The 54,708-nt window shown below is 67.6% G+C and carries 57 protein-coding genes, 1 tRNA gene and 1 pseudogene (1 of these 59 only partly in view); 21 read left to right on the top strand and 38 right to left on the bottom strand.

The features are described 5' to 3' along the window. From grpE to ABZX92_RS14655, 6 genes are all read right to left on the bottom strand, one after another. A protein-coding gene (gene grpE / locus ABZX92_RS14680) for a nucleotide exchange factor GrpE (RefSeq protein ID WP_355558420.1) crosses the window boundary here: on the bottom strand, positions 1 to 470 show its 5' portion. It extends 163 nt beyond the left edge of the window; only the first 470 of its 633 coding nucleotides appear in the window; it begins with the start codon at positions 468 to 470; the stop codon falls past the left edge of the window. Then, positions 467 to 2,332 carry a molecular chaperone DnaK gene (gene dnaK / locus ABZX92_RS14675; protein WP_355558417.1) on the bottom strand — a complete coding sequence of 622 codons (1,866 nt, stop codon included), beginning with the start codon at positions 2,330 to 2,332 and terminating at the stop codon, positions 467 to 469. Before dnaK ends, grpE begins: the two co-directional genes overlap by 4 nt. Positions 2,333 to 2,520: 188 nt before the next feature. Further along, positions 2,521 to 3,408: a DUF4097 family beta strand repeat-containing protein gene (locus ABZX92_RS14670; RefSeq protein ID WP_355558415.1), complete on the bottom strand. Its 888-nt coding sequence runs from the start codon at positions 3,406 to 3,408 to the stop codon at positions 2,521 to 2,523. An 80-nt stretch (positions 3,409 to 3,488) separates the two neighbouring features. After that, a complete protein-coding gene (locus tag ABZX92_RS14665; protein WP_355558412.1) occupies positions 3,489 to 4,043 on the bottom strand; it encodes a hypothetical protein in 555 nt (184 codons plus the stop codon). Between the two features lie 4 nt (positions 4,044 to 4,047). Next, positions 4,048 to 4,608 carry a TetR family transcriptional regulator gene (locus ABZX92_RS14660; protein ID WP_355558409.1) on the bottom strand — a complete coding sequence of 187 codons (561 nt, stop codon included), beginning with the start codon at positions 4,606 to 4,608 and terminating at the stop codon, positions 4,048 to 4,050. An 8-nt stretch (positions 4,609 to 4,616) separates the two neighbouring features. Further along, positions 4,617 to 4,940 (bottom strand): multidrug efflux SMR transporter, encoded by a 324-nt coding sequence (locus ABZX92_RS14655; RefSeq protein WP_355558406.1) that lies wholly within the window; start codon positions 4,938 to 4,940, stop codon positions 4,617 to 4,619. 162 nt (positions 4,941 to 5,102) lie between these two features. Between ABZX92_RS14655 and ABZX92_RS14650 the strand changes: the two genes are divergently transcribed. Then, positions 5,103 to 7,322, top strand: coding sequence for a (Fe-S)-binding protein (locus ABZX92_RS14650; protein ID WP_355558403.1), 2,220 nt, complete (start codon positions 5,103 to 5,105; stop codon positions 7,320 to 7,322). Between the two features lie 59 nt (positions 7,323 to 7,381). Here the strand turns inward: ABZX92_RS14650 and ABZX92_RS14645 are convergent, their stop codons facing one another. From ABZX92_RS14645 to ABZX92_RS14620, 6 genes are all read right to left on the bottom strand, one after another. Next, on the bottom strand, positions 7,382 to 7,762 hold the full coding sequence (locus ABZX92_RS14645) for a phage holin family protein (RefSeq protein ID WP_355558400.1): 381 nt from the start codon (positions 7,760 to 7,762) through the stop codon (positions 7,382 to 7,384). 32 nt (positions 7,763 to 7,794) lie between these two features. Next, the gene (locus tag ABZX92_RS14640; protein ID WP_355558397.1) at positions 7,795 to 9,066 is read right to left on the bottom strand and encodes a hypothetical protein; all 1,272 of its coding nucleotides are present in this window, start codon (positions 9,064 to 9,066) and stop codon (positions 7,795 to 7,797) included. A gap of 35 nt (positions 9,067 to 9,101) precedes the next feature. Next, on the bottom strand, positions 9,102 to 10,382 hold the full coding sequence (locus ABZX92_RS14635; RefSeq protein ID WP_355558394.1) for an SdrD B-like domain-containing protein: 1,281 nt from the start codon (positions 10,380 to 10,382) through the stop codon (positions 9,102 to 9,104). Between the two features lie 53 nt (positions 10,383 to 10,435). Then, positions 10,436 to 10,885 carry a hypothetical protein gene (locus ABZX92_RS14630; RefSeq protein ID WP_355558391.1) on the bottom strand — a complete coding sequence of 150 codons (450 nt, stop codon included), beginning with the start codon at positions 10,883 to 10,885 and terminating at the stop codon, positions 10,436 to 10,438. Between the two features lie 154 nt (positions 10,886 to 11,039). Beyond that, positions 11,040 to 11,591, bottom strand: coding sequence for a MarR family transcriptional regulator (locus ABZX92_RS14625; protein ID WP_355558388.1), 552 nt, complete (start codon positions 11,589 to 11,591; stop codon positions 11,040 to 11,042). Positions 11,592 to 11,766: 175 nt separating this feature from the next. Next, entirely contained in the window at positions 11,767 to 13,017 is a 1,251-nt protein-coding gene (locus ABZX92_RS14620) for an SdrD B-like domain-containing protein (RefSeq protein ID WP_355558385.1), read from the bottom strand. Positions 13,018 to 13,220: 203 nt separating this feature from the next. Between ABZX92_RS14620 and ABZX92_RS14615 the strand changes: the two genes are divergently transcribed. Then, positions 13,221 to 14,201, top strand: coding sequence for a cation diffusion facilitator family transporter (locus tag ABZX92_RS14615; protein ID WP_355558382.1), 981 nt, complete (start codon positions 13,221 to 13,223; stop codon positions 14,199 to 14,201). Here the strand turns inward: ABZX92_RS14615 and dcd are convergent. Next, positions 14,198 to 14,779, bottom strand: coding sequence for a dCTP deaminase (dcd, locus tag ABZX92_RS14610; protein ID WP_045312007.1), 582 nt, complete (start codon positions 14,777 to 14,779; stop codon positions 14,198 to 14,200). The genes ABZX92_RS14615 and dcd overlap by 4 nt on opposite strands. Before the next feature lie 72 nt (positions 14,780 to 14,851). Here dcd and ABZX92_RS14605 point away from each other — a divergent pair. Beyond that, positions 14,852 to 14,925, top strand: a tRNA-Gly gene (locus ABZX92_RS14605). A gap of 430 nt (positions 14,926 to 15,355) precedes the next feature. Here ABZX92_RS14605 and ABZX92_RS14600 read toward each other — a convergent pair. Continuing rightward, positions 15,356 to 15,799 carry a MarR family transcriptional regulator gene (locus ABZX92_RS14600; protein WP_355558467.1) on the bottom strand — a complete coding sequence of 148 codons (444 nt, stop codon included), beginning with the start codon at positions 15,797 to 15,799 and terminating at the stop codon, positions 15,356 to 15,358. A gap of 109 nt (positions 15,800 to 15,908) precedes the next feature. Here ABZX92_RS14600 and ABZX92_RS14595 point away from each other — a divergent pair, with 109 nt between their 5' ends. The 4 genes from ABZX92_RS14595 to ABZX92_RS14580 all read left to right on the top strand — a co-directional run bounded on the left by ABZX92_RS14595 (position 15,909) and on the right by ABZX92_RS14580 (position 19,712). Continuing rightward, entirely contained in the window at positions 15,909 to 16,892 is a 984-nt protein-coding gene (locus ABZX92_RS14595; RefSeq protein WP_355558379.1) for an aldo/keto reductase, read from the top strand. Between the two features lie 318 nt (positions 16,893 to 17,210). Further along, on the top strand, positions 17,211 to 17,579 hold the full coding sequence (locus ABZX92_RS14590) for a roadblock/LC7 domain-containing protein (protein WP_045312010.1): 369 nt from the start codon (positions 17,211 to 17,213) through the stop codon (positions 17,577 to 17,579). A gap of 132 nt (positions 17,580 to 17,711) precedes the next feature. Then, entirely contained in the window at positions 17,712 to 18,083 is a 372-nt protein-coding gene (locus tag ABZX92_RS14585) for a hypothetical protein (protein WP_355558374.1), read from the top strand. A gap of 228 nt (positions 18,084 to 18,311) precedes the next feature. Further along, a complete protein-coding gene (locus ABZX92_RS14580) occupies positions 18,312 to 19,712 on the top strand; it encodes a hypothetical protein (protein WP_355558372.1) in 1,401 nt (466 codons plus the stop codon). Here ABZX92_RS14580 and ABZX92_RS14575 read toward each other — a convergent pair. Further along, on the bottom strand, positions 19,709 to 20,125 hold the full coding sequence (locus ABZX92_RS14575) for a hypothetical protein (RefSeq protein ID WP_355558369.1): 417 nt from the start codon (positions 20,123 to 20,125) through the stop codon (positions 19,709 to 19,711). The two genes, ABZX92_RS14580 and ABZX92_RS14575, sit on opposite strands and share 4 nt — an antisense overlap. Before the next feature lie 92 nt (positions 20,126 to 20,217). Between ABZX92_RS14575 and ABZX92_RS14570 the strand changes: the two genes are divergently transcribed. Further along, positions 20,218 to 20,586 (top strand): hypothetical protein, encoded by a 369-nt coding sequence (locus tag ABZX92_RS14570; RefSeq protein ID WP_355558366.1) that lies wholly within the window; start codon positions 20,218 to 20,220, stop codon positions 20,584 to 20,586. Here ABZX92_RS14570 and ABZX92_RS14565 read toward each other — a convergent pair. After that, positions 20,576 to 22,087 carry a sodium:solute symporter family protein gene (locus ABZX92_RS14565; RefSeq protein ID WP_355558363.1) on the bottom strand — a complete coding sequence of 504 codons (1,512 nt, stop codon included), beginning with the start codon at positions 22,085 to 22,087 and terminating at the stop codon, positions 20,576 to 20,578. The genes ABZX92_RS14570 and ABZX92_RS14565 overlap by 11 nt on opposite strands. Before the next feature lie 242 nt (positions 22,088 to 22,329). Between ABZX92_RS14565 and ABZX92_RS14560 the strand changes: the two genes are divergently transcribed. Then, positions 22,330 to 22,968: a response regulator transcription factor gene (locus ABZX92_RS14560; RefSeq protein WP_355558360.1), complete on the top strand. Its 639-nt coding sequence runs from the start codon at positions 22,330 to 22,332 to the stop codon at positions 22,966 to 22,968. On the opposite strand, the gene ABZX92_RS14555 is transcribed toward ABZX92_RS14560, so the two are convergent. Continuing rightward, complete coding sequence (locus tag ABZX92_RS14555; protein WP_355558357.1) at positions 22,930 to 23,508, bottom strand: helix-turn-helix domain-containing protein; 579 nt, start codon at positions 23,506 to 23,508, stop codon at positions 22,930 to 22,932. The two genes, ABZX92_RS14560 and ABZX92_RS14555, sit on opposite strands and share 39 nt — an antisense overlap. Before the next feature lie 83 nt (positions 23,509 to 23,591). Between ABZX92_RS14555 and ABZX92_RS14550 the strand changes: the two genes are divergently transcribed. Beyond that, complete coding sequence (locus tag ABZX92_RS14550; protein WP_355558354.1) at positions 23,592 to 24,626, top strand: NAD(P)/FAD-dependent oxidoreductase; 1,035 nt, start codon at positions 23,592 to 23,594, stop codon at positions 24,624 to 24,626. A 151-nt stretch (positions 24,627 to 24,777) separates the two neighbouring features. Further along, positions 24,778 to 26,610: an acyl-CoA dehydrogenase gene (locus ABZX92_RS14545; protein ID WP_355558351.1), complete on the top strand. Its 1,833-nt coding sequence runs from the start codon at positions 24,778 to 24,780 to the stop codon at positions 26,608 to 26,610. Positions 26,611 to 26,686: 76 nt separating this feature from the next. Here ABZX92_RS14545 and ABZX92_RS14540 read toward each other — a convergent pair whose 3' ends face one another. The 5 genes from ABZX92_RS14540 to ABZX92_RS14520 form a co-directional block, all read right to left on the bottom strand. Then, positions 26,687 to 27,415, bottom strand: a complete 729-nt coding sequence (locus tag ABZX92_RS14540; protein ID WP_355558464.1) for a DUF1206 domain-containing protein — start codon at positions 27,413 to 27,415, stop codon at positions 26,687 to 26,689. A gap of 109 nt (positions 27,416 to 27,524) precedes the next feature. Continuing rightward, on the bottom strand, positions 27,525 to 29,306 hold the full coding sequence (locus tag ABZX92_RS14535) for a VanW family protein (protein ID WP_355558462.1): 1,782 nt from the start codon (positions 29,304 to 29,306) through the stop codon (positions 27,525 to 27,527). 284 nt (positions 29,307 to 29,590) lie between these two features. Continuing rightward, complete coding sequence (locus ABZX92_RS14530; RefSeq protein ID WP_355558459.1) at positions 29,591 to 29,884, bottom strand: co-chaperone GroES; 294 nt, start codon at positions 29,882 to 29,884, stop codon at positions 29,591 to 29,593. 36 nt (positions 29,885 to 29,920) lie between these two features. After that, entirely contained in the window at positions 29,921 to 31,741 is a 1,821-nt protein-coding gene (locus tag ABZX92_RS14525) for an NHL domain-containing thioredoxin family protein (RefSeq protein WP_355558349.1), read from the bottom strand. 45 nt (positions 31,742 to 31,786) lie between these two features. Next, positions 31,787 to 32,638 carry a pentapeptide repeat-containing protein gene (locus tag ABZX92_RS14520; protein WP_355558346.1) on the bottom strand — a complete coding sequence of 284 codons (852 nt, stop codon included), beginning with the start codon at positions 32,636 to 32,638 and terminating at the stop codon, positions 31,787 to 31,789. A gap of 119 nt (positions 32,639 to 32,757) precedes the next feature. Here ABZX92_RS14520 and ABZX92_RS14515 point away from each other — a divergent pair, with 119 nt between their 5' ends. Continuing rightward, the gene (locus ABZX92_RS14515; protein WP_355558343.1) at positions 32,758 to 33,771 is read left to right on the top strand and encodes an NAD(P)-binding domain-containing protein; all 1,014 of its coding nucleotides are present in this window, start codon (positions 32,758 to 32,760) and stop codon (positions 33,769 to 33,771) included. Positions 33,772 to 33,939: 168 nt separating this feature from the next. On the opposite strand, the gene ABZX92_RS14510 is transcribed toward ABZX92_RS14515, so the two are convergent. After that, entirely contained in the window at positions 33,940 to 34,434 is a 495-nt protein-coding gene (locus ABZX92_RS14510; RefSeq protein ID WP_355558341.1) for a MarR family transcriptional regulator, read from the bottom strand. A gap of 90 nt (positions 34,435 to 34,524) precedes the next feature. Here ABZX92_RS14510 and ABZX92_RS14505 point away from each other — a divergent pair, with 90 nt between their 5' ends. Beyond that, positions 34,525 to 35,655 carry an ABC transporter substrate-binding protein gene (locus tag ABZX92_RS14505; RefSeq protein ID WP_355558338.1) on the top strand — a complete coding sequence of 377 codons (1,131 nt, stop codon included), beginning with the start codon at positions 34,525 to 34,527 and terminating at the stop codon, positions 35,653 to 35,655. 58 nt (positions 35,656 to 35,713) lie between these two features. Here ABZX92_RS14505 and ABZX92_RS14500 read toward each other — a convergent pair. From ABZX92_RS14500 to ABZX92_RS14490, 3 genes and pseudogenes are all read right to left on the bottom strand, one after another. Beyond that, a pseudogene (locus tag ABZX92_RS14500) lies at positions 35,714 to 35,860 on the bottom strand (transposase); the annotation flags it as partial. 118 nt (positions 35,861 to 35,978) lie between these two features. Further along, positions 35,979 to 36,647: a dienelactone hydrolase family protein gene (locus ABZX92_RS14495; RefSeq protein ID WP_355558336.1), complete on the bottom strand. Its 669-nt coding sequence runs from the start codon at positions 36,645 to 36,647 to the stop codon at positions 35,979 to 35,981. Continuing rightward, on the bottom strand, positions 36,644 to 37,555 hold the full coding sequence (locus tag ABZX92_RS14490; RefSeq protein ID WP_355558333.1) for an SDR family oxidoreductase: 912 nt from the start codon (positions 37,553 to 37,555) through the stop codon (positions 36,644 to 36,646). Before ABZX92_RS14490 ends, ABZX92_RS14495 begins: the two co-directional genes overlap by 4 nt. Positions 37,556 to 37,652: 97 nt before the next feature. Here ABZX92_RS14490 and ABZX92_RS14485 point away from each other — a divergent pair, with 97 nt between their 5' ends. Together ABZX92_RS14485 and ABZX92_RS14480 are read left to right on the top strand one after the other, a co-directional pair. Next, positions 37,653 to 38,294, top strand: coding sequence for a TetR family transcriptional regulator (locus ABZX92_RS14485; RefSeq protein WP_355558331.1), 642 nt, complete (start codon positions 37,653 to 37,655; stop codon positions 38,292 to 38,294). Positions 38,295 to 38,315: 21 nt separating this feature from the next. After that, complete coding sequence (locus ABZX92_RS14480) at positions 38,316 to 39,089, top strand: HAD family hydrolase (RefSeq protein WP_355558328.1); 774 nt, start codon at positions 38,316 to 38,318, stop codon at positions 39,087 to 39,089. On the opposite strand, the gene ABZX92_RS14475 is transcribed toward ABZX92_RS14480, so the two are convergent. The 5 genes from ABZX92_RS14475 to ABZX92_RS14455 form a co-directional block, all read right to left on the bottom strand. Then, positions 39,086 to 39,430, bottom strand: coding sequence for an NTP pyrophosphohydrolase (locus tag ABZX92_RS14475; protein WP_355558326.1), 345 nt, complete (start codon positions 39,428 to 39,430; stop codon positions 39,086 to 39,088). The two genes, ABZX92_RS14480 and ABZX92_RS14475, sit on opposite strands and share 4 nt — an antisense overlap. Before the next feature lie 14 nt (positions 39,431 to 39,444). Beyond that, positions 39,445 to 40,812 carry a S28 family serine protease gene (locus ABZX92_RS14470; RefSeq protein WP_355558323.1) on the bottom strand — a complete coding sequence of 456 codons (1,368 nt, stop codon included), beginning with the start codon at positions 40,810 to 40,812 and terminating at the stop codon, positions 39,445 to 39,447. Between the two features lie 47 nt (positions 40,813 to 40,859). Next, a complete protein-coding gene (locus ABZX92_RS14465; protein ID WP_355558320.1) occupies positions 40,860 to 41,711 on the bottom strand; it encodes an NAD(P)-dependent oxidoreductase in 852 nt (283 codons plus the stop codon). A gap of 228 nt (positions 41,712 to 41,939) precedes the next feature. Further along, positions 41,940 to 42,086: a hypothetical protein gene (locus ABZX92_RS14460; RefSeq protein WP_167969512.1), complete on the bottom strand. Its 147-nt coding sequence runs from the start codon at positions 42,084 to 42,086 to the stop codon at positions 41,940 to 41,942. Between the two features lie 159 nt (positions 42,087 to 42,245). Further along, a complete protein-coding gene (locus ABZX92_RS14455; protein ID WP_045312028.1) occupies positions 42,246 to 43,439 on the bottom strand; it encodes an ATP-binding protein in 1,194 nt (397 codons plus the stop codon). A 207-nt stretch (positions 43,440 to 43,646) separates the two neighbouring features. On the opposite strand from ABZX92_RS14455, the gene ABZX92_RS14450 reads away from it, so the two are divergent. Together ABZX92_RS14450 and ABZX92_RS14445 are read left to right on the top strand one after the other, a co-directional pair. After that, on the top strand, positions 43,647 to 44,258 hold the full coding sequence (locus ABZX92_RS14450) for an SIMPL domain-containing protein (RefSeq protein ID WP_355558318.1): 612 nt from the start codon (positions 43,647 to 43,649) through the stop codon (positions 44,256 to 44,258). A 74-nt stretch (positions 44,259 to 44,332) separates the two neighbouring features. Continuing rightward, entirely contained in the window at positions 44,333 to 44,509 is a 177-nt protein-coding gene (locus ABZX92_RS14445; RefSeq protein ID WP_355558316.1) for a hypothetical protein, read from the top strand. 77 nt (positions 44,510 to 44,586) lie between these two features. Here the strand turns inward: ABZX92_RS14445 and ABZX92_RS14440 are convergent, their stop codons facing one another. From ABZX92_RS14440 to ABZX92_RS14430, 3 genes are read right to left on the bottom strand one after another with little or no spacing between them, the layout of a single operon-like run. After that, positions 44,587 to 44,841, bottom strand: a complete 255-nt coding sequence (locus ABZX92_RS14440) for a hypothetical protein (RefSeq protein ID WP_355558314.1) — start codon at positions 44,839 to 44,841, stop codon at positions 44,587 to 44,589. A 33-nt stretch (positions 44,842 to 44,874) separates the two neighbouring features. Then, entirely contained in the window at positions 44,875 to 45,852 is a 978-nt protein-coding gene (locus ABZX92_RS14435; protein ID WP_355558312.1) for a serine hydrolase domain-containing protein, read from the bottom strand. A gap of 58 nt (positions 45,853 to 45,910) precedes the next feature. Continuing rightward, positions 45,911 to 47,116, bottom strand: coding sequence for an acetyl-CoA C-acetyltransferase (locus ABZX92_RS14430; protein ID WP_355558309.1), 1,206 nt, complete (start codon positions 47,114 to 47,116; stop codon positions 45,911 to 45,913). A gap of 47 nt (positions 47,117 to 47,163) precedes the next feature. On the opposite strand from ABZX92_RS14430, the gene ABZX92_RS14425 reads away from it, so the two are divergent. Both ABZX92_RS14425 and ABZX92_RS14420 read left to right on the top strand, forming a co-directional pair. After that, entirely contained in the window at positions 47,164 to 48,405 is a 1,242-nt protein-coding gene (locus tag ABZX92_RS14425) for a 3-oxoacyl-ACP reductase (RefSeq protein ID WP_355558306.1), read from the top strand. Then, positions 48,405 to 49,166 carry a MaoC/PaaZ C-terminal domain-containing protein gene (locus ABZX92_RS14420; protein ID WP_355558456.1) on the top strand — a complete coding sequence of 254 codons (762 nt, stop codon included), beginning with the start codon at positions 48,405 to 48,407 and terminating at the stop codon, positions 49,164 to 49,166. The genes ABZX92_RS14425 and ABZX92_RS14420 overlap by 1 nt, the downstream gene beginning before the upstream one ends. Here the strand turns inward: ABZX92_RS14420 and ABZX92_RS14415 are convergent. Next, entirely contained in the window at positions 49,155 to 49,790 is a 636-nt protein-coding gene (locus tag ABZX92_RS14415) for a TetR/AcrR family transcriptional regulator (protein WP_355558303.1), read from the bottom strand. The genes ABZX92_RS14420 and ABZX92_RS14415 overlap by 12 nt on opposite strands. 101 nt (positions 49,791 to 49,891) lie before the next feature. On the opposite strand from ABZX92_RS14415, the gene ABZX92_RS14410 reads away from it, so the two are divergent. Together ABZX92_RS14410 and ABZX92_RS14405 are read left to right on the top strand one after the other, a co-directional pair. Continuing rightward, positions 49,892 to 50,521, top strand: coding sequence for an SCP2 sterol-binding domain-containing protein (locus ABZX92_RS14410; protein ID WP_355558300.1), 630 nt, complete (start codon positions 49,892 to 49,894; stop codon positions 50,519 to 50,521). Between the two features lie 8 nt (positions 50,522 to 50,529). Then, positions 50,530 to 51,744 carry an acyl-CoA dehydrogenase family protein gene (locus ABZX92_RS14405; RefSeq protein WP_355558298.1) on the top strand — a complete coding sequence of 405 codons (1,215 nt, stop codon included), beginning with the start codon at positions 50,530 to 50,532 and terminating at the stop codon, positions 51,742 to 51,744. A gap of 21 nt (positions 51,745 to 51,765) precedes the next feature. Here ABZX92_RS14405 and ABZX92_RS14400 read toward each other — a convergent pair whose 3' ends face one another. The 3 genes from ABZX92_RS14400 to ABZX92_RS14390 form a co-directional block, all read right to left on the bottom strand. After that, positions 51,766 to 52,989, bottom strand: a complete 1,224-nt coding sequence (locus tag ABZX92_RS14400) for a site-specific integrase (protein ID WP_355558295.1) — start codon at positions 52,987 to 52,989, stop codon at positions 51,766 to 51,768. Between the two features lie 36 nt (positions 52,990 to 53,025). Beyond that, on the bottom strand, positions 53,026 to 53,220 hold the full coding sequence (locus ABZX92_RS14395) for a helix-turn-helix domain-containing protein (RefSeq protein ID WP_355558292.1): 195 nt from the start codon (positions 53,218 to 53,220) through the stop codon (positions 53,026 to 53,028). 21 nt (positions 53,221 to 53,241) lie between these two features. Then, positions 53,242 to 54,708: replication initiator (locus ABZX92_RS14390; protein ID WP_355558289.1), on the bottom strand; the 1,467-nt coding region annotated here is incomplete at its 5' end.

Below are 54,708 nucleotides of genomic sequence, written 5' to 3'. Positions count from 1 at the left end.
TGCACCGACGGGTCGAACGCCTCGCCCTCGTGCGCGAACGGCTCCAGGCCGGTCTTGGCCAGCGAGGACACGAGCTTGTCCGCCACGGCCTTGAACGCACCGGTCAGGTCGCCGTGCGCGGCGGCCCGCTCGATGTCGTCCAGCAGGGGCAGCAGCTCGGCTGCCACGGACGCCTTCGCGTTGTTGATCACTGCCTCGCGGTCGCGTTCCACCCGCTTGCGGTAGTTCGCGTACTCGGCGGTGAGCCGCTGCAGGTCGGCGGTGCGCTCGTCGAGCTGGGTCTTCAGCTCGGCGGCCACCTCGTCCACGACCTCGGCGACCAGGGGCTCGTCAGAAGCCGGAGCAGCCGTCTCGTCGGCAGCGTGGGCCGGCGTCCGGACCTCACCCGTTTCCGGGTCGATCCGGCGCCGGTCGTTCACGACTACCTGAGGCTGCTCCTCGTCAGGGGCGGCGTGCCTCGGCTCGGTCACTTCTTCTCGTCCTCGTCCACGATCTCGGCGTCGACGACGTCGTCCTGACCGGCCTTGGCACCGGCACCCGCGGCACCCGGCGCGTCCGCACCAGGGGCCTCGGCACCGGCGGCACCCGGCGCGTTGGCGTAGATCGCCTGGCCGATGGCCTGGGACTCGGTCGCGAGCTTCTCGACCGCCGTCTTGATGGCGTTGATGTCGGTGCCCTTGAGCGCCTCGTTCGCCTCGGCGATCGCGGCGTTCACCTTGTCCTTGATCTCGGCGGGGAGCTTGTCGTCGTTCTCCTTGACGACCTTCTCCGTCTGGTAGACGAGAGTCTCCGCCTGGTTGCGGACCTCGGCCTCCTCGCGGCGGCGCTTGTCCTCCTCCGCGTGGGCCTCGGCGTCCTTCACCATGCGGTCGATGTCGTCCTTCGGCAGCGCGGAGCCACCGGTGATCGTCATCGACTGCTCCTTGCCGGTGCCCAGGTCCTTCGCGAAGACGTGGACGATGCCGTTCGCGTCGATGTCGAAGGTGACCTCGATCTGCGGCACGCCACGCGGGGCGGGCGGCAGGCCGGTCAGCTCGAACATGCCGAGCTTCTTGTTGTGCGCCGCGATCTCGCGCTCGCCCTGGAAGACCTGGATCTGCACGGACGGCTGGTTGTCGTCAGCGGTCGTGAAGGTCTCGGAACGCTTCGTCGGGATCGTGGTGTTGCGCTCGATCAGCTTGGTCATGATGCCGCCCTTGGTCTCGATGCCGAGGGACAGCGGGGTGACGTCGAGCAGCAGGACGTCCTTGACCTCGCCCTTGAGGACACCGGCCTGCAGGGCGGCGCCGACGGCGACGACCTCGTCCGGGTTCACGCCCTTGTTGGGCTCGCGGCCGCCGGTCAGCTCCTTGACGAGCTCCGCGACGGCGGGCATGCGGGTCGAGCCACCGACGAGCACGACGTGGTCGATGTCGCCGACGGAGATGCCGGCGTCCTTGATCACGTTGTTGAACGGCGCGCGGGTGCGGTCGAGCAGGTCGGACGTGATGCGCTGGAACTCGGCACGCGACAGCGTCTCGTCGAGGAACAGCGGGTTCTTGTCACCGTCGACCGTGATGTACGGCAGGTTGATCGACGCGGTGGACGAGCTGGACAGCTCGATCTTGGCCTTCTCCGCAGCCTCGCGGATGCGCTGAAGGGCCATCTTGTCCTTGGTCAGGTCGATGCCGTTGGCCTGCTTGAAGCGCTCGACCAGCCAGTCGACGACGCGCTGGTCCCAGTCGTCGCCACCGAGGTGGTTGTCACCGGAGGTCGCACGGACCTCGACCACGCCGTCGCCGAGCTCGAGCAGCGAGACGTCGAACGTGCCGCCACCGAGGTCGAAGACCAGGATGGTCTGCTCCTTCTCGCCCTTGTCGAGGCCGTAGGCCAGAGCGGCCGACGTCGGCTCGTTGACGATGCGGAGCACGTTGAGGCCCGCGATCTGGCCGGCCTCCTTGGTGGCCTGGCGCTGCGCGTCCTCGAAGTAGGCGGGGACGGTGATCACGGCGTCGGTGATCTCCTCGCCCAGGTACGCCTCGGCGTCGCGCTTGAGCTTCATCAGCACGCGCGCGCTGATCTCCTGCGAGGTGTACTGCTTGCCGTCGATCTCATCGGTCTTCCAGCCGGTGCCGATGTGCCGCTTCACCGAACGGATGGTGCGGTCGACGTTGGTGACGGCCTGGTTCTTCGCGGGCTGACCCACGAGGACCTCGCCGTTCTTCGCGAACGCGACGATGGACGGAGTCGTCCTGGAGCCCTCCGAGTTGGCGATGACCGTCGGCTCACCGCCCTCGAGAACGGCGACGACGGAGTTGGTCGTCCCCAAGTCGATGCCGACTGCACGCGCCATTGGAGTTCCTTCCACTAGTACTTGTTGAGCGTTGCTGACTCAAGTTTGCCATCTGCTCAACCTTGAGCCTACCCGACTCAAGCTTTCTGCCTCGACCAACGGCCGGCAAGGTCTGGTTGTTCCCTCAGAACGCGCCGAGGGCCACTCCTCGTGGAGTGGCCCTCGACACATCCCCCTGCTTCGCGCGGCTAGACGGCGGTCACCTTGACGTCGCCGGAGCCGGTGTCGAGCTTGAGCTCGTTCGTCGCCGACGGGTCCATCGGCACGTCGATCTTGCGCCTGCCGCTGCCCGAGTCGCCCGTGACCTTGTACGGGCCTCCCGTCCCCGGCACCCGCACCGTGATGTCGCCGGAACCCGAGTCGAGGCGTGCCGTGCGGGCCGAGACGAAGGTCATGTCCACGTCGCCGGAGTCCGCCGTGGCGGTCACGTCGTTGTCCAGCGCCGTGCCCGTGATGCGGCCGGAGCCGCTGTGGAGCAGCATCTTGCCCTGCACCTGGTCCAGGTCGATGTCGCCGGAGCCCAGGTCCGCGGTGACGCTGCCCTTGACCCTGGAGGCCTCGAACCGGCCAGAGCCGGTGTGCGCCCTGACGTCACCCTTGACGTCGCGCACGTAGATGTTGCCGGAGCCGTTGTCGATCTGGACGTTGCCCGCGATGTTGATCGCCTCGAACTTGCCGGAGCCGACCTTGTAGTCGACCGCGGCGACACCCTCGATCACCGCGTTGCCCGACCCGTTGTCGGGGGACTCCACGGTGATGTCCGCGAACGGCACCTGGACCTCGTAGTTGATCGAGCAGTTGTTGCCGCAGTCGTCCAGCACCAGCGTGGTGCCCTCGATCCGGTGCGCCACACCCGTCGGCCTGTTGTCCTTCGCGTGCTCCACCCTGCGGTGGATCTTCGTCTCCGTGCCCGGCACGTAACGGATCGCCACATCTCCCGAGCCGGCGCGCACCCGCACCGACGTGTACTTGTCCGCCAGCGTGTGATCGTCGGTGAACTCGTACTTCATGATGCGGATGCCACACCCGGAGAGCAGAGCCCCCATCAGCACCGCCACCAGCGCCGTCCTCAGCATGTGCACAAAACTAGAGGTGGCGCGGCTCAGCTACACGGCAGTCAGCCCCCGAAGGCGGGGTGGGGTTGTCCCTACCCGAACTAGACGAGGTCCTGCAGGACCTCGCGCAACGCGGGTGCGGTGCGAGCCGGGTCGTTCAGGAAGCGGGTCGAGGCCAGGACGTGCGCGGGTGCGATGCGCTCCCACAACATGCCGTCGACCGGCACCTCGGCGATGTGCAGCTCCACGCTCTGCGCCCACCGCCCGATCCGCGACTCGATGCCTCGCAGCACGTCTCCGATCGGCAACGCCACCGGAGACTGCACGCGGTGCAGCTGCTCGATACCGCTCTTCAACGCCAGCACGGCGGCGCGGCTGGCGGGCCGGGTCAGCAACGCCTCGGCGTCCTCGGGCGCCGCGGGCTCGGCGCCTCGGGTGCACGCGTCGAGCGCGTCGGACCACCAGCCCGGCCACTCCCGCGTCACCGCGGCGCGATCGACACCCGTGGGCACCCGCACCGGCAGTGGCGGGTCCAGGCCGGGCACGTGCGGCTCGACGTCGACGGACAACGCAAGCGAGTCGCGGACGTAGAGGGCTGCCAGCAGCCCCAGGCTCACCCCGTGGCTGATGCCGGACACGTCTCGCGCGAACCTCATGGCCTCATTGTTCACTCGTTCGAGGAGTGGAATCGTCGCGGCCGCAGATCAAGAAGGACACGATTGGCTCCAGCTCGTCCTCGTCCGGGGCGACATCGGCTATCAGGCCCTGGATCAGCAGCCCGTCGATGGCGGCGAGGAACACGCGGAACGCCACCGGATCGGCGGGGCGCACCACCTCTACGGCGAGGTCGAGCCACCGGCGTGCGGCGGCCTTCAGTTCGGGACGACGACCTGCGAGCAGGTACAACTCGTACTCCGCGAGTGTGCGCGCACGGTTCTCGTTGACCGCACGAGCGAGCGAGCTCGCGATCTCACGGGCGGTGCCGCGGGCGATGATGTCCAGCATGTCGTCGCACAGCTCTTCGGCGACCCACAACAACGTGGCGATCAACAGGTCGTCGAGCGACGCGAAGTAGTAGGTGGGCGCTGTCGTCGGCACGCCGGCTTCGCGCGCCACGCTTCGGTGCGTCACACCGGACACGCCGTCGCGCTCGATCACCCGCAACGTCGCCTCGACGATGGCGCGCCGCTTCTTCTCGCCGCGCGCCTTGCGTCCGTCCATGACCGCGGTCAGTGCGTCCTCCCGAGCTCCAGCGTCACCACGCCCCCGATGATCAAAGCCAACCCGATGACCATCGTGGGGTTCAGGGTCTCGCCCAGGAACTTCCAGCCGATGATCGCCACGGCTGCCACACCGATCGCGGACCACACGGCGTAGGCGACACCCACGGGCATACCCAACTTCAACGCGCGCGAAAGAGCTGTGAAGGCGATCGCGTATCCGACGACGACCACGGCCGACGGCCACGGTCTGCTGAAGCCCTCGGACAGTTTCAACGACACGGTGGCGGCGATCTCCCCGACGATCGCCGCAGCGAGATACAGGTACAACACGGCTGACCTCCAGCGCTGCCCAAAAACAGCAAACACAGCACAACTACTTGAACGATTGTTCCATAAGTTTTTGATCAACTTCCGGGTACTTGACCGGTACGCGAGGAGACACCCGCCACGTCGAAGTGGTTACTCATGAGTAACGTGTCTTAGACTCCCGCCATGACCCTCCAGCTGGTTCTCGGACTCGTCGCCGTGGCGGTGAGCGTCGTCGCCTGGGGCGTGTTCGTCGCCGCCGTGCTGAAGCAGATCAAGATCATCCGGCTCGGCCAGCCGGACGGGACCCGCTTCGGGCCGTTCGGGCCGCGCCTGAAGACGTTGATCGTCGAGTTCGTCGCGCACACCAGAATGGCGAAGTTCCGCTCGGTCGCCCCGTGGCACTGGATGGTGATGTGGGGCTTCCTCATCGGCTCCGCGGTGCTGTTCGAGGCCTACGGCGAGGTGTTCGACCCGCACTTCCACTGGCCGATCATCGGCACGTGGTCCGTCTGGCTGTTGCTGGTCGAGCTGCTGGGTCTCGGCACCGTCGTCGGTGGCGTCGCACTGGCGATCATCCGCCAGCGCAACCACCCGCGCCGCGCCGACCGGATCTCGCGCTTCCAGGGTTCCGACTTCAAGGCCGCGTACTTCGTCGAGGCGGTCGTGATCATCGAGGGTCTCGGCATCCTCGGCGTGAAGGCGTTCAAGCAGTCGAGCGGCCTGGAAGAGGCCCCGCTGTGGACGTCGTTCGTGACGCAGCCGCTCGCTCACCTGCTGCCGTCGGCCGCGATCTGGGTGTCCGTGATGGCGCTGGTCAAGCTGCTGTCCGGGATGATCTGGCTGATCGTGGTCGGCCGGAACCTCACGATGGGCGTCGCCTGGCACCGGTTCTCGGCGTTCTTCAACATCTACTTCAAGCGCGAGGCCGACGGTGGCGTGGCGCTCGGCGCGTTGAAGCCGATGATGTCCGGCGGCAAGGTCCTGGACCTCGAAGAGGCAGACCCGGACAAGGACGTGTTCGGCGTCGGCAAGGTCGAGGACTTCACCTGGAAGGGCGTTCTCGACTTCTCCACCTGCACCGAGTGCGGCCGTTGCCAGTCGCAGTGCCCGGCGTGGAACACCGGCAAGCCGTTGTCCCCCAAGCTGGTCATCACGCAGCTGCGCGACCACATGTACGCCAAGGCGCCGTACCTGCTCGCCGGCGGCTCGCGCGACATGGCCGGTGACGAGGTCGGCCTGGTCGAGGACAAGTACGAGGACTACAAGAAGCGCCTCGAAGGCATCGACGTGCTGGCGATGGCCGAGTCCGAGCGCCCGCTGGTCGGCGGCCCGGACGAGCTCGGCGTCATCGACCCCGAGGTGTTGTGGTCGTGCACGACCTGTGGCGCGTGCGTCGAGCAGTGCCCGGTCGACATCGAGCACGTCGACCACATCGTCGACATGCGCCGCTACCAGGTGCTGATCGAGTCGAACTTCCCGTCCGAGCTCGGCGGCATGTTCAAGAACCTGGAGAACAAGGGCAACCCCTGGGGCCAGAACGCCAAGGACCGCCTGGCGTGGACCGAGGGCCTGGAGTTCGAGGTGCCGGTGTTCGACGGCGAGCTGGGCGACGCGGAGTACCTGTTCTGGGTCGGCTGTGCCGGTGCGTTCGAGGACCGCGCGAAGAAGACCACGCGTGCCGTCGCCGAGCTGCTGCACACCGCCGGGGTCAAGTACACGGTGCTCGGCCCGGAGGAGACCTGCACCGGCGACCCCGCTCGCCGCGCCGGCAACGAGTTCCTGTTCCAGATGCTCGCGCAGCAGAACGTCGAGGTGCTGAACTCGGTGTTCGAGGACCGGCCGGTCGGTCAGCGCAAGATCGTCGTCACGTGTGCGCACTGCTTCAACACGCTGGCCAACGAGTACCCGCAGGTCGGTGGCACCTACGAGGTCGTGCACCACACTCAGCTGCTGAACAAGCTGGTGCGCGAACGCCGCCTGGTGCCGGTCGCGCCGGTCACCGAGGACGTCACCTACCACGACCCGTGCTACCTGGGCCGCCACAACAAGGTCTACGAAGCACCGCGTGAGCTCATCGGGGCGTCCGGCGCGAAGCTGCGCGAGATGCCGCGGCACGAGGAACGCTCCATGTGCTGCGGTGCCGGTGGCGCGCGCATGTGGATGGAGGAGCGGATCGGCAAGCGCATCAACGTCGACCGCGTGGACGAGGCCCTCTCGACCGCACCGTCGAAGATCGCGACCGGCTGCCCGTTCTGCCGCGTGATGCTGACGGACGGCGTGACCGCGCGTCAGGCCGACGGCCAGGCGGGCGCGCACGTCGAGGTCGTGGACGTCGCGCAGATGCTGCTCGAGTCCGTGAAGCGCGGCCAGCCGGCTCCGGCCGCGGACGCCGCGAACGCTTAAGGCACAAGAAAAGGCCCTCTCGGTCCGGTGTGGACCGAGAGGGCCTTTTTTTGGTGAGGTCAGTCGTTGTCGGTGATCTTGTCGTAGACCACGTTCAGCACCCAGCCGGTCAGGGCGACGATGATCGCGCCCCAGAACGCGGGCCAGAAGCCGTCGACGCGGAACGGCAGGTCCAGCTGCTCGGCGAGCCACCCGGTGAGCATGAACAGCAGCGCGTTCACCACGAGCCCGATCAGGCCGAGGGTGACCAGGTAGAACAAGCAGCCGAAGAACTTCACGAGCGGCTTCACGATCGCGTTGACCAGGCCGAAGATCACCGCGACGCCGATCAGCGTGAGGATTCTCGCGCCGGTGGTGCCCTCACCCAGGTCGATGCCGGGGAGGGCGGTCGACACCCAGACCGCCACGGCAGTCAGCAGCACATGCACCAAGATGCCCATGCCGCAGACTAACCGTGGCGGGTCCTATGTGGTCAGGAGCGTCGGCGGCGCGCCACGAAGAACGCGCTCAGACCGGCCGCGAGCAGCAGTGCGCCCAGGCCGAGGAAGCCCAGGGGCGACGCACCCGTCAACGCGAGACCGGTCTTGTTGCCCGCCTTGGCCACGGCCGGGGTGGTCGTGGTGGTCGGCGTGGTGGTCGTCGGCGTGGTCTCCGAGGTCGGGGTCGTCGGCGTGGTGGTGCTCTTCTCCACGACCTTGACCAGCTTGTTCAGCCTGGGCCCCTGGTTCGAGCGGTCGACGTCGGGGTGACCGCCGATGAACGGCCGCACCATCGTGCCCAGCGGGCCTTCCCCTGCGACCGCAGGGAACTCGATCTTCAGGTCGACCGTGACCGACTCGCCGGGGAGCAGTTTGGCGACGGTCTCGTAGCTGCCCGCGTTGCCGAGCCCGCGCACGTTGTCGCTCGCCTTCAAGAACTCCACTGGCCCGTAGACCGCGAACGACAGCGCACCGGGGTTGTCGCCCTTGTTCGTCAGCTTGATCTTGACGTCGGCCTGGTCGCCGACCGTGTACTCGGCCTTGGCGGGCGTGACCGCGAACTCCTCGACCGCGGCGTCGGCCTTGGGCTTGAAGTACCGCAGGTCGACCCGAGTGTTCCCCGCGCCCGCATTCGCCTGACCCGTGAGCCAATCGATGTCGTTCGCGCCCAACGGCTTGGCGAGCGCGAGGCCTTCCTTGACCAGGTCCGGCGCGGTCACGACATACGCGCCCGGCTGCAGCTCGAACCGGAACGAGCCGTCCGCACCCGGCTTGGCGGCGACGTCGATCTGCTTGCCGTCCGCCGTCTTGCCGCTCGCCTTGATCTCGCCCGGCGCCGGATCCTCTGCGTCCTGCTTCACGCCGTCACCGTTGGCGTCGACGAAGCTGAAGCCGTTGATGAAGCTGCCGTGCAGCGCGAAGTCCAGCGTCAGGTTCTCGCTGGTGGGTCGCGCACCCCACGGCGCGTCGAACCCGTCCTTCTCCAGGATGACCATGTAGCGCGGCCCCTTGGGCAGCACCGCCTGGTAGCGGCCGTCCGCGTCGGTGCGGAACTCACCGACTGTTCCGCCGGCGTCGATGTTCGTCACCGTGACGCCGAGGCCGTTCGCGCGGACGGTGTCGCCCGCGTCGTTCTTCTCGTTGAAGTTGTGGTCGAAGTAGACGACGCCCTCGACCGTGATCGTCTCGTCCTGTGCGGAGGCGGGCAGACCCGCTCCCGCCAGCAGGAAGGCGGCCGTCGTGGCAACGGCCAGGTGCTTGTTCACTTGTGTCCCCCAGAAATCATTGCGACAGCAGGTGATCAGGACCGGCGACGGCGCGCCACGAAGAACGCGCTCAGGCCGGCGGTGAGCAGCAGGGCGCCCAGGCCCAGGAAACCCAGCGGCGAGGCGCCCGTGAACGCGAGGTCGTCCTTCTTGCTCACGTTCGTCACGACCGGCGTGGTCGTGGTGGTCGGCGCGGTGGTTTCCGACGGCGAGGTCGGAGCCGACGGCTCGGCGGTGCTCTTCTGCACGACCTTGATCGGCCGGATCTGCACGTTGTTCTTGAACGGGTCGTCACCCCACTTGCTGGGGCGCACCAGGACGTTGACCTTGCCCTCGTTGGTCGCGTCGAGCTTGACGCGGAGCTTCACGTCGAGGCTCTGTCCCGGCAGCAACGGCGACTTGACCGCGAACTCGTCGTAGGTGCCCGGCACGGGTTCGATGCCCTGGCTGTAGGACAGGGTGTTCTTGCCCCACTCGCCGGTCGTGAACGTCGGCAGTTCGGGCGCCTCGCTGTCGTTCGTGATCCGGAACGTCGCCTCGACCTCGTCGCCCACCACGTAGACGTCCTTGGCGGGCGCCAGCTCGGGCATCGTGATCGCCAGGTCGCCCTTGGGGTTGAAGTAGAGGATGTCGATCGGCGCGGACGAGAAGTTCTCGTCGATGTCGTAGACCCTCTTGCCCGTCACCCAGTCCAGCCCGCTGGAGGTCTTGGTGTCCCGCAGTGTGAGCCCGTCCCGGCGGTAGTCGGTCGCCACCAGCTCGTACCGGCCGAACGGCAGGTCCTCGAACGCGAACTGGCCGTCTTCCGGCCGGAGCTCGATCTTCTTGCCGTTCAGCGTGCCCGGCTCGAGACGGTGTTCGCCCTCGTTCGCGTCGAGGGAACCGTTGCGGTTCTGGTCGAGGAACGAGTAGCCGACGAGGTAGCCACCGCGCACACCGAAGTCGACGGTGCCGCCCTCGGTCGTCGCGCGGTTCTTCCCCGAGATCGCGTACCGGCCGCGCACCTCGACGGTCACGACGTACTTGGCCTTGGGCAGGTCGCGGGCGACGTAGATGCCCTTGTCGTCGGTCGTGTACTCACCGACGAGCTCGCCCGTGTCCTCCTTGACGATCTTGATGATCTTCTCGTTCGGCACACCGGGCTCGCCCGGGTTCCGCACCACGTCGCTGTCGCGGTCGAACCACACCAGGCCACCGATGGAGACCTTCTCCTCCTGTGCGGTGGCAGTGCCGGCCACAGGCAGCAGAAGGGCAGCCGTCGTCGCGACGGCGAAGAGCTTTCGCATGTACTTCCCCCAGAAATCCGATAACTCCACTTAGGACATCGGATCTCCGGGGGCACAGCGTTGCGTGACTCCGGTCACACGACTCAGGACTCGTCCACGGTGATCGGGCCCACGTACCAGTTGTTCCCGGTGTCGACCTCACCCGCGAGGCTCTCTCCGACGTGGACGTTGACCGCCTGGAAGCCCGGATGCGACAGCTCGGCGCGAATGGTGATCTCGACGCTCTGCCCCGGCTCCAACGGGTCCTTGAGCGCGTAGCCGGAGCCGAAGGGGATGAAGTTGTCGCTGTGGGCCAGCATCTTGTCCGCCCAGACGCCGAACCAGAGCGACGGCTGCTCCACGACCTCGCCGTGGTTGACGACGGTGAACTTCGCGTCGACCACGTCGCCCACGACGTACGTGTTCTTCCACGGCGTCCAGGTGAAGCCTTCGACCGCGTTGTCACCCTTGGGCGCGGTCGCCCCCGCCGTCCCGGTGACGGCGAGCGCCGCCGCGAATGCGGTCGCCAAAGCGACCGAGAAGTACTTCTTCACGAAAATCCCCCAGTGTGTGGTTGTACCGCAGCCGGTCTACCACAAGCCGGGCCAGGTCGTCCGGAGATCACTCCGACAACGGATAGCCACCCATGTCGCACCCCTCCCTCTCGCGCCAGTTAGCACGATATCGGATAGTACGAGTTCGTAGCAATTACTCCTTGGTGTCCAGCGCGAGCCGCGTGCGACGGTGGGCCGGGCCGAGTTCGCCCGTGAGCACCTCCATGACCTGACGCAGGAGGTCGCGCAGGTTCTCCAGGTCGGCTCCGGGCAACGCGGTGAAGAGGTCCTTCTCGCGCTGTGCCTGACCGGCGACGATGTCGAGGAAGATCGCGCGGCCGGCGTCGGTGAGCGTCGCGGGCAACGAGCGGCGGTCGCTCGGGTCGAGCTCGCGGACGACGAGACCGGCCTTCTCCAGCCGGTCGAGGCGGCTCGTGATCGTCGTCGCCGGGCTCAGCGTGCCGTTGGCGAGCTGCTTGGGCGTGAGCCGGTGCGGCGGCCCGATCCAGAACAGGCGGGCGAGGATCTCGTAGTCGGCGCGGTTCAGCCCGTGCGGCGCTGCGATCTCCGTGGCGAGGAAGTCCAGGTACTTGCTGATCTGGTGCACCCGGTCGACCACGCCCTCGACCACCGGATCGATCGCCGGAACCATGGCCCTCCACGACTCGACCTCGGCATCGGTGTCGTCCGCACCACGGTTGCCCATCACACGATGGTAGTTGTGCCCGCATGCAGAACGGCCCGCGTCTCTCCCGGACGCGGGCCGTTCCGTCTTACCCCCTGGTGATCAGCGTCCCCCCGGAGCAGATCCCAGCCTTAAGACACCGCAGGCCCCGCAGATGTTGCCCCGGCCCGTGAATGTCACTCGAATGGCCCAACGGTCACGCGCTGCGGCGACGAGCACCGAACAGCGCCAGGCCGCCGAGGACCAGCGCGCCGAAGCCGATCGCACCCGTGGCGACGGGGTCCGCACCGGTGTTGGCCAGCGCGGCCGTCCTGACCTCAGGGCCCTTGGGCGCCGGGCGCTGCGGCTGTGGCTGGGCGGGCGCCGCATCGATCTTGCGAGTGAGCACGTTGTTGGACGGGTCGGTGTCGGCGTTGCCGTTGCCGACCTCCCACTTGATCTCGCCGCCGGTGAACCCCTGCTCCACCACGACCTGGGCGCCGAGGGTGAACTCGATGCCGGGGCTCGGCCGCAGGCCGTTCGTCAGGATCACCTGCCGGCCCTGCACGATCGCGCCATAACCGATGTCACCGGTCGTCCCCACGATGCGCAGTCCCTCGGGCAGCGTCAACGTGCCGCTGAGGCTCTCCGGTGCGTTGCCGTTGGCCACCAACGAGCCGACGATGTCCAGGGTGTCGCCCACTTTGAGCGGGTTTTCGTTGGTGACGGCGATCCGCACGGCCTTCAGGTCAGGCCGGAGGGTGACGAACCCGGCGTCGATTCCCTTGAGGTGCTCGCCCTTGCCGATCGTGTAGACGTACGACTTCGTGGTGCTCCAGTCGAATTTGGAGTCGCCGTTCGGCCTCGTCAGCACGAGCGGGTCGCCGGCCTTCCCCGTGACGCTGAGCCCGTACGCGCCGGGCCGCAGGTTGTCGAAGCAGTAGCCGCCGTCCACACCCGTCTCGACGGTCTTGTCCGTCTCCTCCAGGTAGATCTGCCGACCGGCCAGCGCCGGCTCACCGGCCTGGTGCACGCCGTCCTCGTCCGTGTCGCTCCACGCCACGCCGCAGATCGAGCCGCCGCGGACACCGAAGTCGATCACCGCGCCGGCGAACTCCTCGGTGACCTCCACCTTCCCCGTGGTCGGCGTGGTCGCGGCCAGGTCGGCGTCGAAGTAGCTGACCTCGTACGGCCCCTTCTCCGCGGGCAGGACGGCCCAGAAGCCCTTGGCGTCGGTCATGGACAGCCGGATCGCGCCGCTCGGGAGCTTGACGTTGACGCCGGTGTCGGCGATGCCCGGCTCGTTGCCCTGCTGGACGCCGTCGCCGTTGTAGTCGTTGAACACGTGGCCTTTGATGAGTCCGGCCCGCGGTTCGTCCTGCGCGAACGCGGTGCCGGACAGCGCGAGCGGCACGGCGATCAGCGAGGTCGCGACGGTGACGGCGGCAGCCTTGATCTTGAAGCTCATTTCTTCCCCCAGAAGAAATTTGCGCAGCACGGAATAGGGCCGCACATTTGAGTGGATTTCCCTGCCGCTCCCCAGCGGCCGGTCGCCTGTAGAGTCGTTCGAGGGGCAGATGCGGTTGCGCCCGAGATCCAACCGTGATTTTCGCCGGTCAACGCCCCCTGTCAGCGCTGTGGGCCGGTGGGGCGAGGCCTAGAGTGATCGCCATGAGCGAGAAGCCTTCGGACTCGGGCGAAAGCACACTCACCGTCGTCCTGGCCCTGCTGGTGAATCTGGCGATCGCGGTCATGAAGGCCGTCGCGGGCGTTTTGACCGGTTCGGCGGCAATCCTCTCCGAGGCCGCGCACTCGGTGGCCGACACGTTCACCGAGGCGCTTCTGCTCACGGCGCTGCGCCGCTCGGACCGCCCGGCCGACCGCCGGCACCCGTTCGGCTACGGCAAGGAGCGCTACTTCTGGTCGCTGCTGGCGGCCGTCTCGATCTTCGCCTCGGGCGCGATGTTCGCGTTCTACGAGGGTTTCCGCACGGTCTTCGGCGAGTCGGAGGAGCAGACCAGGCCGCTGGTCGGCTACATCGTGCTGGGGCTGGCGTTCGTGTTGGAGTCGATCTCGTGGACGCAGGCGTTCCGGCAGGTTCGCTCGGAAGCCGAGACGCACGGGAAGGGCTTCTGGAGGTTCCTGCGCGAGTCGGACGACCCGACCGTGAAAACGGTCTTCCTGGAGGACTCCGCCGCCCTCATCGGCCTGACCCTGGCCTTCGCCGGCGTGGGCCTGCACCAGCTGACCGGCTCGGCGCTGTGGGACGGCCTCGCGTCACTGGCGATCGGCGTGCTGCTGGCCCTGGTGGCGTACATCCTCGCGCGCACCAACCGCGGCCTGCTGATCGGCCGGCAGGCGGACCCGTCGATGGTGAAGGCGATCTGGCGCCGCCTCGCCGAGGTGCCCGAGGTCGACGCCGTCGTGGACATCCTGACGATGCTGATCGGCACCGACCGCGTCCTGCTGTGCGCCCGTCTGGACTTCGACGACTCGTTGGGCGCCAACGAACTGGAGCACGCCTGCGTGCGGATCTCCGCGGAACTGCGCGCGGAGTTCAGCGACCTCGACGAGATCTTCCTCGAACCGGTGCCGCGCACCGATCCCGATCTCCGGCGCCGCGTGCTCGAACGGTACGGCGACCTGAGCTAGCGGCGCGTGTCGGTGCGATGGAAGTTGAGGTAGGCGCGGCTCGGCGTCGGCCCGCGCTGCCCCTGGTACCGGCTGCCGGCCTGCTTCGAGCCGTACGGGTGCTCCGCCGGGCTCGACAGCTTGAACAGGCACAGCTGGCCGATCTTCATGCCGGGGTGCAGCGTGATCGGCAGGTTCGCCACGTTGGACAGCTCCAGCGTGATGTGGCCGGAGAAACCGGGGTCGATGAAGCCCGCCGTGGAGTGGGTGAGCAGCCCCAGTCGGCCGAGGCTGGACTTGCCCTCGAGCCGCCCCGCCAGGTCGTCCGGCAGCGTCACCATCTCGTACGTCGACCCGAGCACGAACTCGCCGGGGTGCAGCACGAACGGCTCGCCGTCCGCCGTCTCGACCAGGCTCGTCAGCTCGTCCTGCTGCATCGCCGGGTCGATGTGCGTGTACTTGGTGTTGTTGAAGACCCGGAAGAACCGGTCCAGTCGTACGTCGATGCTCGACGGCTGAACCATCTCGACGTCGAACGGGTCGAGCAGCAGACGGCCCGACTCGACCTCTTTGCGCAGATCCTGGTCACTCAGCAGCACCCGGACAGGCTAACCGAGACCTCGGCATGAGGCGTTGCCGCGCTGTGTATGATCGCCTACGAGCTTGAACTTGCGGGTGTAGTTCATTGGTAGAACGACAGCTTCCCAAGCTGTAGAGGCGGGTTCGATTCCCGTCACCCGCTCCACTCGAAGGCCCTCCTCGTGAGGGCCTTCGGCATTTCCGGGACGCCCAGAAGCAAGGCCGGATCTGCCACCTTCGCCGAGCTCTACAACACCTACCTCGGCGAAGACTCGGTCGACGTCGAGCCGACACCCGTGGTCTGCCGGGCCGCTGATCGACGAAGCCAGCGGGCCGGTCATCTACTTCGCCATGCGCTACAGCATGGCGGACGAGGTGTCCGCGCAGGCCGCCGCGATGGCCGCGGATCGAGGGCTGGTGTGCTTCGACCCGCAGCTCGACCAGCTCCGGCCCGCTGCGACCGAGCGGTAGGTCGCGAGCCATGACCAGTGCATCTGGTGCGTGACACAACCGCGCAATCCACGTGCAATTGGGCCCTGGCCAAGCTGTAGAGGCGGGTTCGATTCCCGTCACCCGCTCCACATCGAGGGCCCAGGTCACACCGACTTGGGCCCGCGTTCGTCTGAGCCGGCCATCAGCCGGAGCAGGTCGCGCAGGGCGTGGCGCTGGTCCGCGTCGAGGTCGGCGAGAGGGTTGCGGGCGAAGCGCAGGCGCTCGCGGAGGTCCTTCGCCATCACCGCGCCGTCGTCCGTCGTCACGAGGAGCTTGACCCGCCGGTCGTTCGGATCGGCCTGCCGCTCGACGAGGCCGCGAGCCTGCAGGCGGTCCACCACTCCGGTCAGGTTGGACGGCTCGGCACCGAGGCGCTCGGCCATGCGCCGCATGGGCAGCGGGGCCTCGTCCAGGATCAGCAGGACCTTCACCTGCTGCGCCGTGAGGCCGTGGTGGGCCGCCGCCGAGTCGTACTCGCGGGTGTAGCGGTCGGTGATCAGCGCGAAGAGCTTGATCACCTCCGAGGACAGGGGGTCATCCGCAGACATCACGCACTGGAGCCTACGTGAACTAGTTAACAATAACAATGGTTGACCATGATGGTTATGCACTATAAGTTTTTCCCTGCAACGACCACTTCGACCAGGAGTCCTCACGATGAAGCAGCGCGCAATGGGCACCAACGGACCCGCCGTCTCCGCCGTCGGCCTCGGCCTGATGGGCATGTCCGAGTTCTACGGAGCCACCAACGACACCGACTCCATCGCCACCATCCACCGCGCTCTCGACCTGGGCGTGAACCTGCTCGACACCGCCGACGTCTACGGCGCCGGCCACAACGAGCAGCTGCTCGGCCGTGCCCTCGCCGGCCGCCGCCGCGACGAGGCCGTGGTCGCCACCAAGTTCGGCTCGCGGATCCACGAAGGCAGCTTCACCGTCGACTCCAGCCCGCGGTACGCCAAGGAGGCCGTCGAGGCCTCGCTCGCCCGGCTCGGCCTCGACCACATCGACGTCTACTACCTGCACCGGCGCGACCCGGAGGTGCCGATCGAGGACACCGTCGGGGCGCTGGCCGAACTCGTCGCCGCGGGCAAGATCCGCCACATCGGCCTGTCCGAGGTCAACGCCGACACGCTCCGTCGCGCGCACGCCGTGCACCCCGTCGCCGCGTTGCAGAGCGAGTACTCGCTGTGGGAACGAGGCCTCGAGGCGAAGATCCTGCCCACCGCCCGCGAGCTCGGGATCGCGGTGGTTCCGTACTCGCCGGTCGGCCGCGGGTTCCTCTCCGGCGCGATCAAGGACGTCAGCGAGCTCGCCGCGGACGACTACCGCCGGCACGACCCCCGGTTCCAGGGCGAGAACCTGCGCCAGAACCTGCTTCTGGCCGACCGGGTGCGCGCCGTGGCCGCCGAGGCCGGTGTCACGCCCACCCAGCTCGCACTGGCCTGGCTGCTGCACCAGGGCGACGACATCGTCCCCATCCCCGGCACCAAGCGCGTGAGCTACCTGGAGGAGAACGCGGCGGCCGCCGACATCGAGCTCACCGCGGACCAGCTCGCCGAGATCGAGGCAGCGCTTCCGCCCGGCGCGGCGGCCGGTCTTCGCTATCCCGAACAGCTCATGGACCGTGTCGACAACTGAGGCAGGCATGATCCATGCATCGGAAATGAAAATTCATCTGCGTGAATTGGAATCGTTCACTCGATCAGGTGACGCTTGCCCGGGACAGACGGTTTCGACAGGTAAGAAGTAACCCTCCCGATCGCTCTTTCGATGAAGACGGAGTGCTCGATTGACCGATCGGCCCCGCCTGATATCCGCCTGGTCAGCCCGAATTAACCCTGCGTGACTTTCGCGCATTGTCGGCAACTCCAGGCGGACTGTTTCACCTGCGCGACCGTTGGAGGTGGGATGTTAGTCCTGAGCGGCACGACCTTTCCCATTCAGGAATGGAGTGAGTTGGACTTCGACGCCCTGAGCGCCGAGATGCGGAAGCTCCGCGAGAACGTCGCCGGAGTGACCGACACGGTGATAGCCGCGGCCGACGGAATCCCGATCGTCGCCGACGTCGCGAAGAACCTCGACGCCGCGCACATCTCCGCGCTGGCCGCCAGCGACCTCGGCATCGCCCGCCAGGCAGCGGAGATGAACGGCCTTGGCGCGCTCAGCCAGACCGTGGTGTTCGGCAGCGAGGGGTACATGGCCGTGTACGCCATCGGCCGGCTGTCGCTGCTGGTCGTGCTCGGAGACAGGGGCATGAACCTCGGCCGGCTCCTGCACGAGTCCCGGCCCGTGATCGAACGAGTCGGCGCGATTCTGGCCGCCTAACCGATGACGACGCTCGGTTCATTCTTCACAACCACGATTTCTTCCGCATGGAGGCGTGTCCGCATGCCGTCGAGACACCGGAAAGCGGCCACGTCGTCTCAACCACCAGTCGACCCAGGGAAGTGGATTCTGATGAACATCGATATCGCGTTGAAAGAGGCCATGTCCATCTCCGGCGCGGTCGGTGTCGCGCTGGTCGACTACGACAGCGGCATGTCGCTCGGCACCAGCGGCGGAGGTGACTGGCTGAACCTGGAGATCGCGGCGGCCGGGAACACCGAAGTCATCCGGTCGAAACTCCGGGTGATGGCGGCGCTCGGCCTCAACGACAGCATCGAGGACATCCTGATCACGCTGCACCGCCAGTACCACCTGATCCGGTTGATGAGCGGCGTGAAATCCAGAGGGTCGCTCTTCCTGTACCTGGTGCTGGAAAGAGAGGCGGCGAACCTCGCGATGGCGCGGCACCAGCTCAAGCGCATCGAGTCCGACCTGCAGGTGTAGACCAGCACAGCAGGAGCCTCCTGGCCACGAGCGCGGGGCCAGGGAGCCGCTGCGACCGAACCCGGTGCGTGTCCGCGGGCACACACCGGGTTCGGCTGTTGGGCCCACTCCGGGCGTTTGGGTGAACTGCGCCCGATGTCCGTCACGATTGCATTACACGCCGAAACACCCCAGCAGGTGCTCGCGACGGTGGGTTACACCGCTCGAACACTCCCGGGAGGGGAGCACATGAGCACCGACACCGCAGAAACCGCCGTTCAGCCGCTGGAGGTCACGCCGAACACCGGCGCACCGACGGCGGTCAGCCGCTACTGGCATCTGGGGGACCGGGACTGGCTTTCCGTGCCAGCGCACGGAAACCAGCCGACGGCGGCTCAGCTCGCTTCGTTCGGGTACCAGGCCGCCACGGCTCCGCAGTTCTACGCGAGCTTGGTCGGCAACGCCGGCATGGTGGCCAACTACCGCTGGTGGCATCCCGCCGACAAGGACTGGGTCGACGTGCCCGCCGGGTCGATCTCGGATGCCCAGATGACCGCCAACGGCTACATCAACAAGACGTTCCAGTACTTCGCCTACCCGACGCAGGTGGCGGGAACCGTGGCGATCAACCGGTGGTGGCATCCGGGGGACCGGGACTGGCTGACGTTGCGCCAGGGGGAGATCAGCGACGCGCAGATGACGTCGTACGGGTACCAGAACAAGACGTTCCTGTTCTTCGCCTTCCCCGAGCGCACGCAGAGCTCGCAGATCGGCTACTTCACGCTCGGCACGCCGCAGAAGTCGGTGCTGAGCCCGGCGCCGTGGAGTGAGTCGGGCGACCACCCGCACACGTTCAGCGTGCTGGAGGTGAACCCCACGATGTCGCCCACGATCAACCAGGGCTTCCGGTACCTGGGCTACTACGGGCACCACAACTGCTCGGGTATCGGCATCGCACGGACCAACGACCTCAACAGCGCCGCGTGGACGCAGGCGGCCACCGGGTTGTTCACCAACAGCGGCGAGCGATGGGCGAGCGCGCTGAAGAACCCCGACAACACCATCGGCATCGTGCACAACGTCTTCTACTGCGGAGGCAACCCGGACGGCGGCCGTTATTACATCGTCGGCCACAAGAGCACCGACGGGTTGAACGGCACCGCGTTCACAACGCGCGTGCCGATCGTCAAGGAACAGACGGTGGAGAACGGGAATCCCACGTTGTTCCGCGATCCGGCCGACGGCACGGTGTACCTGTACTGGTTCCGCAACCTTCCTGGCCAGTTCCAGATCCGGGTGAAAAGCGCGGCGAGCTTCGACGCCCTGCTCGCCACCGATCCGGCCGACATCGGCACGCTCATCGCGTTCTCGCCGGAGGTCGTGGCCTCGCCGCAGGTCATGAAGGTCGGCAACGTGTACTACCTGGCGGTGGAGACCCGGGAGCAGAGCGTCTGGAAGACGAGGGTTCTCACGTCGACCAGCCCGACCGGGCCGTTCTTCGAGCTCGCCGACGGGCCTGTGTACGGCAACAACTCTGCCTGCGTGTTCCAGCACGTCTTCGGCACGACGCTGCACACCTGGTACGGCAACGAGGGCGCTCCGAACACCGAGAACTGGACCTTGGACCACGTCTCGGCGCCACTCACCTAGTCGACCGGCAGGCCCCAGGGGCGGCGGTCCAGCTCCACCCAGCCGCCGCCCTGGGCCAGCGCAGCGCGCACACCCGCCACGTGGTCCGCGAACGAGGCGAGGTCGCCGTGCAGCAGTTCGGCACGTTCGACGTCCAACGGGTGCGTGTCGTCGTGCCAGAGGTCGACCGGGAACGACGCCACGAACGACATGGACTGCAGCAACTGCAAGAGAGCCACCGACGGCTGGGCGGACTCGGCGAGGTACGAAAGCCGGATGTCCTCGCACGCCGCCAGCAGGTCGCGGACCTGGCGGATGGCGTCGGCGGGGGTGCCGTCCCAGGACGGGTCCGGGTAGACGCGGTCGCTCAGCTCCAGCCACAGCCGCCAGCCCGCGGCCAGTTCGGCGTCATCTGCAGGAAACCACGTACCCATGCCATCCACTGTGCATGCGGCACCGAGCAGGAGTCTCGTGACGATGACGCACGCCACGGCAACCATCGAGTGATGTGTGCGTCTTGAAGCGCATGACGCAGATGTGGCAAGGGCGAACCGTGCTGCTGAGTCTCGTGGTGGGCCTCGCGACCGGCGTGCTGCTGGCCGTGCTGGCCGTGCCGGCGCTCAAGTACGAGATCGCCGACCACGCCAACCTCGCCACCCGGATCCTGGCCTACGGCTTCCTGCTCGTGCCGATCGCCGTGTTCACGGTCCTCAAGAGCCCGTTCCCGGTCACGCACACGACCGGGCTGGTGGCCGGTGCGACCGCGGTGCTCGCGACGACGGCGCAGACGTACACCGGCACGCCCGTGCCCTACATGTGGCTCGCGGCGGCGACCCTGTTCGGGTGCGCCGCCGCGAGGATCATGAAGAACGAACGGGTTACCGCTACGCCGTGACCTTCTCCGGCTCGTCGGAGGCGTCCGAGTTGAGCGAGTCGAGCAGGATGTCGCGCTCGGTCGACGGCTCCTTCTTCAGGAAGCCGATCGACAGGTAGAGCACCAGCGACAGCAGCAGCGGCCACGAGACCAGAATGCCCTTGGTCACCCAGGCGGCCTTGTTCATCTGCTCGATGTACAGGAACGCCCACATGCCCAGGCCGCCGATCACCGAGGCCATCGCCGCCGTCGAACCGATCTTGCGGAACCACGGCAGGAGGCCGAGCATCAGCGGGATCGCGATCGGGCCCATCGTGGCGGCGACCAGGTCGACCACCACCTTGAGCACGAAGCCCTGGCCTCCCGAGGCGATCGCGATGATCATGCTGGCGCCGATGAAGGTGAACGTCGTGACGCGGGCCAGCAGCAGCTGGTTGTCCGCGGTGAACGTCTTCACCTTCTTCCAGATGTGGGGCAGCATGTCGCGGTTGATGACGGCGGCGATGACGTTCGCGTCCGACGACACCATGGCCATGGTGTGCGAGAAGAAGCCCGCCAGGACCAGGCCGATCATGCCCGCGGGCAGCATCTGCTTGCCCATCTCGATGTACGCGTTCTCCGCCTGCGCTCCCTGCAGGCCCGGCACGATCAGCGGTGCCGCCCACATCGGGAAGAACAGGACGAGCGGCCACACGAGCCACAGCGCGGACGACAGCAGCGCAGAACGCTTGGCCGCGAAGCCGGACGGCGCGGCCATGTAGCGCTGCGCCAGGTTCCACATGCCGCCGTTGTACTCGAGCGTCTTGATCAGGAAGAGCGCCATGAGGAACGTCGACGTGTACGGGCCGGCCAGCGGGTCGCTGTGGCTCTCCGGGAGCTTGTCCCAGATCGTCGCGGGGAAGTCCCAGCCGAGGCGACCGGCGACGGCGAAGAACATCGCGAAGCCCGCGGCCGCCTGGATGACGAACTGGCCGAAGTCGGTGAGCGCGTCGGCCCAGAGGCCACCGAGCACGGAGTAGACCATCGTGACCAGGCCGATGATGATGATGCCCCAGGTGATCGGGACACCCGCGAAACCACGCAGCAGGATCGAGACGGCCGCCCACTTGGCGGCGATGTCGACGACCTTGAGCAACGCACCCGCATACGCCATCACCTGCTGGGTGGGCAGGTTGTAGCGCTTGGCCAGGTATTCGAGCGGCGACTTGACGTCGTGCTTCGCCCGCAACCGGTTCCAGCGCGGCGCGAAGAGGAACGCACCGATGCCGACACCGATGCCGATGGTCAGCGACCACCACACGTAGACCGTGAGGCCGAGCCGATACGCCTCGGAGGCGAACGCGACGAACATGACCGCGCTGTAGCCCGACATGTGGTGCGAGATGCCGGACAACCACCACGGCATCTTGCCGCCTGCCGTGAAGAAGTCGGCGATGTTGTGGACCCGCCCGCGTGACCAGAGCCCGATCGCGACCATCACGAAGAAATAGCCGACGACCACGACCCAATCGAGGGTGCCCATGTGACCTCCTTGCGTGCACACACGTGTGCCCGCGAGAGCACCAGGCCTCATGGCGGCGGAACCTGGCACATCCGCACGGGATATGTGACGTAGGTCTTACGAGACTGTTGCCCCGTGATGGAAGACCTTCGGCGGTCTTGAATCACATTCGTGACCCTTGTTCACCCACGTGAACCTGCTATTCCGCGTCACACGTCCAGGGGAACCACGTCTCACCTCCAGAAGCACGAACGGAGGTGTTGATGCTCCCGCCCAGCCGGCCTGCCCCCGGTGTCGCGCTGATCGACCCCGTGCCGCTGTACCGCGAAGGCCTGTCCGCACTGGTCAAGCGGACCGCCGGCCTGCGCTGGCTCGGCTCGACGGGCGATCTGCACGCCGCCGTTCGCCTGCACGAACGACTGCGCCCGGACGTGCTGCTCGTCGACTCCGTGCTCGACCCGGTGGGCCACCTGGCCCGGCTGCTGGTCGAACGCGACCCGCGTCTGCTCGTCATCGGCCTGGTCCGCGATGCTCACTCGCACGCGAACTACGTGACGACCGCGTTAGAAGCAGGAGTCCGCGGCGTCGTGCCCCGGTCCGCCCAGCCCGAGCAGATCGTCCGGGTCATCGCCGAGACCTGCCGATCACGCGGCTATGTGCACCCCGACCTGCGCCCGCGCGAACGGCCGACGCTCAGCCGGCGCGAGTACGAGGTGCTCACGCTCATCGCGGACGGCCTGGAGAACCAGCAGGTCGCGGACGAGCTCATCGTGTCCGTGGAGACCGTGCGCACCCACGTGAAGGGCATCCTCCGCAAGCTGAGCGCGCGCGACCGGACGCACGCGGTCTCGCTCGCCTACCGATCAGGCCTGCTGATCGGCCGCCCAGCCGTGCTCGAGTAACCCGAAGACCTCGTCGGCCGCCCGCTCGCGGTCCGGCTGATCGAAGATCACGTCGCGCGCCTCCAGGGCGAAACGGGCCAGCGCGGCGCACCTGACGTCGCCCTCCGGCGCACCGATGTCCGCCGCGATCACGCGCGCCAGCGCCTCCTGATGGCGCATCCACATCCGGTGCCCGTATGCGCGCAACGCCGGCGTCGTCCGCACCAACCGCTGGAAGTCGACGAACAGCGGGTGGTCCGCATGTCCCTTGGCCGCGGCCACGAAGTGGTCCCGCAGCGCCTGCGGGATCGACTTGCCCGCCGGACGGCCGCGCACCGCGTCGAGCAGGGCGGCCTCCTGCTCCTCGTCCTCGTCGAAGAGCAGCGACTCCTTGCTCGGGAAGTGCTTGAACAGCGTCGTAACCGACACGTCCGCGCGGTCGGCGATCTCCTTCACACCCACGTCGTCGAACCCGCGCGCCATGAACAGCTCCAGCGCCGCGTCGGCGATCGACTGACGGGTCTGCAGCTTCTTGCGCTCACGGCGGCCGAGTTCGGTCACGACCAGGATCCTACCGTGCGAGTTGAGCCACTTCAAAAGTGTAGTCATTGCACTTTTGAAGTGGATACGGTTTCATCGATGACATGACCACACCACGCATCGCCATCGCAGGGGCCGGACTCGGCGGCCTCACCTGTGCCCGCGTTCTCCAGCTGAACGGCTTCGAGAACGTCACCGTCTTCGAGCGCGAAAGCTCGCCGGAGGCCCGCCAGCAGGGCGGCACGATCGACCTGCACGCCGACAGCGGCCAGGAGGCCATCCGCGCCGCCGGACTGTTCGACGAGTGGCGCGCGCTCGCCCGGTTCGAGGGCCAGGAGCAGCGCAAGGTCGACCCCTTCACGGCCGAGCTGATCGAGCACGAACCGCCGGAGGGCGACTTCCGCCCGGAGATCGATCGCGGCCAGCTCCGCCGGCTCCTGCTCGACTCACTCGCACCTGGAACTGTCAGCTGGGGTCTGGGCATCAACTCGGCCGAACCCGGCGAGATCACGTTCCTGGACGGCTCGACCGCCGGGTTCGACCTGGTCATCGGCGCGGACGGCGCCTGGTCACGGGTTCGCCGGATCCTGTCCGGCGCGACCCCGCGGTACACCGGCGTGATGTTCGTCGAGACGCGCCACGACAACGACCGGCAGCTGCTCGACCTGACCGGCCAGGGCACGATGGTGGCCGACGAGCCCGGCCTGATGCTGTGGGCCCAGCGCAACAGCGGCAATCACATTCGCGCGTACGCGTGCATGCGCGCGCGTGAGGATTGGAAGCCCTCCAACGCCGAACTGCTGGAGCTGTACGCGGACTGGCATCCGTCGCTCCGGAGGTTCTTCGCGGGCGAGCTGATCCACCGGCCGTTGTACGCACTGCCCGTACCCCACACGTGGGAACACACGCCGGGCGTAACGCTGCTCGGCGACGCGGCCCACCTGATGCCGCCGCTGGGTGTCGGCGCGAACCTCGCGATGGAGGACGCGGCCGACCTGGCACTCGCGATCGTCCGCGACGGTGTCCGAGAGGGTGTGCGGACCTACGAATCTGTCATGTTGCCGCGTGCGATCGACGCACAGGAGCGCACGAACGCGGGACTGCTGGACATGGTTCCCGATCGCCCGATACGCGTCTGACCGGCTCTCATGCCCGATTCAGGTCACTGGGAGGACTGTCTACTTCGCCACCAGTGGGTGGTCGCCCTTGCCGGGGTTACTGTCGAGTAATACTCTGTTGTTACCGGTCAGTAGGCGACCCCGCCGCGACCCTGAGGAGTGAGCTGACGAGATGGGCCACTACAAGAGCAACGTCCGGGATCTCGAATTCAACCTGTTCGAGGTCTTCAACGTGCAGGACCACCTCGGCAAGGGGCCGTTCGAGCAGTCCGACGAGGACACCGCGCGCGGCGTTCTGGCCGAGATGAAGACGCTGGCGGAGGGTCCCCTCGCGGACTCGTTCGCCGACGCCGACCGCAACCCGCCGAAGTACGACCCGACGACCTTCTCGGCGACCCTGCCGGAGTCGCTGAAGAAGTCGTACCAGGCGATCTGGGACGGCGAGTGGTACCGCATGTTCCTGCCCGAGGCGCTGGGCGGCTTCGGCACGCCGCCGTCGGTCGCCTGGGCCGCGTCCGAGATGATCCTCGGCGCCAACCCGCCGATCTACATGTACCTGGCGGGCCCGAGCTTCGCGACTGTCGTCTACAACAACGGCACCGAGCGCGACCAGCACTGGGCTCAGATCATGATCGACCGCGGCTGGGGCGCCACGATGGTGCTGACCGAGCCGGACGCCGGTTCGGACGTCGGCGCCGGTCGCACCAAGGCCATCAAGCAGGACGACGGCTCCTGGCACATCGAGGGCGTGAAGCGCTTCATCACGTCCGGTGACCAGGACCTCACCGAGAACATCATGCACATGGTGCTGGCGCGTCCCGAGGGCGAGGGCATCGAGGCCAAGGCGGGCACCAAGGGCCTGTCGCTGTTCCTCGTGCCGAAGTTCCACTTCGACCCGCAGACCGGTGAGCTGGGCGAGCGCAACGGCGCCTTCGTGACCAACGTCGAGCACAAGATGGGCATCAAGGCGTCCACCACGTGCGAGCTGACGTTCGGCCAGCACGGCGTCCCCGCCAAGGGCTGGCTGCTCGGCGAGGTGCACGACGGCATCGCGCAGATGTTCGACGTCATCGAGTACGCCCGGATGATGGTCGGCACCAAGGCCATCGCGACGCTGTCGACCGGCTACCTGAACGCGCTGTCCTACGCCAAGGAGCGCGTCCAGTCCGCCGACCTCACCCGCATGACGGACAAGACCGCCCCGCGCGTCACCATCACCAACCACCCGGACGTGCGCCGCAGCCTGATGCTGCAGAAGGCGTACGCCGAGGGCCTGCGCGCGGTGTACCTGTACACCGCGACGTTCCAGGACAAGGTGATGCTCGGCGGCGACGACGCCAAGCTCGCGGCCCAGGTCAACGACCTGCTGCTGCCGATCGTCAAGGGCGTCGGCTCGGAGCGCGCGTACGAGCAGCTGGCGCAGTCGCTGCAGACCCTGGGCGGCTCGGGCTTCCTGCAGGAATACCCGATCGAGCAGTACATCCGCGACTCGAAGATCGACTCGCTGTACGAGGGCACCACGGCCATCCAGTCGCTGGACTTCTTCTTCCGGAAGATCATCCGCGACAAGGGCCAGGCGCTCGCGTTCATCAACGGCGAGATCCAGTCCTTCCTCGACAACGAGGGCGGCAACGGTCGCCTGAAGGAGGAGCGCGCGCTGCTCAAGCAGGGTCTCGAGGACCTGCAGGGCATGCTCGGCTCGCTGGTCGGCTTCCTGACCTCGTCGCAGGAGGACGTCCGCAACCTCTACAAGGTCGGCCAGAACTCGGTCCGCCTGCTGATGACCGCGGGTGACGTGCTCGTCGGCTGGCTGCTGCTGCGCCAGGCCGAGGTCGCGCTGCAGAAGCTCGATGGCGCCTCCGCGAAGGACAAGTCCTTCTACGAGGGCAAGATCGCCGTGGCGTCGTTCTTCGCGAAGAACGTGCTGCCGGAGCTCACCGCCCGCCGCAAGATCGCGGAGTCCACGGACAACGCGCTGATGGACATCGACGAGAGCGCCTTCTAGGACTCGCTCTTCTCGAACGGACGACGGGTCCTCGCACCTCCTGCCCGAGGTGCGAGGACCCGTTTTCAGTTCTCTGTCAGCCCTTGAGCGCGCGGGCCGCCACGAAGCAGTAGACGCCGAACGCGGCGATGCCGATCGCGACCGCGCTGAGCAGGAACATGCCGTAAGGCTGTTCCGCCAACGTGTGCAGGGCCTTGTCCAGGCCACCGGACTGCTCCGGATCCGCCTTGATCGCGGCAAGCCCGATCAGGACACCGATCACGCCGTACGCGACGCCCTTGCCGATCCAGCCGATTCGGCCGACCGGCTCGATCCACGACGGTGCGCGGCCCATGTCGAGGTCCTTCTCGAAGGACTTCTTGATGCCTTTGTAGACGATCACGCCCGCAGTGATGATCACGCCGATCGCAATCGCGCCGACGATCCACTGGCCGCCCGGCCACGAGAGCACCTGCGCGGTCAGTTCCTGTTGCTGCTGCGTCTGATCGCCGGTCTTGCCGCTCGTGGCGTACTTGAACGCACCGAACGCGATACCGCCCGAGGTGATGGCGCGTGCGGCGGAACCGATGCGCTTGGAGATCCGCTTGCGCTGCTTGGTGACGTAGGAGTAGCCGACGAAGGCCAGCAGCAACTGCCAGAGCGAGAAGAAGACCAGGCCGATGCCCACTGCCCACAGCAGCCAGGCACCGTTCTGCGCGAGCTCGGTCAGCGCGCCCTTCGAGTCCGTCCGCTCGGCGTCGCCGCCGAACGCGACCTGGAGCGCCAGCCACGCGATGAGCACGTGGACCGCCCCGTACACAACCATCCCCACCCGCCCCAACGTCTGGACGACGGGACTTCTTCGCGCCTCGTTCGCAACAGTGGCCACGAAGGGGTGAATACCCCCGCGTGGCCACTGTGAACCGAGCTTTGTCTCAGCCGCCTGCCGGCGGCTCACAGACGATCTTGAACTGCGGGTCGTAGCGGACCGTGCGCGACTCGCTACGGGACTGGCCGGTGCGGCGGTCCTTGATCGTGCGGGTGTCCGTCACCGAGAAGCCGGGAGCGCCGTTGCTCGGCGAGCACCCGGCCTTGCTGACCTTCTTCTCCTGCGGCTGGGTCGGGTTGAACTCGGCGCTGGTGGAGCCGGTGACGTCGTAGTTCTTGGTGCCCCAGAGCCTGATCGTGATCGTCGAGCCGGTCCAGATCGTCTGGATGGCGACACCCGTGTCGTCCGGGTTCGTGAACGCGATGTCGATCAGGCTGTTGCCGTTGGTGTCCATGAACACCGTGGCTTCCCGGCCCTTCGGGTACCGCGTGATCCAGTAGCTGTGCTCGCGGTGGCCCGCGTCCTTCATCCCCGCGACGTAGGACGCGTTGTACAGCGTGGTCGCGAACTGCGAGATGCCGCCACCGACCGCCTTGTCCGGGATGCCGTCGTTGATGATGCCCGCCTCGACGTAGCCCTGCGCGGTGCCGCGGGGGCCGGTGTACTTGTTGAGGCTGAACGTCTCGTGCGGCTTCACGATCGCGCCGTTGACCTTCTCGGCCACGACCCGGATGTTGACGCCGGAGGCAGCGGCGAAGCCACCGGTCTGGAACTCGCCGATGACCTCCTTGATGCCCATCTTGTTCGCCTGCTCGGTGGTGACCTTGGCGGGCGTGTGCTTGTACTCGAACTTGACCTCGCGCGCGTCCGTCTTCTTCAGCGTGTCGAAGTACGGCTGGAGGTTCTTGTCCCAGTCGAGGTCGAGGCCGTCGACGGACTCCTTGACGGTCGGCTTGCCGCCCTCGAAGACGATCTCGGCGTCCTTGCCCTGCTTGACCGTGTCCTTGAGCTGCGGGCCGACGGCCTCGGCGAGCTTGTCCTTGTTCGGCTTGACGTTCAGCGTGCCGCCGTCGCCGGGCTCGAACGCCAGCGTGCCGGCGATCTGCTCGGGCGTGAGGTTCGCGTCCTTGCCCTCGCCCTTGATCTTGACCGGGCCGGACACCGCGGCCTTCACCACGTCGTTGAGCGCCTTCTCGACGCCCTCCTTGGTCGTCTTGACCGGGGTGAAGTCCATCGGGACCTCGACCGGGCCGCCGGACGCCCAGTTGGAGACGACGGCGCCGACGGCCTGCTCGGCCTTCAGCTTCTGGCCGTCGTGCGGCTCGACGGCGACCGGGGTGGCGCCCTCGAACTTGATGGTGCCCTCGACCGGCTCGTGGTCGATCTTCGGCCGCAGGGCCTCCAGCGCGCCGCTGACCTTCTCGTCGTCGCCCTTCGTCGCCACACCGACCTCGCGGCTGGTGAAGAACGAGGTGACGCGCGTGATCGGGCTGAGCGGCTGGCTGCCCGCACGATCGATCGTGGCGTTCCAGTCGAGCTCCAGGCCGGCTGCCTTCGGGTCGAGCTCCGCCGTGACGTCGCCGGCCTTGAGCGCGACCGGCTTGCTCAGGCGCGGGCCGATCTCGTCGCGGAGCTTCTTCTCGGCGTCGCTGTGGCTCAGGCCGCCGACGTCGACGCCCGCCACGGTCACGCCGCGCGGCACGTTGCCGCTGGAGACGAGGATGTCGAGGCCGTAGAGCAGGCCGAACGCGCCGACGACGGCCGCGGCCACGATCAGGGCCTTCTTCTTGGTGTTCTTCGGCTGTGCGTCGTCCTCGCCCGGCTCGATCATCACGGGTCCGTAGACACCGGAGTCCTCCGGCTCGGGCAGCGGCGCCACCGGTCGCATGTACTCGGTGGCGTCCTCGCTGGCGGGAAAGCCGACGCCAGGCACGGCCGCGCTGATGGTCGGCTCGTGGCCGTCCGGTTCCTCGGACGGCCACGCGTCGCTCGGCGCGGCGCTCACGGGCGCGATCTTCGTCGTCTGCTCGGAGGCGGTGCCTCGCGCGTTGACCGGCGGCATCGCTCTCGTCTTGTCAGCGTCGTACGGCACAGCTCTCCCCGTTGCCCTGTCTCTGAACTGAGGCGGCGTATACGTGTGTAGCTATCAGGCCAAGATCACGAACCGGCGGCTCACAGGTACAGACCAGTACCGTGCTCGGTGAGCTCGCTGGCAACTGCGTGGAGATCGCGTTCCCTCATCACGAGATACGTGGCGCCCTGCACCTCGACCTCAAGCTGATCTTCCGGGTTGAACAACACCCGGTCGCCGACCTTCACGTGCCGCACGCTCGTACCCACTCCGAACACGCTGCCCCACGCCAACCGCTTGGCCATGTTGGCCGTGGCGGGGATCACGATGCCTCCGCTGGATCGCCGCTCGCCGTCCTCCGGCGAGATGCGGACCATGACGCGGTCGTACAGCATCTGGATCTCGAGCTTGACATCAGGCACCCGCAGAGTCTACGTGGCCGCCGGAGGTGCCTCGTCCATGCCGCCCATGAGCAGTGGCAGCCGGGCAGGTCCATCGGTGACCACTCGAACCGGTACGCCCCAGTCCTGCCTGGTCAAGCGACAGACCGGGTGTTCGTCGGCAGGATCGTCACTGCAACTGGCGGCCTGCGCTACTACGTGCAGGACCCCGTTCGTGATCTGATCGTTGATCCGCAACACCCGTACCAGTTCGGTGCTGACGCCGGCGCCCTCCAGGATCAGGTCTTCCGGCGAGCTGGTGATCTCCAGGCGGGTGCTCGGTCCGTACCTCTCGTCCAGCTTGGTGCCGGTCGGCGGGGTGAAGATGACCGCGAGCTCCAGGTTTCCTGGCGCGATGTCCGTGCTCGGGCGCTTGACCGCGTGCTCCTGGCCGTCGATCTTCGTGGCGGCCGCCGAGAAGCGTTCGAGCCGGTGGGCGGCGCTGGCCACGACCACGAGCTCGTTGTCGATCTGCAGGGCGTCGGACGGTTCGGCGATGTCCGTCGCGACGGTGGTCAGCGCGTTCGTCTCGGGGTCGTAGCGCCTGATGGCGTTGTTGTAGGTGTCCGAGATGGCGACGGAGTGGTCGTTCAGGACCGTGACGCCGAGCGGGTGCTGAAGCAGGGCTTCCTCGGCGGTTCCGTCCTTGTGACCGAACGCGAACAGGCCCTTGCCGATGACCGTGGTGACCTCGCCGTTCTCCAGGTAGCGCAGCGCCGACGTCTCCGAGTCGACCATCCAGAGGCGTTTTCCGTCTGCCGCGAGCCCGGACGTCTGCGCGAAGAAGGCTCCTGCGGCCGGGCCGTCGTTGATGCCTTCGACGGTGGTGCCCGCGAGCCTGCTCGTCGTGTTGGTCTCGGGGTCGAAGAAGCCGAGCGTGTGGTTGCCGGCCATGGCGATGGCGACGCCGCCGTTCCACCACGCGACGTCCCACGGGCTGGTGAGGTGGATCTTGTCGGCCGGCCCGTCGGTCTCGCCGTCGCGCCACTGCTCGCCGGTGCCCGCGATCGTGGTGACCTCGCCCGTTGCCAGGTTGAGGCCCCTGAGCAGGTGGTTCACGGTGTCCGCGATGACGACGTCGTAGCCGTGGGTGTTGGGGACCAGGGTGAGGCCGGCGGGCTCGGAGAAGCTGGGGTCAAGGCCGTCTTCTTTGCCGCGGTCGCCGGTGCCGATGCGGCGGATGACGGTCTCGCCGTCGGCTTCGAGCTCGACGATGCCGTGGTGCGCCGAATCGCTGACCAGGATCGTGTTGCTCGGCGTGACGATCGCCTTCGCCGGGAACCTGAGCGTGGTGTTCTCCGGCGTGGGGGCGACGTACGGGCCGGTGCCGCGGTGCAGCGTGCCCTTCTCCTCGTGCTCTCGTCTGAGCTCCGTGATGATCGTGTTCAGCGCCTCGACATGGCCCTCACCTGCGGCGACGTGAACGATGTAGCCCTCGGGGTCGATCAGGACGAGCGTGGGCCAGGCCTTGACGGCGTAGTGCTGCCACGTGGTCAGCTCGGGATCGTCCAGGACCGGGTGATGCACCTCGTAGCGCTCGACGGCCGCCTTGAGCGCGTCGGCGTCGGCCTCGTGGACGAACTTCGGCGAGTGGACGCCGATGGTGACGAGGACGTCCTCGTGTTCCTTCTCCAGGGGCCGCAGCTCGTCGAGGACGTGCAGGCAGTTGATGCAGCAGAACGTCCAGAAGTCGAGCAGCACGATCTTGCCGCGCAGGTCCTTCAGGCTGACCTGTTCGCCACCGGTGTTCAGCCAGCCGCGTCCGACCAGCTCAGGGGCGCGGACACGGGCACGGCGCTTCACAGTCGTCACGTCCCGATCCAACACTGTGGAACGAGGTGTCCATTCCGGGGTCCATCATGTGGACGGCAGTTTGAGACCTGGCTTCTCGCCGTCGTCGAACACCGGCGCGACCCTGATGACCGCCTCGGACAGGTCGACCTCGCCGCCCGCGAACCGAGCCCCGCGGAACGACACCTCACCGCCGTTGAACTCGGCACCCTCGAACCGGACCCGGCCGCCGGTGAACGACGCCTTGTCGAAGGTCACCCTGGCTCCGTCGAACGTGGCGCCGCCGAACCACACCTCGCCGCCGCTGACCGACATTCCGTCGAACGAGATCCAGCCGCCCGGAAAGCGCGCCAGGCTGAGGAAGAACGTCCCGGACGGCACGCGGATGCCCGAGAAGTCCGCCGAGCGGAGCACTGCGCGGACGAGGTCGAAGTCGTAGCCCTGCCAGCTGACCGGTGCGCCGTCGCGGAGATGTCGCGCGATCACACTGGTGATCGACAGGCGTACCTCGGACTCGGCGTCGTGGTACCACTCCGACTCCAGTGACGGCTCGTAGTGGACGCGCAGGTACGCGCACAGGACGTCGATGCAGACCTGGCGTTGTTCCGGCCACTCGTCAGCCAGTGAGGCGAGTGCGTAGACGCCGGCCAGGCGGACGGTCGGGGACTCGTTGCCGATCTGGTTGCAGGCGGCGCCGAAGCGTTCGTTGAGGAGCTTCAGGTGTTCGCGGGACTCGGCGGACTCGGTCACCCGTTGCCTGCGGTAGGCGACGACCAGCGCGACCACGCCGCCGACGCCCGCGACCACGGTCAGCGCGACCTTGATGATGTCCAGCCTGGGCGCTTGGGTCGTCGGGAAGCCGACGGCCGCCCACAGCAGAGAAGCGGCTGCAGCAAAGACAGTTAGACCGATCAGCACAACGAGACCTATGTGCTTTTTGATTGACCACAGCTGCCCGGAATCCACGATGATGGAAGGTAACCGCCCACCTGAACCTTTGCGCTGTGTTTGGCGTAGAGGACCCCGGGAGGTGCGTGATGGTGGAGTACCTGGTGGTCGGTGCGGGTCCGGCGGGCCTGCAGATGGGGCGCTTCCTGCACCGGGCGGGCCGCGACTACGTGATCGTCGAGGCCGGTTCAGAGCCGGCTGGTTTCTTCCGCGAGTTCCCGAGGCACCGGGTGCTTTCCACGGACGACAACTCGCTGTTCGACGGGGTGCCGTTCGCGCGGTACAGCAAGCGGGCGTTTCCTGATGCGGACGATCTGGTGCGGTACCTGGAAGACTTCGCGCGGCCGTTGAACGTCCGGTACAACACGCGGGTCAGCGACTTGGGCCAGGCGCGGCACATCATCCTCGCCACCGGCAAGAAGCCTTACCTGCCAGGCATTCCGGGGATCGAGCACGCCGAGACGTACGCGAGTGCCAGTACTGACCCGACCGAGTACGCCGGGAAGCGGGTGCTCATCATCGGGCGGGGGCACAGCGCGTTCGAGACGGCCGACAACATTGCGGGCACGGCACGGCTCACGCACACGGTCGGGCGGACTGTGCAGCGGATCGCCAAGGACGGCAACGAGTTCGTGGCGACGATCGACGGCACCGGGGAGCTGCGGTACGACAAGGTGATCGTGTGTGCCGGGTTCAGGAGGGACACGAGCCTCGACGTGCCGCACGCGCACATCATCACGGGTGACTCCATCAAGGCCATCCGGCATGCGGCGCGGGCGTTGCACCGGACGTTGGAGGCCGAGCACCACGGAGTGCCGTGGCCGCACCGGAAACTGCGGAACCGGCCCGACTCGCTGGCCGCGACGGTTGCGGACAGGGCGCGGCAGATTCCGGAGGGACTGGCGGATGTCGTTGTGCCGCAAGGACAGCACGCGCTCATCTACGACGAGATGCCGTCGAGCGAACGGAACGGGTTCGTCGTCACGCGCACACAGGTCAGGCACTACCGGAAGAACGAGCTGATCGCCGTGGAACGCCGGCTGCACCGCAAGCCGCTGGAGAGGTTCTTCTCGCAGCAGCTCGCGGTGCCGTGCATCGCTTAGGACTCCTGACAAAAGCGGTAGCCCTGACCTGCTGGAATGTGTGTGCATCAGCCTTCGTTGATGCTGCGGGAGGAGTGAGACAGTCGGCCGGCGCAGCGCCGACGTCGGATTGCAGCGGCATGTGAGCCCTCCAGGATCGCCTTCTCCCAGTCGGCAGAGCGGTGCGCGCTATCTGCGCCGCCAAGGGAGCTCAGCCTGATAGTCGTCCTCGTGGGTGAGACCCTTGATGATGGCCTCGCCGATCTCTGCGAACTGGCGGACCTGGTCAGGCGTGAGGTGGTCGAACATCGCCCGGCGCGCCGCCGCGACGTGACCGGGGCCTGCGGCGGCGAGGACGGCGAAGCCTTCGTCGGTGAGCACTGCGAGTTGGCCGCGCTGGTCCGTCGGGTCGTCGGTGCGTCTCGCCCAGCCGCGTTTTTCCAGCGCCGATAGTGCGTGCGAGAGCCGGCTGCGGGTGACCTTCAGGTGCTCGGCGAGGTCACTCATCCGCAGCGCCCGGTCGGGGGCCACGGACAACCGGCTGAGCAGGTTGTACGTCGCGTGCGACAGGCCGGCGTCCCGTTGCAGCTGCCGCTCCAGGTAGTCGCCCAGCAGCGTTGACAGGTCGATGTATGCCAGCCAGGCGCGCATCTCCTCCTCGGAGAGCCAGGTGGTGTCGCTCACCACACCAGCATATCCGGAGGTTTGAACTCTCAAACAAATGGGCCTATCGTCGGCCCGGATGTTTGAGGTTTCAAACTCTTGAGAGGTGTCATGAGGTTCACCAGGAAGGCCGGGACCGCGCTGATGGCGGCCGTCGTGGCGGTGGGGGCGAGCTACGCCGTCGCCGATGCGAACACGAAGGCGGCGGCTGGCGAGTCGGGCGAGCAGGCAAAGTTGCAGGCGCTCTACCGCGAGGCTGAGGCCGATGGCGGCGAAGTGACCGTCTACATGGGCGGCGACAAGCCGGGACAGTGGGATTTCATCGCCAAGGCGTTCGCCGCGCAGTTCCCCGGCGTCAAAATCCACCTGGTCACCGATCTGAGCAAGATCCACGACGCTCGGATCGACAACCAGATCGCCACCCACGACCAAGTGGCTGACGTGGCCGTGCTGCAGACCGTGCAGGACTTCGACCGCTGGAGGAGCGCCGGCCAGTTGTTGAAGTACCGGCCCATCGGCTCCGACGAGGTCTTCGACAACGCCAAGGACTCGCAGGGCTACTGGACCGGCGTGTTCTACGGCGCTTTCGCCGACATGGTGAACACCAAGGCGGCCGGGTCGGATCCGTCGGCGTTCACCGCGGCCGATCTGCTGAAGCCGGAGTTCAAGAACAAGCTGATCTTCACGTACCCGAACGATGACGACGCCGTCCTTTACGACTTCAAGCTGACCGTCGACAAGTACGGTTGGACCTGGCTGCGTTCCGTGGTCGCGCAGAACCCCGCGTTCGTGCGCGGCACGCCGTTTTCGGCCGGACCCGTGGCGGCCGGGGACTACCTGGCGACGCTCGGCACGGCGGGCGATCCGACGCCGAACGCGACCATGATCTTCCCGGCGAACGACCCGTTCAACAGCTGGGTGCAGCACGGTGCGATCTTCAAGAACGCTCCGCACAAGGCCGCCGCGAAGCTGTTCCTGAGCTGGCTGACGTCGCGGACGGCCCAGCAACAGCTGATCGCTCCGTGGACCTGGTCGGTGCGCAAGGACGTCGCCCCACCGGCCGGGCTGCGGCCGCTGGCCACGTATCACCAGACCGATGTGGCGGGGTTTCAGGCGTTCATGAGCGACCGGGACGCGGTGGAGCGGTTCCGCTCGCAGGTGCAGCTCTACGTCGGCCAGGTCGTCGGTCCGGACCCGGCCGACCCGACCAACACCCTCGGATTGACTCCCGGCAAGTTCTGACCGGGCCCGGTTCCGGGTGGGCGCCGACCACAGGGCTGGCGCCCATCGCCGTGGCGGGCCCACGCTTGCCGCGCACCGGCGGGATCTGGTCGATCAGCGGCATCAACTGGGTGACGTCGTTGCGGTTACCACCGGTCAGCGAGACGGCCAGTGGGATGCCGTGTCCCTCGGTGATCAGGTGGTGCTTCGAGCCCGCTCTGGCGCGGCTCGATCCGCGCCCACAACTCGTCGGACACGACTCAGGGAAGCTGCTCGCCCTTCCTCACACCAAGGTCAACACACCAATGATCGGCAGCAGTCCAAGATCATTGTGTTAGGAGCTCTCAGGCCGGAAGCGTGCGCGCGAGGAACTGAGCGGTCTTCTCCCAGGCGCGACCGGCGGCGTCCTCGTCGTACCAAGGAGCCAGGTGGTTGAGGAACGCGTGACCCGCGGGCTCCAGGGCGATCTCGGCGCCCGGATGTGCTTCCACCGCGTCCGCGACCTTCTGGTACCCCGTGATGAACGAGTCCTCGGTGCCGAAGTGGAACAGGATCGGGCAGGACACCTGGTCCAGCGTGGCGATCTGGTCCGGGACGCCCGAACCGTAGAACGAGACGGCGGTGTCCGGGTCGGAACCGACGGCCGCCGCGTACGCGAGGGTGCCGCCGAGGCAGAAGCCGAGCACGCCGACGCCGCCGGTCACCTCGGGCAGACCGCGCAAGTAGGCCACCGACTTGACGACGTCCTGCACCGCGAGCGGGAAGTCGAGCTTCTGCACGACCTCCATCGACTTCTGGATGCCCGCCTCGTCGTGCTCACCCACCCAGCCCGGCTCGAAGCGGTGGAACAGCTCGGGCACCGCCACGACGTAACCGAGCGCGGCGAGCTGCTCGGCGACGCCCCGCAGGTACCCGTCCAGGCCGAAGATCTCCTGGATCAGCACGATGCCGGGGCCGGAACCGGACGCGGGCAGCCAAACCGGCAACGGCATGTCGTCAACACGATGGGTCATACCAAGATCCTGCCCGAGAGCCCGGTGAGCCGTTCGGCCTCTGCCCACAAACGCGCGGCCACCGCCTTGTCCCGGCTGGAGCGAGGCAACGACACGCGCTTGGTCGCGCCGACGAGTCCCCAGCGCGGCCCGTAGTAGGCGCCGGAGATCGCACCCGGATCGGCGGCCGCGAACAGCAGCGGCTCAGTGCCCTGCTCGACGCCCTGCGAGGGGACGATCTTCGAGGCCAGCACCTCGAAGAAACCGGGTCGGCCGTTCAGGTTCGGCCCCGACGTCAACAGGTTCGTGCGGGTGTAGCCGGGGTGCGCGCCGGTCGACACCAGCGTCCAGCCGCGATCAGCGGCCAGGTCGGCGAGGTACGTCGTCAGCAACAGGTCCGCCAGCTTGGACTGGGCGTAGGCGCGCAACGGGCGGTAGCTCTGCCGCGACTGCAGATCGTCGAAGTTGATCCGCCCGCCGTTCGCGGTGCCGCTGCTCATCGTGGCGACCCGCGGCGCGGGAGCGGCCAGCAGCAACGGCAGCAGCCGGACGGTCAGCGCGAACGGGCCGAGGAAGTTGCTGGCCAGCTGGAGCTCGAAGCCGTCGACGGTCTCCACCCGCCTCGGCACGTTCATCACGCCGGCGTTGTTCACCAGCACGTCCAACGGCCTGCCGTCCGCGACCAGCCCCTCGGCGAACGCGCTCACCGAAGCCTGGTCCGCGAGGTCCAGCCTCCTCACCTCGACCGACGCCCCTGGATGCGCGGCGAGGATGTCCGCCTTCGCCTGCTCACCCTTGGCCGGAGTGCGCACCGCGAGCACGACTTCGGCCCCGGCCCCGGCGAGCCGCTTCGCCGTCTCCTTGCCCGTACCGCTGTTCGCGCCGGTGACGACAAAGAGCTTTCCACGCTGGTCAGGAACCTGGTACATGACGCAACTCCATTACGGACCGTCGGTATCTTATGTCCCCAACATAACGGACCGCCGGTCTCTTAGTAAAGTACCGCCGGTCTGTAATATGGGTGACATGGTCTTCCAGCGAGCGCGCACCGACGAGCAGCGCACCGAGCGGCGGCGGCAGATCCTCGACGCCGCGGCCGCGATGCTCACCGAGATGCCGGTCGCGCAGCTCAGCCTCAGCGCCCTGAGCCGCCGGGTCTGCCTGGCGAAGGCCAACGTGCTGCGCTACTTCGACTCGCGCGAAGCCGTGCTGCTGGAGCTGCTGGAAGCGGAGATGGCGGACTGGGTCGCCGAGCTGGAACGCGCGGAGACGCCGAGCTCCGGCGACCGGCTGGCCGAACTCCTCGCCTCCACGCTGACCAGCAGACCCGTGCTGTGCGACCTCGCGAGCGCGCAGGCCGCCGTGCTGGAGCACAACATCTCGGCTGAGACCGCGACCCGGCACAAGTACGCCGCCAAGCAGTCCCTCGAAGAACTCGTCAGGGTCGTCACCGCGCACGTGCCGGAGCTCGGCCAGGACGCTGTCATCTTCGTGCAGATCGTGATGCTGACCGCGATCGCCGCCTGGCCGTGCAGCCGGCCGTCGGAGGCGATTCTCAGCGCGTTCGCCGCAGACCCCGAACTGGCCGCACTGCACATCGACTTCACCGACACCGTGCGGCGCACCGCCGAGGTGACCGTTTCCGGCCTTCTCGCCCGCCGGCCGTAGCTCCTGCCCGATAATCGGCCGATGATCAGGCTGATCGCGACCGACCTCGACGGCACGTTGCTGCAGCCGGGCGGAGTGCTGAGCGACCGCACCCGCGCCGCGCTCGACGCCGTCGACGCGGACGTCGTGATCGTCACCGCGCGACCGCCGCGGTTCGTGCAGAACCTGGAGCTGACCGGCACGGCGATCTGCGCCAACGGAGCGTTGATCTACGACCTGGCCGGCGACGAGATCACGCACGCGCAGACCGTGCCGGCAGACGTCGTGCGGAAGGTGTCCGAGGCACTCGCGGAGGTCATCCCGAACGTCACCATCGCGGTCGAGACCGGACTGGAAACGTTGTCAGGACCTGGTTTCAAGGGGTTCGGGCCGAACAATCCACATCGGACACTGGAGTTGCTCGACCACGTTTTCGAGCAGGCGCACCAGGTCGTGCAGATGCTCGCGTGGGCACCGGACGGTGAGTGCGACCACATGATGGAGATCGCCAGGGAGGCCGTCGGGCAGCACGTCACGGTCACGCACTCCGGCGGGACGGGCATGCTGGAGATCTGCCCGCCCGGTGTCTCGAAGGCGGCGACGCTCGAATCCCTGTGCCACACCAGAGGAATCGGCCGGCACGAGGTAGTCGCGTTCGGGGACATGCCGAACGACCTGACGGTGCTCGGGTGGGCCGGCACCGCCTACGCGATGGGCAACGCGCACCCGCTCGTCAAACAAGCCTGCACCAACCACGCGCCGCCGAACACCGAGGACGGCGTGGCGCAGGTGCTCGAACAGCTCTTCCGGCTCTAGCGGCGCGGCACCGAGGTGGGTCCGGCCACCTCGGCCCCCAGCGCCGTCACCCGCCGCCGCAGCTCGCGGTCGGCGGTCACCACGGTCACCGGACGACCGGCGCCCTCGGTTCGCACCACCTCGACGATCGTGTCGTCGCCATCGCCCGGTGCGGCGACGACACGGACGTCGTCGATCGAGGAAACGTTGCGCGCCTTGCCTTCCACGACGAGAACGACCTCCTCGTCGCGGCCCTGCAAGGCGTCGCGAAGACGTTCCGCCGCGCCCGCCCGGTCGCGCCACCACCCGTCGGGCACCGAACCGACGACGTTGGCGGCATCGACCACGAGCAACGGCTTCACGCCTCCAGCGTGCCTCAGCCCCGGCGCGCTCGCAGCGCGTCCAGCGAGTCCGGGTCCGGACCCACGTCCAGCGACAGCACCGACGCGGACGCACCGGCCCAGCGCTGCACGGCCGCGGTCGCCGCGGCCCGTTCCTTCTCCGGCAGCTTCGCGATGTTCGAGCCGTGGTTGCCGCCCGGCACCGCGAACGCCAGCGAGTCGCGCGTGCCCGGCCCGAGGCGGAACGGCTCAGCGCTCCACGGGTCGTTCTGCCCGTACACGAACAGCAGCCGCGAACCCTCGTACCGGACCCACCGGTCGACGTCCTTCATCGCGTGCCGGTCGAAGCGGGGGAACTTGATCTCGGCAGGCACCATCGTGCGCGGCACGCTGGAACCGGGGTAGCGCAACAGGTCGCGCACCGCGGACTCGTCGGCTTCCGGCCAGCCGAGCTGCGTGCCCGCCTGGTAGTAGTACGTGTCGTAGGGCGCGACACCGGCGTCGGTGTAGAAGTCCCAGCCGACGGTCTTGTCGATGAACGTCCAGAGGTCGTCGACCGAGGCGCCCGCACCGGGCACGAGCGCGCACTGTTCCTGAGTGCCGTACTGCCAGAACGTGAACGGCGTGTCCAGCACCAGGACCTCGAGCGCCCGGTGCGCGCTGCCGAACTGCTTGTACGTGTAGCCCTTGGCTTCCAAACGTTGCACAAGCGCGTCGCGGTTCTGCAGGATCTGGCGTTGCACGCCTTCAAGCCGCCGGTTGCACGTCGGATCGTTGCCGACGTTGCGGATGAACTCGCCATAGACGTCGCGATCGTTCACCACGTCGTTCGGCGCCACGTAAGCGATGGTCGCGTCGACGTCGCGCGGGAAGAACCGGCGGTGGTAGATCGACGTCATGCCGCCCTTGCTGGCACCGGTGGAGAGCCATTTCGACCGGTAGATCTTCTTGAACGCCAGCACGATCCGGTGGTGGTCGTTGGCCGCCTGCCAGATGTTCAGGTCGTCCCAGTCGGCGGGCGCGGGGCGAGACGGCGTGAAGAACCGCTGCTCCACGCTCAGCTGGTTGCCGTCGACGAGCCGCGCGGGTTCGGACGCACCGATCGTGCCGGACAGCTGGTAGCCGCTGGTGTGCAGCACCATCGGCTTGGAATCGTCCTTGTGCAGCAACGAGAAGCGCTGCTCGAACTGCTGCCCGCGCGGCTTGCGGTGGTCCGCGGGCTGCTGGATGCCGAGCACGAACGTCCGCGCGGTGCCGGACGTTCCTTCGCTGATGATCCGGACGCCGGGCAGCGCGGCGATCCGGTCCTTGATGTCGGGAGCCGCGGACGAGACCGCGGCCGTGGCCAGGACCTGTGTCGTCGCCAGGCCGAACGCCAGCAGGGAGCGTACGAGTCTGTTCACCTGGCCAAGCTATTGAGCCCGCACGCTCCGAAGGACCGGCCGATCGTCTATTCGTAGCTGGCGTAATAAGACGCGGCCATGTCCTCGTCCGCGTGCCCGCGAGTCACCGCGCGGTTGAGGCGAGCGGCCGCGGCCTGTGCCACGTCGAGCTGGACGCCGCCCCGCACCGCTGCCTCGTTCACCAGCAGCGCGTCCTTCAACGCGTTCTGCACGGTGAAGGCGGGCGGGAACTCGCGGTCGATGATCGCGTTGCCCTTCATCTGCAGGTACGCGCAGTCCATCGCGCCTCCGGAAACGGCTTCCAGGAACAGCTTCGGGTCGAGCCCGGACGACTCGGCCAGCGCCACGGCCTCGCCGACCGCCGCGGTCAACGCGAGCACCCAACTGTTCGCCACGAGCTTCAACCGCGACGACGCACCGGCCGCACCGACCCACATCGTGCGGGCGCCGATCACGTCGAACACCGGCTGCACGCGGTCGCGCAGTTCGTCGGCACCGGAGGCGAGCACCACGAGCTTGCCGTCCTGCGCGGGTTTCACGCTGCCCAGCACCGGCGCGTCGACGAACTCCAGCCCGAGCGAGCGGGCGAGCGCGATGTGGTCGTCCGTCGCTTCGACGCCGACCGTGGACGCCTGGATCCAGATCGCGTCGTGAGGCAACGACGGAGCCGCCTCCTGCATCGTCGCGGTGACCGTGGGGCCGTCGTTGAGCATGGTCAACACGATCTCGGCGCCCTCGACGGCTTCGGCGGGCGTGTCGGCGACGGTGGCGCCCTGCTCGGCCAGCGGTTCGGCTTTGGCGCGCGTGCGGTTCCAGACCCGGACTTCGTGTCCGGCGGCGGCGAGGTTGGCTGCGATGGGGGCACCCATGAGGCCGGTGCCGAGCACGGCGATCTTCATGTCCCCAGCAAACAAGAAACCTCGCGGTGCTGCCAGGTCGGGGGTCCGACAGCACCGCGAGGTCAACCGTGACATCGGCGTACCGACGTGCACTGTTACAACGCCATCATACTGTGGCGTGGATCACGTTTAACAGAATGAAACCCCTGGAGCGCGGGAGGTGCTCCAGGGGTTCCCGTTTGGGGAGGCACTCGCGACGGGGCGCCGCGCGAGTGCCGGGTCGTGAAGTCAGCGCAGGGTGGTGACCTGAGCCTGGGCGATGGCCATCAGCTCGTGACGCATGGCCGGGGTGGTGGCCATGTCGATCGCGCGAGCCACGGCCTTCCGGTTGCGCGCCTCGGCACGACGGGCGCGGAGCTTCGCTGCGAAGTTCATCTCGGTCTGCACTTCCCTCTCGGAGGTCTGTTTGGTTGGTGACTTAAGTATGCACCTTCCTACCCTCAAACGCACGCGATTATCCGGTGAGTTGGGGCACAGGCCGATGAATCATCGGCTGACAACGTGAACGGCCGGACAACGCCGGGGTGCCTGCGGTCACTCCTCCCGACCGAGCAGGAACCTCCCGAAGTGCGGCACGGTGAAGGCGATCTGACCCCGTTCCGCGCTGTAGACCAGGCCTTTCTTGATGAGCGAGTCCCTTGCGGGCGACAGCGACGAGGGCTTGCGGCCCAGATGGTCGGCGACCTGGGCGGTGTTGACGCCCGCGTCCTTGCCGTCGGTCAGCTCCGCCATCGCCCGGAGGTACTCGCGTTCGGCCGGTGTCGCCCGCTCGTACCGGGAGCCGAAGAAGCCCACGGCCAGCTCCGCGTCGGCCTCCGGAGCGGCGACGGAGACGTCCATCGCGGTGATCGGATCGGCCGGCGCGGCGTCCCAGGCGGCCTTGCCGTAGGCCTGGATGAAGTACGGGTAGCCACCGGACGCGTCGAACAGCGCGTCCAACGCCTCGTCGGTGATGCCCGCGTCCTCGCGTTCGACCGGGGCGAGCACCGCGCGGTCGGCGTCCTCGCGGCTGAGCCGGTCGATCCGCACGTACCGGAAGAGCCGCTCCGAGTACGACTTGCTGGCACTGAGGACGGCCGGGAGGTGCGGCAGACCCGCGCCGACGACCACGAGAGGTGCGCCGAGCTGCGAGAGCTCGTGGCACGCCGCGCACAACGCGCTGATGTCGTCCGGTTTGAGGTCCTGCATCTCGTCGATGAGCAGCGCGACGCCCGTGCCGACGTCCTGCGCGAGCTCGGCGACGTCCGTGAACAGCTCGACGAGGTCGATCTCGATGTCGCCGGAGTCAGCTCTTCCGGACGCTGCCGGGACGTCGATGCCGGGCTGCCAGCGGTCTCTGAGCTTGGCGCCGTCGGGTGCGGCCCTCAGCGCGAACGCCTTGAGGATGCCCAGGATCGCCTCTACCCGGTCCGGCGCGCGATGCCGGACCGCGAGATCCCGGATCGCCCGGTGCAGCGCGGCCGAGAGGGGCCTTCGGAGATCCGCGTCCGGCCGCGCCTCGACCTTGCCAGCGCCCCAGCCGCGTTTGACCGCCATGGACCGCAGCTCGCCGAGCAGCACCGTCTTGCCGACGCCGCGCAGTCCCGTCAGCACGAGGCTGCGTTCGGGACGGCCGCGGGCCACGCGTTCGAGCACCACCTCGAACGCTCCGACTTCCTTGTCCCGGCCGGCGAGCTCAGGAGGCCGCTGGCCTGCACCGGGGGCGAACGGGTTGCGCACCGGGTCCATGGCTCGCACCGTATCGGCGTTTCTAGCGCCCCCACTAGAGACACGCAGACTCCGCTCGCTTTGACGCACGCGGGGCCCCCGCGTCCTCTCCTGCAGGACGAAAGCTCCCCGCGTACTGAAAAGCGAGGCTTGTATTCGGCTTTCTAGTGATTGAGCTATAGAGACGAATAGTTGCGGATGGAGCGGTACACCGGTTGGGTTGGGTCCGTGGCTGAAGTCGTGACGAAGGGAACCGGCGAGGTCGAGCGGACCGCCGACCGCGCCCAGGTGGACGTGACGTTCGAGGCTCTCGGTGCCGAGCGCTCCGAGGCGGTGAGCACGCTCAACCAGCGCATTTCCGCCGTCGAACCGCTGCTGGCGGACTTCGAGGTGCGCTCGCGGCAGCTGTCCGTGCACGACAACTGGGACAACAACCAGCGCGTCGGCAGCCGGGCGCAGCAGCAGTACGTGATCTGGGTGTCCGACCTCGACAAGCTCGACGGGCTGCTGGCGGACCTCGTGCAGAACGAGCCGTCGTGGGTCAACGGACCGTCGTGGACGCTCGTCGACGACACCGAGGCCGTCCGCGAGGCGCAGAAGGAAGCCGTGGCGGATGCGCTGCGACGTGCTGAGGGGTACGCATCGGCGCTCGGGCGGCGGCTCGGGCCGTTGCTGCGGATCGGCGACACGGACGGCGGCAGCGGTTATTCGCCCAAGATGATGCGCAGCGCGTCGTTCGAGATGGCCGGGCCTGCGGGGATGGTCGACCAGCTGAACCTGAAGGCGCAGCAGATCACGGTGTCGGCGTCGTGCACGGCCGCTTGGTCGTTGCTCGACTAGTCCTGAAGTCGGATGCGCGGGTCATGCTGCGGTGTGATCCGCGGTGAGGGCGCGGGTGCATAGCGTTCCGATTCATGCGGAACTTGTTGATCGGAATGGTCGTCGGGGCGGCCGCGATGGTGTTCATCGCACCGGCGCAGGCGACCATCGACTCGGACACCGCGTCCGTGCACGCAACGCCGGTGCGGATCGACACCTACGACCTGGTGGGTGACGGCTTCGTCCAGGTAGCGAACGTGCGGAAGGGCTAGAGCTTGGCCTTCCGGCAGGACCTCGCGCGGTGCTGCGGGAAGTGCCGTTCGGGTCCTCGAAGCGCAGCGCGACCGCGCTAACTGGCTTGCAGAGCCGTCATGGCCGCGTGGACCGCTGCCGCATCGGGGTCGTCGGGCCTCGCCTCGCGCCACTTCGCGAGCCACACGTCCCGGCGCGCGGCCGCCGCGGCCAGCGTCAGCACGAGGTAGGCGCGGCGTTCCCAGTCCCGCGCGGACGCCATCGCGTCGGCGGCCGGCCTCCAGTCGTCGCGCAACGTCCCGGTGACCGCACGGGCCAGCACCGGATCCTGCTCCGGATCAACCTGCAACATCCGCCCAACCCCCAGGTACCGCACCATTGCGGTTCAGAGAGTGTGCACGGCGCTTCGCCAGAAATCACGCATGTGGTCCGGAGTGGTGGGACTCGTCATGGCCGTGCGGGTGAGCAGGACCGTGATCAGGTTCTGCGACGGGACCACGTGGGACGCGGTGCCGGAGCCGCCGACCCAGCCGTAGCGGCCGCGGACGTTCCACGGGTCGATCTCGGCGATGTCGACGCTGCCGCCGTAACCCCAGCCCTGGCCTTCCAGGAAGATCTTCGCCTCCTCGCGCTCCTGCGCGGTCGTGACGTCGACCGCGAGCTTCGCGACGAGACCGCTCGACACCAGGAACCTGTTGAACGCCAGCAGGTCGTCCACAGTGGACTGCAGACCGCCCGCGCCGGACGGCAGCACGTCGCTCAGGAAACTCGTGTTCGTCATGCCGGCCGGGGCGAAGAGGCGTTCGGCGAGGAAGTCCGGCAGCGAGCCGGTGACGCGGTGCAGCAGCACGCCGAGCACGTCGTACGAGGTGTTGTAGAGCCAGCCGGCGCCGGGCTGGTGCAGCAGCGGCACCTCGGCGAGCTGCTTCAGCCACTGTTCGGGAGAAGGCAGGTCCGGGCGGCCGTGCAGGTGCGCCTGTTCGAAGAGCTTCGCGGTGGCGGGCAAGGAGAAGTCCGCCGTGAAGCCCCAGCCCGACCGGGACGCCAGCAGGTGCTCGACGGTGATCGGCCCGGCAGCGGGCACGACGTCGTCGACCGGGCTTTGCGGCGTGCGGACGACAACGGGGTTCGCCAGCTCCGGCAACCACTTCGCGATCGGGTCGGTCAGCGCGATCGTGCCGTCCTCGACGAGCAGCATCGCGGCGGCCGCGACGACCGGCTTGGTCACCGAGGCGACCGGGAGGATCGACTCCCTGGTGTCCTCGCCGATCGACGCGAACTCGACGTCGTCACCTCGGGCGATGAGCGCGACCGCGTCGGGCACGGTCTCGCGGTGAGCCTCCAGAACCGCCTGCAAAGTCATGGTCGCCATCCTTCTCCTGATCGGGTTCGGATGGTTGGACTTCAGCGGTCGCGCGAACTCATCGCTCCAGGATCGCCGTGATGCCCTGACCGCCGGCCGCGCAGATCGACACGAACCCGCGCCCGCTGCCCTTCTGGTGCAGCAGCTTGGCGAGCGTCGCCACGATCCGGGCGCCGGTGGCGGCGAACGGATGCCCCGCGGCCAGCGAAGACCCGTTGACGTTCAGCTTGGCGCGGTCGATCTCGCCGAGGTCGGACTCCCAGGCCTTCAGCGTGGCGAGCACCTGCGACGCGAACGCCTCGTGCACCTCGTAGAAGTCGAACTCCTGCAGCTTGAGCCCGGCCTTGTCGAGCATGCGCGGTGCGGCGTGCACCGGGGCCATGAGCAGGCCCTCGTCGCCGTGCACGTAGTCGACGGCGGCGGTCTCGGCGAACGTCAGGTAGGCCAGAACGGGCAGCTTGCGAGCCTTTGCCCACTCCTCGGTCGCGAGCAGGACGGCGGAGGCGCCGTCGGAGAGCGGGGTCGAGTTGCCCGCGGTCATCGTGTCGCCGAAGACGGGCTTGAGCTTGGCGAGCTTCTCCGCGGAGCTGTCCGGCCGCAGGTTCTGGTCGCGGGTCAGGCCCAGGTACGGCGTGACGAGGTCGTCGAAGAAGCCCTCGTCGTAGGCGCGGGCGAGGTTCTGGTGGCTGCGCGCGGTGAGCTCGTCCTGGTCCTCGCGGGCGATGCCGTACTTGGCCGCGGTGATGGCCGCGTGCTCGCCCATCGACATGCCGGTGCGCGGTTCGCCGTTGCGCGGCAGGTGCGGCACGACGTGGCCGGGGCGCAGCTTGGTCAGCAGGCTGACCTTGCGGGTGCGGTTGAACTCCAGCAGCAGCTTGCGGAAGTTCTCGTTGACGCCGATCGGGGCGTCGCTGGTGGTGTCGACGCCGCCCGCGATGCCCGCCTCGATCTGGCCGAGCGCGATCTTGTTGGCGACCGCGATGATCGCCTGCAGACCGGTGCCGCACGCCTGCTGGAGGTCGTACGCCGGAGTTTCGGGGCTCAGCTTGCTGCCCAGGACCGACTCGCGGACGAGGTTGAAGTCGCGCGAGTGCTTGAGCACAGCGCCGGCGACCACCTCGCCGAGGCGCTCTCCCTGCAGGCCGAAGCGGCTGACCAGGCCGTCGAGCACCGCGGTGAACATGTCCTGGTTCGACGCGGTGGCGTACGGGCCGTTCGAGCGGGCGAACGGGATGCGGTTGCCGCCGATGATCGCTACTCGCATGCCGGCATACTACCTACTAGCGGGTAGACTTACTAGCGAGTAGGTTGATGCTCGTGGACAGGTACCAGAAGTTCGCCTCTTCCGGGCTGGGCCGCCAGCTCGTGCGCAGGCTCGGCCTGCCGAACCCGTATCCACTGCGCCGCGACGCCGCTCTGGCCACACCGGTGCTGGTCGGCGGCGCTTCTCGGCTGCCCTTCCTGAAGCAACTCGAAACAGGGCCTGCCCCTCATGGCGCCTTGGTGTTCGACGCTTCTGACATCGTTGCCGTCTCCGACCTGCGGCAGCTGCACGACTTCTTCCACCCGACGATCACGCAGCTCGGGCCGTGCGGGCGGGTGATCGTGATCGGGCGGTCGCCGGACTCCGTGGCGCAGCGGGCTCTCGAAGGGTTCGTGCGGTCGGTCGGCAAGGAACTGCGGCGCGGCGGCACGGCGAACCTGGTCTACGTGGCGGACGGCGCCGAGGACGGAGTCGAGTCCACGCTGCGGTTCCTGCTGTCCGGACGGTCGGCGTACGTGTCCGGGCAGGTCATCCACGTTTCCTCGGCCTCTGCGACCGGCACGCTGGAGGGCAAGGTCGCACTGGTCACGGGTGCTTCGCGCGGCATCGGCGAGGCGATCGCGACAGTGCTGGGACGCGAGGGCGCGCACGTCGTGTGCCTCGACGTGCCGGCCGCCGGTGATGAGCTGTCGAAGGTCGCGAACTCCGTCGGCGGGTCGGCGTTGCAGCTCGACATCACCGGGGATCCCGCACGGCTGACGTCGTACCTGTTGGAGCGGCACAGCGGCGTCGACGTCGTGGTGCACAACGCGGGCATCACGCGGGACAAGACGTTGGCGCGCATGGACTCCTCGCTGTGGGACTCCGTGCTGGAGGTCAACCTCGCCTGCCAGGAGCGGATCAACGAGGCGCTGCTGCACGACGGCGTGCTGCGCACCGGCGGGCGGATCGTCGGGGTGTCGTCGATCGCCGGAATCGCGGGCAACGTCGGCCAGACCAACTACGCCACCTCGAAGGCGGGCGTGATCGGGATGGTGCGGTCGTTGGCACCTGTGCTGGCTGCTCGTGGCGCCACGATCAACGCCGTCGCGCCGGGGTTCATCGAGACGAAGATGACCGCGGCCGTGCCGTTCGCGACGCGCGAGGTCGGCCGGCGGATGAACAGCCTGTCGCAGGGCGGCCTGCCGGTCGACGTCGCGGAGACGGTGGCGTGGTTCGCGTCGCCGGGTTCCGGTGGTGTGAACGGGAACGTCGTGCGGGTGTGCGGCCAGATGCTGCTGGGGGCGTGATGTTGCTGCGTGCCGCCCTGACGTCGTTCCGGCGCGGGGAAACCCTTGCGGCCCAGCCGGTTTCGGGCACGTTCGACGTCTCGCTGAAGCATCTCGCGGCCTACAACTCGGTGTGCGGGTTCGGGTTGCGCGACGCGTTGCCGCTGACGTATCCGCACGTGCTGGGCTTTCCGTTGCAGATGAAGCTGATGACGGGCTCGGGGTTCCCGTTCCCGTTGCCCGGCTTGGTGCACATCGCGAACCGGATCACGCAGTCGCGGCCGTTGACGTTGGACGAGTCGCTGGAGATCACGGTGACCGCGCGCGATCTCCGTCCGCATCCGCAGGGCACGCAGGTCGACGTGGTGACGTCGGTTTCCGGTGTGTGGGAAGGGGTTTCGACCTATCTGCGGCGGGCTGGAGGTTCCTCGGGGTCGAGCGAGGAGCTGGCACGGCCGGCCGGGTCGGCGGTGTGGCGGGTGCCCGCGGACATCGGGCGGCGGTACGGGGCGGTGTCCGGTGACCGCAACCCGATCCACCTCTACCCGGTGAGCGCGCGGCTGTTCGGGTTCAAGCGGGCCATCGCGCACGGCATGTGGACGAAGGCGCGTTGCCTGGCCGCGCTGGAGGGCCGGCTGCCCGAGGCCGTCACCGTCGACGTTCGATTCAAGAAGCCGCTGCTCATCCCCGGTCGCGTCGAGTTCTCGGCTTCCGAGGTCTCCGATGGCTGGGAGTTCGGCGTGTGGGGCAAAGGGCCCCACCTGCTCGGCTCAGCGACGTGACGGCGGGTGCCAGACGTTGCCCTCGACGAGGTCGCCGAAGCCCATCCAGACGAGGTTCATGAGGCGCGCGGCGACGACGCCGGCGGGTTCCTCGGGGTGATCGAGCCACCACTCGGCGAGCGACTCACCCGCTCCGACGAGCGCGGCGGCCAATGACTCGGCTTCCAGCTTGGTCGCGGGTGCCTTCGTGGACTGGGTGAGCAGCGCGGCGACCAGCGAGACCGCGCGCGTGCGCATGTCCGTGAGCTCGACCGCGAACGGCCCGCCCTGGGTCGACGCCTGGCGGTGCAGCACCAGCCAGCTGGCCCTGTTCTCGCCGACGAAACCGAAGAAGGCTCTGAGGCCGCTCCACAGCTGCACGTCGGGTTCCTGGTCGGGCTCGACGCCGGTCGCGATGGCCTCCATCATCCGCGTGGCCTCACGCCGGATGCAGGTCGCGAACAGCTCCTCCTTCGACCCGAGGTACGCGTAGAGCATGGGCTTGGAGATGCCCGCGACCTCGGAGATCTCGTCCATCGAGGCGGCGTGGAAGCCGAGCCGCGAGAACACGTCGACGGCGGCGTCCATGATCTGCCGCTCACGCACTGCGCGTGGCAAGCGCTTGGCTCGACCTTCTGTGCGCATCACACCCCCTCGGTTCAGAGGAGCAAGATTATCCGATCGGGTTGCCGCCGTACCTACTCGACAGTAGTCTTACTCGCGAGTAGGTACCAGGAGGTGTGTCAATGACGCTCGACCTCACCACCGAGGCGATCGCGAAGCTCAGCCCGGCCGAGCTGATCAGCACGTTGCAGCAGATCTCGCCGGACGACCCGGCTTTGAGGGACGTGAACATCGACGTCATCGCCCGTGGAATCGACCCCAAGAAGCTCGGCAAGACGGACTTCGCGGCGTTGCTGAACGCGTTGGGCGCGCTGGCCGACGGCGGCGCGGACCTCGACCTCTCGAAGATGGACCCGTCCAACTTCGCCCGGATCATCTCGCGTGCCTCGAAGGACCAGATCGAGGCCGTCGTGGCCGATCCGGCCTTGCGCACGCGGGTGCTGGACGAGGTGTTCCGGCGCATGGAGGTCCACTTCCGCGCGGACCGGGCCGGCGCCACGCGGGCTGTCGTGCACTTCCACGTGCTGGAAGACGTCTACGAGGCCATCATCGAAGACGCTCAGTGCACGATCAACAAGGGCGTCACGCGTGAGGCTCGCGCCATCGTGACGTTGACGCCGGCTGACTTTCTGAAGCTCGCGACCGGGAACGCCTCCGCCCCCGTGCTGTTCATGACGGGCAAGCTGAAGGTGAAGGGCGACCTGGGGTTCGCGGCCGGGTTCATGAGCCTGTTCAACATCCCGAAGGCCTAGGAGATCTTGTGGGTGGCTTCTCTCTCGAGCTGAACGAAGACCAGACCGACCTGCGCGACTGGGTGCACGGTTTCGCTCGCGACGTGATCAGGCCGGCGGCCTCCGAGTGGGACGAGCGCGAGGAGACGCCGTGGCCGGTGATCCAGGAGGCGGCGAAGATCGGCCTCTACGGCTTCGAGGCCCTCGCGACCTGGTTCGCGGACCCGATCGGGTTGTCCTTGCCGATCGCGACCGAAGAGCTCTTCTGGGGTGACGCCGGCATCGCGTTGTCGCTGATGGGCACCGGTCTGGCCGTCGCGGGCATCTTCGCGGGCGGCGAGCCCGAGCAGCTGGCCGAGTGGGTGCCGGAGTGCTTCGGCGACGAGTCGGACCCAAAGCTCGCGGCGTTCTGCGCCTCGGAGCCCCAGGCCGGCTCGGACGTCGGCGGGTACCGGACCCGTGCGCGCTACGACGAGGCCACCGACGAGTGGGTGCTGAACGGGCAGAAGGCCTGGGCGACCAACGGCGGCATCGCGAACGTGCACGTCGTGACCGCGGTGGTCGACGCTTCCCTGGGTTCCCGCGGGCAGGCCGGGTTCATCGTGCCGCCAGGAACGCCCGGGTTGTCGTCGCCCGGCAAGATCAAGAAGCACGGCATGCGCGCTTCCCACACCGCCGACGTGTTCCTGGACGACGTGCGGGTGCCCGGGCGTTGTGTTCTTGGTGGCCGGGAACGGCTGGAGGCTCGGCTGGCTCGGGCGCGCGAGGGCTTGAAGGCCGGTGGCCAGGCCGCGATGGCGACGTTCGAGACCACGCGTCCGACCGTGGGCGCGATGGCCGTGGGTGTCGCCCGTGCCGCCTACGACTACGCGCTGGAGTACGCGAAGGACCGCGAGGCGTTCGGCCGCAAGATCATCGAGAACCAGTCGATCGCGTTCGACCTGGCGAACATGCGGATGGAGATCGACGCGTCGCGGCTGCTGGTGTGGCGAGCGGCGTGGATGGGGCGCAACAACGTGCCGTTCACCGCGGGTGAGGGCTCGATGTCGAAGCTCAAGGCGTCCGAGGTGTCGGTGTGGGCGACCGAGCGGGCGATCCACATCCTGGGTGGGGCCGGGTACACGCGCGACCACCCTGTCGAGCGGATGCACCGGGACGCCAAGATCTTCACCATCTTCGAGGGGACTTCGGAGATTCAGCGACTTGTGGTGTCCCGCATGATTTCTGGGATGCAGATCAAGTGAGCTGACCATCTCAGGCCGTCCTCAGGCCGTCTGACTGGACGGGGTCTTGCGAGGCTTGAAGACCCCGTCCACGGCAGACCGTGCGCGCTGGTGACTGGACGGCAACAAGTGCGTGTACGTCCGGAGCGTGAAGCCGGGGTCCGCGTGGCCCAGGAACTCCGCCAGCTCCTTCACGGACACTCCAAGCGCGAGCAGGATCGACGCGAACAGGTGCCGCATCGCGTGCATGCCGTCCTGCCAGTTCGTGTACGTCAGCCCCGCGCGCTTGAACGCGGGCATCCACATGACCTTGTTGAACAGGTCCCCGCTGTACGGGTCGCCGCTTTCCTTGGTGATGAGCAGGTTCACGGTCACAAGCGGCCCGCTCGGGTCACCCCACGGCAGCGTCACCGGAACCGCGGGGAACACCTCAAGGTGGTCATCGATCTGTTCGAGCACGCCGGCCGCGATCGGTGTCTGACGCTCCTTGCCCCGTTTCGGAAGCGAGAAGACCAGTTGCCGACCGATCACCCGGATCTGACGGCAGACGTTGATCATCATCTCGTCGCGGTCGATGTCGTCAGGGGAGAACCCGAGGATCTCGCCCTGCCTCATCCCGCACCCGACGCCGAGCGGCACAACGGGCTTGCATCGCGGAGTTAGCGCGAGCTGCAACGACTTTGCTCGGGTCTCCGCCCACGGAATCACCTTGCGTGGCGCCCGCTTCGGCCGCTTCACGCTCTTGGCGTTGCAGGGGTTGCGGTGAATCCGCTTGTCATCCACCGCGGAGTGCATGATGGAAGATAGCGATTCGAACAGCACGGCCTGATAGGTCTGACTCAAGCCCTGCTCGTTCATCTCGCCGAGCCAGTCACGAACTACCTGAGGGTTGATCGCGACCAACGAGCGCTTGCCGAAGAACGGATAGAGCTGACTGTTCAGCCTGCTCTTGATCGTCTGACGCGTCGCGGCGTCGTTCGAGTAGCCCTTGAGCCAGCTCTCCGCCTGCACCGGAAAGAGGATCTTCCCGGCGTTGGGATCGATGTACTTGCCCTCGCGCTTGTCCGACTCCATCTCAATGAGGAAGTCGTCCGCCTTCTTCTTTTGCCGATCGGGGAAGCTCTTCGAGCGCTCGACTCCGTCCGGATCGATGTACCGCACCTTGTAGCGCAAACCATTGCCGTGCAAGGAGGTCTTGACCCTGGTGACCTCCTTCGTCACCGGGTCCTGGACCTCCTTCCACCAACGATCCTGAACGTGTCCCATGACAGACTTCTCCTCTGATTCGAATTGCCGAAACTTCTAGGCGGCGTCGGATTCCAGGCCGTCGAACCACTGGCGAACCTTGGCCGGGTCCCAACGCAGGTGCTTCCCAACCCGGCGTGCGGGCGGGCCGTAGTTCTTGGTGCGCCAACCACGAATCGTGTGCACCGGCACCCCGAGAAAGGCTGAGAGGTCTTCAACGCCCCAGAGCCGATCGAACGCTTCCCCGCTCATCACCGATCCCCCTTCGGTGCGTCAGGCCGCTGTTGCCGAAAGATCTGGCGGTTCGGCCGCGAGCAGTGCGCGGTCGTACTCGGCCTTCCACGTCACGCGCTGAGCAATGGCGTGCATGAGCAGGTGAGCCCGTGGTGGCACGTTCGGATCACCGGGCTTGACCTTGTGCCAGACGAGCCGGGCCGGGTCTTTCTCCGGCTTCTCGATCCCCACGGCCTTGAGCGCCTGGACGACGAACCGCTTCCGATCGGCCTTGTGGTCCGCAAGCGTCTTCCCCGACCACTTGCGGGACACCAGAACCCGCCGCCCAGGCAGCCCGAGCGTGGCCCGTCGGTGAGCCCGTCCCTTGCAGCGGCCGGCAGTCGTCCGCGAGTTGGCCCCGCGTGGCTGGATGCCGTAGAGGAGCCAGTTAGGGCACCGGTCCGAGCACGGCGTGACGGCCAGCTCGTCCGCCAGGCGGTCCGCGTGACGGCGTTGCCGTTCGGTGTCCTGCTCGACCACCTCACCGATGGACTTCGTGAGGTACTTCGTCAGGTAGCCGATGTGCCGCCCAGCTTCCTCGGAGCCGCCGAGGATGCCTTTGGAGTGCACCTGTCGCCCGAACTTCACGACGTGCGCCGGCTCCTCGACCTCCGCGTCTTCCCAGCTGGTCAAGGCCCTTCCGGTGTCCGGATCAACGAACGCCGTGGTGTTGCTGTCCCAGACTGGCATCCGGTCCACGTAGACGCGTTCGTCGTGCTTCGGCCACCACACCTGGTGGTAGGTGGCCGCCGTGACCAATCGGATGACTTCGTGCGGGATCGAGCCGCGGAGTGCCGCGTGCAGGTGTGGTGCAGCACGCTTCTGGGGTTCGACCGTGGCGAAGTACTGGATGTCCCAGCCAGCGACCCTCCGGAGGTTCTGCCACCACCGGTCAACGAGGCTTGCGAAGTGGACCGCATCCCTTGCAGCACGGCGGTAGTCGTAGCTGTCGGGGTCGACGGGCGTGCCGTCATCGCGCACCTTGCCGTAGGTGTCGAGGGTGAGCGTGACGAACATCGAGGGACGGAAGGCTCCCGCGAACTCCCGTCCGACCGTTCGCTTCTCCACTCGCCGCCGAGGAAGGTCCGGCGCATCCTGGCGACGCTTCGTTGAGCGCTTCACAGGCCGCTTGCCGGGGTCATCCGGCGAAGGCAGGCGGCCACGAACGCCGAGTTGCCGAAGTTCTTCGTCGACGCTGTGGATCTCCTCCCGCAGCTCGTCCGCGTTGTCTGTGCCCTCCTCTTCCTTGTATGCCTTCATGAGGTCAGCGCGGTACGTCAGCAGTTCCGTCTGGTCCTTTGTAGGCGGTTCTGGGGTGAAGTCCGGCTCAACATCCATGTGCCAGCCCTCACGACACTGAGCCATCCGCAACGCCTTGGCCTTCTTGGCACACGGCGCACAGACGCTCTCGACAGTCGATCCACACGGCACCGCGACGTAGCGGACCTCGTAGGACTCGTGGTCCTC

Source organism: Lentzea sp. NPDC006480 (assembly GCF_040611995.1).
In the GTDB taxonomy this organism is placed as follows: domain Bacteria; phylum Actinomycetota; class Actinomycetes; order Mycobacteriales; family Pseudonocardiaceae; genus Lentzea.
Note: the sequence above shows the minus strand (reverse complement) of the source record. Positions and strands in the feature narration are given on the sequence as shown.

Coding starts and splice junctions, on each gene's coding strand:
- dnaK (WP_355558417.1), bottom strand. CDS start 2,332: ATGGCGCGTGCAGTCGGCATCGACTTGGGGACGACCAACTCCGTCGTC.
- ABZX92_RS14670 (WP_355558415.1), bottom strand. CDS start 3,408: ATGCTGAGGACGGCGCTGGTGGCGGTGCTGATGGGGGCTCTGCTCTCC.
- ABZX92_RS14665 (WP_355558412.1), bottom strand. CDS start 4,043: ATGAGGTTCGCGCGAGACGTGTCCGGCATCAGCCACGGGGTGAGCCTG.
- ABZX92_RS14660 (WP_355558409.1), bottom strand. CDS start 4,608: ATGGACGGACGCAAGGCGCGCGGCGAGAAGAAGCGGCGCGCCATCGTC.
- ABZX92_RS14650 (WP_355558403.1), top strand. CDS start 5,103: ATGACCCTCCAGCTGGTTCTCGGACTCGTCGCCGTGGCGGTGAGCGTC.
- ABZX92_RS14645 (WP_355558400.1), bottom strand. CDS start 7,762: ATGGGCATCTTGGTGCATGTGCTGCTGACTGCCGTGGCGGTCTGGGTG.
- ABZX92_RS14625 (WP_355558388.1), bottom strand. CDS start 11,591: ATGGGCAACCGTGGTGCGGACGACACCGATGCCGAGGTCGAGTCGTGG.
- ABZX92_RS14620 (WP_355558385.1), bottom strand. CDS start 13,017: ATGAGCTTCAAGATCAAGGCTGCCGCCGTCACCGTCGCGACCTCGCTG.
- ABZX92_RS14615 (WP_355558382.1), top strand. CDS start 13,221: ATGAGCGAGAAGCCTTCGGACTCGGGCGAAAGCACACTCACCGTCGTC.
- ABZX92_RS14600 (WP_355558467.1), bottom strand. CDS start 15,799: ATGTCTGCGGATGACCCCCTGTCCTCGGAGGTGATCAAGCTCTTCGCG.
- ABZX92_RS14595 (WP_355558379.1), top strand. CDS start 15,909: ATGAAGCAGCGCGCAATGGGCACCAACGGACCCGCCGTCTCCGCCGTC.
- ABZX92_RS14585 (WP_355558374.1), top strand. CDS start 17,712: ATGAACATCGATATCGCGTTGAAAGAGGCCATGTCCATCTCCGGCGCG.
- ABZX92_RS14580 (WP_355558372.1), top strand. CDS start 18,312: ATGAGCACCGACACCGCAGAAACCGCCGTTCAGCCGCTGGAGGTCACG.
- ABZX92_RS14575 (WP_355558369.1), bottom strand. CDS start 20,125: ATGGGTACGTGGTTTCCTGCAGATGACGCCGAACTGGCCGCGGGCTGG.
- ABZX92_RS14570 (WP_355558366.1), top strand. CDS start 20,218: ATGACGCAGATGTGGCAAGGGCGAACCGTGCTGCTGAGTCTCGTGGTG.
- ABZX92_RS14565 (WP_355558363.1), bottom strand. CDS start 22,087: ATGGGCACCCTCGATTGGGTCGTGGTCGTCGGCTATTTCTTCGTGATG.
- ABZX92_RS14560 (WP_355558360.1), top strand. CDS start 22,330: ATGCTCCCGCCCAGCCGGCCTGCCCCCGGTGTCGCGCTGATCGACCCC.
- ABZX92_RS14550 (WP_355558354.1), top strand. CDS start 23,592: ATGACCACACCACGCATCGCCATCGCAGGGGCCGGACTCGGCGGCCTC.
- ABZX92_RS14545 (WP_355558351.1), top strand. CDS start 24,778: ATGGGCCACTACAAGAGCAACGTCCGGGATCTCGAATTCAACCTGTTC.
- ABZX92_RS14540 (WP_355558464.1), bottom strand. CDS start 27,415: ATGGTTGTGTACGGGGCGGTCCACGTGCTCATCGCGTGGCTGGCGCTC.
- ABZX92_RS14535 (WP_355558462.1), bottom strand. CDS start 29,306: ATGCGACCGGTGGCGCCGCTGCCCGAGCCGGAGGACTCCGGTGTCTAC.
- ABZX92_RS14530 (WP_355558459.1), bottom strand. CDS start 29,884: ATGCTGTACGACCGCGTCATGGTCCGCATCTCGCCGGAGGACGGCGAG.
- ABZX92_RS14515 (WP_355558343.1), top strand. CDS start 32,758: ATGGTGGAGTACCTGGTGGTCGGTGCGGGTCCGGCGGGCCTGCAGATG.
- ABZX92_RS14505 (WP_355558338.1), top strand. CDS start 34,525: ATGAGGTTCACCAGGAAGGCCGGGACCGCGCTGATGGCGGCCGTCGTG.
- ABZX92_RS14495 (WP_355558336.1), bottom strand. CDS start 36,647: ATGACCCATCGTGTTGACGACATGCCGTTGCCGGTTTGGCTGCCCGCG.
- ABZX92_RS14490 (WP_355558333.1), bottom strand. CDS start 37,555: ATGTACCAGGTTCCTGACCAGCGTGGAAAGCTCTTTGTCGTCACCGGC.
- ABZX92_RS14485 (WP_355558331.1), top strand. CDS start 37,653: ATGGTCTTCCAGCGAGCGCGCACCGACGAGCAGCGCACCGAGCGGCGG.
- ABZX92_RS14480 (WP_355558328.1), top strand. CDS start 38,316: ATGATCAGGCTGATCGCGACCGACCTCGACGGCACGTTGCTGCAGCCG.
- ABZX92_RS14465 (WP_355558320.1), bottom strand. CDS start 41,711: ATGAAGATCGCCGTGCTCGGCACCGGCCTCATGGGTGCCCCCATCGCA.
- ABZX92_RS14460 (WP_167969512.1), bottom strand. CDS start 42,086: ATGAACTTCGCAGCGAAGCTCCGCGCCCGTCGTGCCGAGGCGCGCAAC.
- ABZX92_RS14455 (WP_045312028.1), bottom strand. CDS start 43,439: ATGGACCCGGTGCGCAACCCGTTCGCCCCCGGTGCAGGCCAGCGGCCT.
- ABZX92_RS14445 (WP_355558316.1), top strand. CDS start 44,333: ATGCGGAACTTGTTGATCGGAATGGTCGTCGGGGCGGCCGCGATGGTG.
- ABZX92_RS14440 (WP_355558314.1), bottom strand. CDS start 44,841: ATGTTGCAGGTTGATCCGGAGCAGGATCCGGTGCTGGCCCGTGCGGTC.
- ABZX92_RS14435 (WP_355558312.1), bottom strand. CDS start 45,852: ATGACTTTGCAGGCGGTTCTGGAGGCTCACCGCGAGACCGTGCCCGAC.
- ABZX92_RS14430 (WP_355558309.1), bottom strand. CDS start 47,116: ATGCGAGTAGCGATCATCGGCGGCAACCGCATCCCGTTCGCCCGCTCG.
- ABZX92_RS14425 (WP_355558306.1), top strand. CDS start 47,164: ATGCTCGTGGACAGGTACCAGAAGTTCGCCTCTTCCGGGCTGGGCCGC.
- ABZX92_RS14420 (WP_355558456.1), top strand. CDS start 48,405: ATGTTGCTGCGTGCCGCCCTGACGTCGTTCCGGCGCGGGGAAACCCTT.
- ABZX92_RS14415 (WP_355558303.1), bottom strand. CDS start 49,790: ATGCGCACAGAAGGTCGAGCCAAGCGCTTGCCACGCGCAGTGCGTGAG.
- ABZX92_RS14410 (WP_355558300.1), top strand. CDS start 49,892: ATGACGCTCGACCTCACCACCGAGGCGATCGCGAAGCTCAGCCCGGCC.
- ABZX92_RS14400 (WP_355558295.1), bottom strand. CDS start 52,989: ATGGGACACGTTCAGGATCGTTGGTGGAAGGAGGTCCAGGACCCGGTG.
- ABZX92_RS14395 (WP_355558292.1), bottom strand. CDS start 53,220: ATGAGCGGGGAAGCGTTCGATCGGCTCTGGGGCGTTGAAGACCTCTCA.